Below are 57410 nucleotides of genomic sequence, written 5' to 3' on the forward strand. Positions count from 1 at the left end.
AGGAGCCATACACCCTCTCCGCGGGGGCGCACCGCGTCGGCCGTGGACCCCCGCGGGCCGGCCCCGTGCGGGGCCGGCCGGCGGTGGCGAGCGGATCAGCCCGTGTTCTGCAGGCCGGCGGCGACGCCGTTGACCGAGAGCAGCAGCAGCGTGGACAGGCGCTCGCGCTCCTCCTCCGACAGCCCCTCGTCCGCGCGGAGCGTGGACAGGGCGCGGAGCTGCAGGTGGGAGAGCGCGTCGACGTACGGGTCGCGGAGCTGCACCGCGCGGGACAGCACCTTGCGGTCCTCCAGCAGCCGGGTGTGGCCGGTGATCTCCAGGACCAGGCGGCGGGTCAGGTCGTACTCGGCCAGGACCTGCGCGACGAAGTCGTCCCTGGCGCCGAGCGCGAGGTAGCGGGCGGCGATGTCCCGGTCGGTCTTGGCCAGCGACATCTCCACGTTGTCCAGCAGCGAGGCGAACAGCGGCCACTCCCGGTAGGCGGCGCGCAGCTCGCCCAGGCCCGCCTCGGAGATGACCGCCTCCAGGCCGCTGCCCAGGCCGTACCAGCCGGGCAGGTTGACCCTGGTCTGGGCCCAGGCGAAGACCCACGGGATGGCCCGCAGGTCGTCCAGGGAGCGGGGCGCGCCGAGGCCGCGCCGGGCCGGGCGGGAGCCCAGGCGGAGCGAGCCGATCTCCTCCAGCGGGCTGACCAGGGAGAACCACTCCGGGAAGCCGGGCGCCTCGGTCAGCAGCCGGTATGCCTTCTCCGAGGCGGAGGCGACCTGCTCGGCCACCGCCCGGAAGCGTCCCGCGGCCTCGGCCGTGCGCGCCTCGATGGACGGGGTGGAGGCGAGCAGCACCGCGGAGGTGACCTGCTCCATGTGACGGCGTGCGATGGCGTCGTGGCCGTAGCGGGCGAAGATGACCTCGCCCTGCTCGGTGACCTTGAACCTGCCGCCCACCGACCCCGGGGCCTGTGCGAGCACCGCCCGGTTGGCGGGGCCGCCGCCCCGGCCCAGGGCGCCGCCCCGGCCGTGGAAGAGTGTCAGCGGCACGTCGTGCTCGGCCGACCAGGCGGCCAGCGCCTCCTGGGCCTCGTACAGCTTCAGCGTCGCCGCGGCCGGGCCGAGTTCCTTGGCGGAGTCGGAGTAGCCGAGCATGACCTCCAGGCGCCGGTCGTCGGCCAGCCTGGCCTGGACCTCGGGGATCTGCAGCATCCCCGACAGCACGGTGGGGGCGGCCGCCAGGTCGGCGCCGGACTCGAAGAGCGGGACCACGTCGAGCCGGGGGGCCCGCTCGCCCAGCGCGTGCGCGGCCAGCGCGTGCACGGCGGCGATGTCGTCGGCCGAGCGGGTGAAGGAGACGACGTAGCGGGAGCAGGCGGCCACCCCGAACCGCTCCTGGATCCAGGCGATCGTGCGGATCGTGGCCAGGACCTCCTCGGTCCGCTCGGAGGTGCGTCCGGCGGCGATCTCCTCCAGCGCGGCGGCGTGGACCTGCGAGTGCTGGCGGACCTCCAGCTCGGCCAGGTGGAAGCCGAACGTCTCCACCTGCCAGACGAGGTGCTGCAGTTCCCCGTACGCCTGCCTCCTCGCCCCGGCCGCGACCAGCGACTCCTGGGCGATTCGCAGGTCGCCCAGGAGTTCCTCGGGCGAGCGGTAGGCCAGGTCGAGCCCGCGCTGCCTGGTGGCCGCGATGCGGGCGGCGACGAACATCAGCCACTGCCGGTGCGGCTCCTGCGGGGAGCGGGTGGCCATCTCCGAGACCAGTTCGGGGTGGTCGTTCACCGCGGCGGACAGCGCGGCCCGCAGCTCGGGCGAGGCGGGGGCGTAGCCGGCGGCGAGGGTCAGCGAGCGGCCGATCCGGCCGGCGGCGGTCTCCAGGGCGATCAGCACGTGCTCGGCCTGGATGAGCACGGCGTCCCTGGTCACCTTGGCCGTGACGTTCGGGTTGCCGTCGCGGTCGCCGCCGATCCAGCTGCCGTACCTGATGAAGGCGCGGGCCCGGGGCCTCTCGGTGCCGCCGCCCCCGCCGAGCGCGGCGTCCAGGGCGCGATAGACCTGCGGGACCACCCGGAAGAGGGTCTCGTCGAAGGCCGCCATGGCGGTGCGGACCTCGTCTCGCGGGTCGAGCTTGGTGGACCTGAGCTGGGCGGTCCGCCAGAGCAGGTCGATCTCCTCCAGCAGCCGCCGGCGGGTCTCCGCCCGCTCGGCGGCCCCCCGCTCCGGGCTGTTGTACAGGGCGAGCTGGCCGCTGATGCGCTGGATCGCGGTGACCACGGCGCGCCTGCGGGCCTCGGTGGGGTGCGCGGTCAGCACCGGGTGCAGGCGCAACCCCTCGACCAGGCCGGCGACCTTCTCGCCGCCGAGTTCCTGGACCGCCTGGGCCAGGGACTCGGGCAGCGGCTCCTCGCCGGTGTCGCGGACCCTGAGCGTGCGGATTCTGAAGTGCTCCTCGGCCAGATTCGCCAGGTGGAAGTAGCACGTGAACGCGCGGGCGATCTGTACCGCGCGATCGACGGGCCACTCGGCCACCATCGCGGTGATCTCGTCGACCGACACCTGCCCGCGGCGGGCGCCGATGACCGCCTTGCGCAGCCGTTCGACGTCGGCGAGCAGGTCATCGCCACCATGCTCGGCGATGACCTGCCCCAGAAGCTCACCGAGCAGTCGCACGTCCGCGCGCAGCTCGTCGGGCATCTCGGTGACAGCGGAGGAGCGCTCTACCTGATGAGACACGGTGGCTGGCATGTTTGTCAGCGTACCCAGTCCGTTTTCTCCGGCGGAGACCGGTCTCACCCATTGGACTAGACCATTCAGGCGGCCCTGGAGGTCGCCTGCAACAGCGCTGGATACCTGGCGAAAGCGGCCTTACCCGCGACCCTCCGGCCGCCTGCGGAGAGCAGCAGCCCGTACGGCACCGCCAGCGCGGAGACCCAGGTGAGGCCGAGCAGCACCGGCAGGACGATCGGCAGCGCGAGCAGGCCGGTGCCGATCAGCGCGCCGAACGAGGCGACGAAGGCGATGCCGCCCTGCCCCGGAGCCGCGCCCGTGAAGGCGTTCAGGCGTTCCGGCACGGTGTAGGGCATCAGCACGCTGGTCAGCGCGCCCACCCCGAGCCCGACCCCGAGGACGCCCCAGGCGGTCAGGGTGGCCGGGACCGCCCAGACGATGCCCTCGGCGGACCCGGCCAGCAGGGCCGCGACCAGGGAGAGCACCAGCAGCAACGGCACGCCGATCGTCGCCACGGCCAGGTGCCGCCCCGCGATGTCCGTGCGCCAGTCGCGGTCGGTGCCGTAGGCGACGGCGTTCATCCACAGCGAGCGGCCGTCGATGCCGAAGGCGTTGCACCACTGCATGCTGATCAGCGCCGCCCCGATGCAGGCGGGAGCGACCGCCAGGGCGACCCCGGTCGGACCGCCCTCCCCGTTCAGCGAGAAGGCCATGATGCCCGCGACAGCGACGGCGGCGAACCAGCCGACCCTGCCCCGCGGATCGCGGCGGGCGTACCTGAGCTCCTTGCCCACCACCGCGGCGAGCGGGCCGTCGGGCAGGACCCCGGCCAGCAGGCCCCGGGAGTTGCGCACCGAGGAGCTCTGGGTGGAGGCGTCGGGGGAGACCAGGGCGCGGCGCAGCGCCGCGATCCACAGCCACCCCACCCCGGCGACCAGGGCGGCGAGCACGACGATCGCCAGGAGGGCCGCCGCTCCTCCGTCGGCGACGGCGTGCGCCGCCATACCCGACGGGGTCCAGCGCAGCACCGAGGCGACACCGCGCAGCATCGCCCCCGGGTCGGCCGACAGGCCGCCGTTGAGCAGCAGGTTGGGCAGCTGCGCCCCCAGCACGACGAAGATCACCGAGACGGCCAGCACGTCGCGGCCCCTGCGGGTGCGCAGCACGCCGGAGAGCGCCGTGGTGACCAGCCGGGAGAGGACGACACAGAGCGCGAAGTGGAGCAGCACCGCCACCGTGCCCAGGATCGCCCCGCCTGCCCCGCCCGCCAGGCCGGCCACCGCCCCGATCATGACGACCAGCGTGGCGATCGGCCAGACGCCGGTGATCGAGGCGGCGAACATGCCGGTGGCGAGCAGGCCGGTCCGCAGTGGGAAGAGCGCCAGCCGCGACGGGTCGAGCGTGTCGTCCAGCCCGAACGCGAGCAGCGGCACGACCGCCCAGCCCACCAGGAAGACGGTGAACAGTACGGTGACGACGTCGCCCGCGACCTCGGCGGGCGCGAGGCGCAGCGTGGTCATGGCGAAGAAGCCCAGGGCGGCGAAGACGATCGCGGCGATCACCGTGAAGACGAACCCCAGCAGGTGCTGGACGCTGCCGCGCAGGTTGCCGGCGACGAGCCGGAGCTTGAGCCGTACGAACACCGAGGGCCCCACCCGCACGGTCCCGGGCACGGCCTCTGGCACGGCTCTCTGCCGGTCCGGCGCGCTCATGCCGGGGTCGCGCCCAGCCATGACAGGCCCTCCTGCCCGCTCGCGCCGTCACCCCGGGCGCCGACCAGCCCCAGGAACGCCTCGTTGAGGCTGCGGCCCGCCCTGACCTCGTCCAGCGGCCCCTGGGCGACGATCCGCCCGCCGTCCATCACCGAGACCCAGTCGCACAGGCGCTCGACGAGCTCCATGACGTGGCTGGAGAAGACGACGGTCGAGCCGGAGTCGGTGTAGCGCCTGAGCACCTCGACGAGCGTGTTGGCGCTGACCGGGTCGACGCCCTCGAACGGCTCGTCGAGAAAGAGCACACCGGGGTTGTGCAGCAGCGCGGCGGCCAGGCCGATCTTCTTGCGCATACCCGTCGAGTAGTCCACGACGAGCTTGTCCGCCGCCTCGGTCAGGCCCATGACCTTCAGCAGCCCGTCGGCCCGCTGCTCCACCTCGGCCCTGGGGATGCCTCGGAGCTGGCCGTTGTAGGACAGCAACTCCCTGCCGGAGAGTCGCTCGAACAGGCGCAGCCCCTCGGGGAGCACGCCGATGCGGCTCTTGACCGCGACCTGGTCGCGCCAGACGTCGACACCACCGATGTGGATCGAGCCCCCGTCGGGACGCAGCAGGCCGGTGACCATGCTGAGCGTGGTGGTCTTTCCCGCCCCGTTGGGGCCGACCAGTCCGGCGAAGCTGCCGCTGGGCACCACGAGGTCGACGCCTCCCACGGCCACCTGCTGCCCGAATCTCTTGAACAGCCCCTGCGTTCGCACCGCCTCGATGGCGTCCGGCATGTTCCCCCCTTCCAGGGTCACGGCTCCGGCGATCAGCCGACTCACCCGGAAAACGAACGGTCGCCCCCGATAGTTCGCACTGCCAGAGGGCGGTTTACCCTGCTGGCATGAGCGAGCCTCTGAGCGCCGAGACCACAGCCGCCGAACCCGATGTCCGTACGACGGCCGGCAAACTGGCCGATCTGGAACGCCGTCTGGACGAGGCCGCCCACGCGGGTTCCGCGCGCGCCATCGAGAAACAGCACGCGAAGGGCAAGATGACCGCCAGGGAGCGGGTCCTCGCCTTCCTGGACGAGGGCAGCTTCGTGGAGTTCGACGAACTGGCCAGGCACCGGTCCACGAGCTTCGGCATGGAGCGCGAGCGTCCGTACGGCGACGGGGTGGTGACCGGATACGGCACCGTCGACGACCGCCCCGTGGCGGTGTTCTCCCAGGACTTCACGGTCTTCGGCGGTTCCCTGGGCGAGGTCTTCGGAGAGAAGATCGTCAAGGTCATGGACCACGCGCTGAAGACCGGCTGCCCGGTGATCGGCATCAACGACTCCGGCGGGGCGCGCATCCAGGAGGGTGTCGTCTCGCTGGGCCTGTACGCCGAGATCTTCAAGCGGAACGTGCACTCCTCGGGAGTGATCCCGCAGATCTCGCTGATCATGGGCCCGTGCGCGGGCGGCGCCGTCTACTCGCCGGCCCTCACCGACTTCGTGCTGATGGTGTCGGAGAAGTCGCACATGTTCATCACCGGCCCCGACGTGATCAAGACGGTCACCGGCGAGGAGGTGACGTTCGAGGAGCTCGGCGGCGCGCACACGCACAACTCCCGCTCGGGTGTCGCCCACTACGAGGCCTCCGACGAGGCCGACTGCCTGGAGTTCGCCAGGGCACTGCTCTCCTACCTGCCCTCCAACAACCTGGACGAGACCCCGGTGTTCGACACCGAGGTGGTGCTGGAGACCACCGACTCCGACCGGGAGCTCGACACGCTGATCCCCGACTCGGCGAACCAGCCCTACGACATGCACAAGGTTCTCGAACACGTCCTGGACGACGGCGAATTCCTTGAAGTGCACGCGCAGTTCGCGCCGAACATCCTGGTGGGTTTCGGCCGGGTCGAAGGGCGCTCCGTGGGGATCGTCGCCAACCAGCCGATGAGTTTCGCCGGCACGCTGGACATCGCGGCCTCGGAGAAGGCCGCGAGATTCGTACGTACATGCGATGCCTTTAACATTCCGGTACTGACATTTGTCGATGTCCCCGGATTCCTTCCCGGCACCGACCAGGAATGGAACGGGATCATCCGCCGCGGCGCCAAGCTGCTCTACGCCTACGCCGAGGCGACGGTGCCGCTGGTCACGGTCATCACCCGCAAGGCGTACGGTGGAGCCTACGACGTGATGGGTTCCAAACACCTGGGCGCCGACATCAACCTGGCCTGGCCGACCGCGCAGATCGCGGTGATGGGAGCGCAGGGCGCGGTCAACGTCCTCTACCGGCGCGAGCTCGCCTCGGCCGCCGATCCGGACGCCCAGCGGGCCCGGTTCATCGCTGAATACGAGGACACGCTCGCCAACCCGTATCTCGCGGCCGAACGTGGGTATGTGGACGCGGTGATCCGTCCCTCCGCCACCCGAGTCCAGATCGTCAAGGCGCTCAGGACCCTGCGCAACAAGCGCGCGACCCTGCCGCCGAAGAAGCATGGGAACATCCCGCTGTGAGACACCTGAAGATCATTAAAGGGGATGCGACCCCCGAGGAGATCGCCGCGGTGGTGATCGCTCTCTCCGTACATACCGCGGCCGCGACTTCGAGCCCGAAAGCCCTGCAGACGCCAAAATCCTGGAGCAATCACTCACATCGCATGCGAAAACATCTTCCTACCGGACAAGGCGCATGGAGATCGAGCGCGCTGCCGAGATAGATCCTCAGAACGGGGTGTCAACTTGCACGAGAGTTGGGACCATCTAAGAAATGGGCGCATATAGTCAGCCGATCAGCTAGTTCCGAGGCCTGGAGGACGACATGACCATCCTGGACCTCACGTCACACCCCATCGCCGCGAAGTACGCCGTCCTGGTCGACGTCGGGTACCTGTACGCCGCGGCGGGAGAGGTGCTTCTGAGTGCCAAGGAGCGCAAGGAGTACCGGGTCGCGGCGGACGAACTGATCCAGGCGTTGCAGAAGCACGCGGAGGAGCGGATCCACGGCGAGCTGCTGAGGATCTACTGGTACGACGCCGCCCGCGACCGGGTGCCGACCGTCGACCAGCGGGTCATCGCGCAGCTCCCCTGGGTCAAGGTCCGCCTGGGCAACCTCAACGCGAGGGGCCAGCAGAAGGGCGTGGACGCGCAGATCAGGAGCGACCTGGAGGCGCTGGCCAGGCACCACGCGGTGAGCGACACCATCCTGCTCGCCGGGGACGAGGACATGGTCCCCGCCGTCGAGGCCGCCCAGGCCTACGGGGTGCGGATCCACCTGTGGGGGGTGGAGCCACCGTACGGCACCAACCAGGCCGAGCGCCTGGTCTGGGAGTCCGACACCGTCGAGATCATCAGTGCCGACTTCCTGCGCTCCTTCTTCAGCCGGGCCCCCGCACCGGTCCCGGTGCCGGCCGCCCCGATCGCCCCCTCCCCCGCCCAGGTCTTCGCCGGGCGCACCGCCGCCACCGCCAAGCCCAAGACCCCCGCGGGCCAGGTCACCAAGCTGGGCCCGAGCCGCCCGCGCGTCGAGGAGGTCGGCGAGCACGTGGCCCAGAAGTGGATCCTCACCCGTGGCCGCGACAACATCCGCGACCTGCTCCCGGGGCCGATCCTGCCCACCGTCATCGACACCGAGCTGCTCATCGAGGCGGAGAAGGAGCTGGGTCACTCCCTCCGCCCCTACCCCGAGGCACGCGTCTGGCTGCGCGACGGATTCTGGGCCCGCGTCTACCGGGAGTTCGAGATCGGGGTCGGCGTCTCCTCCAAGTGACGCGCCCGCGAGGCACGACTCAGCGGGTCACGGCCCTCCCCCCGACGGCCGCCACGACCATGTCCGATTCCCGCCAGTCGTACGGGATGGGCTGCGAGTAGCGTCGTCAGCATGTCCGTGAGAGAGCTCGACTTCGATGCCTGTTACCGCGCGGTGGCCGCGAGGGACGCCCGGTTCGACGGGCGCTTCTACACGGCGGTCACCTCCACCCGTATCTACTGTCGGCCGATCTGCCCGGCACGCACCCCCGCCAGCCGCAACGTGCGGTTCTACCGCCACGCGGCCTCCGCCGAGGCGGCCGGGTTCCGGCCGTGCAAGCGGTGCCGGCCCGAGCTGAGCCCCGGAGACCCCGGCTGGGACCACCGGGGCGACCTGGTCGGCAGGGCGCTCCGGCTGATCGACGAGGGCGTGGCGGACGACGGCGGGATGGCCCGGCTGGCCGGGCGGCTGCACATCACCGGGCGGCACCTGCACCGGCTGTTCACCACGGAGATCGGCGTGGGGCCGCTGGCCGTGGCCAGGACCAAGCGTCTGCTGCTGGCCAAGCAACTGCTGACCGAGACCGGGCTGCCGATCGTCGACGTGGCGTTCGCGTCGGGTTTCGGCAGCGTCCGGCAGTTCAACGCGACCATGAAGGACACCTACGGATTCACCCCGGGCGAGCTGCGGGCGACCACCCGACGCAGCACCGACGTCTCGGGCGACGCGCTGACCCTGCGGCTACACCGCAGGGAGCCGTACGACGCCGCGACCCTGATGCGGTTCCTGGCCGCGCGGGCGATCCCCGGTCTGGAGCGCGCGGACGGCACGTCCTACCGCCGCGCCGTCCCCGGCGGCGCGGTCACCCTCACCCCCGAGACGGACCACGTCCGGCTGGACGTGAGCGTCGACGACACCAGCCACCTGGCCAGGATCGTCGCCCGCTGCCGCCGCCTCCTCGACCTCGACGCGGACCCCGCGGCCATCTCCGCCGCCCTTGGCGAGACCTCGCTGGAACCGCTCGTCACCGCCCGCCCCGGGCTGCGAGTGCCCGGCGCGTGGGACGGCTTCGAGGTGGCCGTCCGCGCCGTGATCGGCCAGCAGATCTCCGTCGCGGGCGCCCGCACCATCCTCGGGCGCGTCACCGCCCGGGCCGGGCGCCCGCATCACGGAACGGACGGCGACGAGGGGCTGACCCACCTGTTCCCGACCGCCGCCGAGCTCCACGAGGCGGATCTGGGCGGGCTGGGCCTGACCGGGCGGCGGGTGGCCACGCTGAAGGCGCTCGCCGCCAGGGTGGCGGACGGCGAGATCGACCTGGACGGGGCACAGGAGCCCGCCCAGGCGGTGGCCGGGCTGCTCGAGGTTCCCGGGATCGGGCCGTGGACCTCGGGTTACATCGCGTTGCGGGCGCTGCGCGACCCGGACGCCTGGCCCGGCGGAGACCTCGGCCTGCGGCGGGCCATGGCCTGCCTGGGCATCCCGGAAGACCACATCGAGCGGTGGCGTCCATGGCGGGCGTACGCCGCACTGCACCTTTGGAGTTCCGAATGATAGAAGCACAGGTACTCACCACCCCGATCGGTCCGCTGGCACTACTCGCCCGCGAGGGCGTCCTGGTCGCGGCGGGCTTCACCGAGGCCCCGGACGAGATGTTCGCGCGCCTCTCCCCCGGCCTCCGGTCGGAGGGCCTGGCCCTGACCGCCGACCTGGGCCACCCGGCGCGTGCCGTACGCGACTACCTGGACGGCGATCTGAAGGCCCTCGACTCCGTGGCGCTGGAACAGCCGGGCACCCCCACGCGGCAGCGGCTGCTCACCGCCCTGCGCGAGGTCCCGCCTGGCGCCACGATCAGCTACGCCGAGCTCGCCGAGCGGGCGGGCCTGCCGAGGACGGCGGCCAGGGCGGCCGGGAGCGCGTGCGCGCAGAACCTGATCGCGCCGTTCGTCCCCTGCCATCGCATCCTGCCGTCCACCGGCGGGTTCGGCGGCTACTACTACGGCACGCCGGTCAAGCGGTGGCTGCTCACCCATGAGAAGGCGATCGCCGGCGAGTAGCGCGAGCGGAGGTGTCCGGCCAGGCGGCCTCACCGGCTTCCCGAGGAACCGGGCCGGGGGTCTCCCGCCGTCGAAGGCGTCGAGATCGGCCCGGACGGTGCGGGTGACCGCCTCAGCCGGTCTTCCTGACGGTGCTCTGTACCTCGCCCACCGGGACGTCGCGGGTGACCCCGACCTCCACCGGGTCGTAGGCGAAGGGCACCACGTCGTCCTCGATCTCGATGGGCCAGACCGAGGTGACCGTCAGCACGTAGACGTCACGCGGCTGATCGACCGAGGCCCGCAGGTAGCGCACGCCGCAGGTGAACGCGGCGCCCTTCGCGTACGGCCTGCCACCGGGACCGCACTCCTCCTTGACCTCCGCCCGGTCGGCGGTGGTGCCCGCGTCGATCCGGATGTCCTCAAGGGTGGCGGTCACGGTGGCGCTCATCACCCCGGGCAGCGTCGCCGTCACGGACCTGGTGGTCTCGCCGATGCCGCTCAGCCAGACCCAGGTCGGCAGGTTGACGTAGCTCCTGGCGTCCGGGTTGAGCTCGATCTTCGGCTCGGGCACGGTCAGCGCGGCACGGGCGATCTCGACCAGCTCGGCGATGGTGATCCCGGCGGGCGGCGTGGTGTTCGGGGGGGCGAACACGTAGGGCTCGCCCAGCGCGGCCACGCACGCCAGCCCGTTCGGGTCGGCGGAGTTGTAGGCGCGCTGCCACCAGGTGCCCTCCTGGCCGATCCGGGCCTCGAACGGCTCCAGCGCCTCCTTCCGCCTCTCCCACTCCTGCCCGGGGAGTGCGTCGGGAAGGGCGTCTCGCTGCGAGTCCAGCATGTCGGCGGCGTTGCCCCGGGGCTCGTACCAGCAGGGGCGCTTGATCCGATATCCGTCGCTCTTCCCGCTGAGCCCGGTGCCCGTGACGACGATCCGGGAGTCCTTGAGGGTGACCCCGGCCTCTTTGCCGCGTTGGAAGCCCTCACCGGTCGCTCCCCCGGTGTCGGGAGGGTCGGACGGCGCGGCGGGGGAGAACAGCAGCGACCCCGCGAGGATCACTTTTCCGATCATCGAACACCTCCGGTGGGGGGACCGGGTTCCGGCCGCGGGCAGAGAGTCATCTGAGGCAGCCCTTCGCGCGCTCGTCGGGGAGTTTCGCGTGGCGGAAGAGCCTGATACGCCAGCCCCCGTCGGCGGCCCGCCCCATCGCGGCGGACTGCAGGAAGGGCTTCCTGGTCCAGTCGGGCTGCCCGGTGACGGGCTTGCCGGTGGAGGAGTCGAGAAGGCGCATCTTCGACTCGTCGACGCAGACGTCCAGCTGCGCCCCCCGGTCGTCGCCCGAGCCGCTGACCGCGCTGACGTTCAGGGCGTACAGCCGGGCGGTCCCCCGCACCGACCTGCGCTCGTCGAGAAACGCCCCCACCCAGGAGGACGCGTCGTCGACCGCGTCGTACTCGACCACGTCGAGGTAGCCGGTGTCACGGCCCCCGCTCACGACCGCCCTGAAGGCTCCGGCGAAGTAGTCGCGGAGAACCTCGATCATCGTGGTCGTGTCGGCGTCGGGCGCGGCGGGCCACTCGACCACCACCCGCACTCCCGGCGCGACCTCGACCGTCTCCTCCCGCGGCGCGGCCGGCCGTGCCGGGTCCTGCGGGGAGGACCCCGTGGGAGCTCGCGAGGAGGTCTCGGCGGGAGAGGTGTCGGAAAGATCGACGGGAGTGAACGGCTGAGCCTCCGACGGGGTACAGGCCGCCGTCAGGAGCATGACCAGCGCGATCACCACACGCACACCGATCACGCTAGGAGCGCCCGCCCCCCGGAACCACCGATATGCACGATTCGGCATGGCTTCCCCGCCGCCCTCGCCTCGCACCCGGCGGCCCACCGTGCCACGCCCCCGCGTGACCTCCGACGCGCGGACCGGACCCGCCGGGCCCGTCATGCCGTCGGAGCCGAGCGCATCCGCCACGCGGGCAGCAGCTCGTCGATGAGGGCCTCGGTCTCCGGCGCCATCCCGCCGCCGTAGGGGTGGGAGGCGGCCCGCCGGTGCAGGGCGTCGGCCACGGCACGCAGGCGGACGGGGTCGTCGGTGAGATGCGTGGCCCGCAGCAGGTCGCGCCAGAGCCCCTCGTCGTCGGCGGCCAGCAGCAGCCCGGCCCGCACCGCCGCCACCGCCTGGTCGGTCTCACCGCGGGCCAGCCGTACCTCGCAGAGCCGGTGCGCGGCGTCCGCGACGCCCGCGGCCACGTTGTACTCCAGGTCGTCGGCCGCCAGCCAGGCGTAGCGACCACGCGGGCGGTCGTTCAGCAGCGGACCCCGTACCAGACCCAGTGCCCGGTCGAGGAGCTCGGGACGCCCGCCGGGGTTGGCGTGCGACTGCCGGACGAGGTCGCGGAAGAGCATCCAGTCGGTGCGCACCTCGGGGCCGAGCCGCAGGCGCCCCGAGGTGTCGGCGTAGAGGTTGGGCCGCCCCTGGCTGTCGGTGCCCAGCCACGCGACGACCCTGGCGATCGTGGCGTCCCTGACGACCGCCTGCACGCCACGTGGCCAGAGGATGCCGCCGAGCACGACGGGGTGGACGCCGCCGGGGTGCGTCGCCAGGTAGACGACGAGCTCGACCGCGATCACGGCTCGCCCCTCCTCCATCGGCGAGGGGCCGACGACCTCGGCGGGGCCGAGGATCCGCACCTCGACCGAGGGTGTCCCGGTGACCGGTTCCGGCTCGTCGGCGAGCGGCTCGCCCTCCAGCCGCTCGGTCGCCAGGAACAGATCGATCAGTGCCCGGTACTGCCGCCGTGGCAGCAGTTGCGCGGCCACGTCGAACCCGAGCGCGTCCACCCTGGCGCGGCCCTCCTCGGTGATCGTCCAGTTCCAGGTGGCGTGCGGCACGTCACCCGCGATGACGTACCCGGCGGCGGTCCTGACGCCCTTCCTGGCGAGCAGCGCCAGGCGGCGGCCTTCCTCCTCGGTGGGAGCGATCGCGGACAGCAGGTAGTGCGGGGTGCAGACCGGGTCGGCGGCGCGTCCGTGGATCCTGCCGGTGAGCACCCCGCCTCGGTTACCGCCGTCTTTGCCCGACGCCTCCAGCTCGGGCAGGATCTCCGCCAGGCCGCCCACGTACCTGATCCGGTCGGGGGCGATCACGGTCAGTTCCTCGCCGAAGCCGACCAGCGTGACGCGCATCCGGTCCGACCAGCGGTTGGTCGCCAGCTCCACGGCGAGCGCCGCCAGAGCCGCGGTGGCCTGGGCGCCCCCGATGCTGATCGGACCGTGGGCGGCCTCCAGGTCGACGAGCACCCTGCCCTCACCGCTGGAACCGAGCGAGACCAGCCCCGGGTACGGCGCGGGCGCGTCGGCGAGTGCCTGCTCGTCGAGCATCCGGCCCTCGTGCGCGGGAAGCCGCCAGACCTGGCCTCCGTCATGGGCACTCCAGGGCGCGGGCGCGTCGGGGTCCGGCGGGTGGATCCACAGGTCGAGGGTCTGCGGCGACAGGTGGGCCGCGTAGACCGTGGGCGGGACGCGGTTCTGGGCGGCGAGGGACCTGCCCAGCAGCCGGAGCCCGACGTCGAGCATCCGGCTGCCCGGCGCGTCCGCGCCGAGCCTGAGCGCCAGCTCGGCCTGGGCGGCGTCGTCCCTCGGCCGGGTGATCCGGCGCCCGAACGCCCGGTGCCAGAGCTGCCGCCTGCGCTTACGGCCGAGCGCCAGCAGCAGCCCGGCCGCGGCCAGCGAGGCCCCGGCCAGATAGTCGAGCATCTCCAGCCCGGTGTTCTGCCCGTTCTCCGCGGGCCCCGCCACCGCCGCTCCCGGGTCCGCCGCACCGGAATTCCGCCGCTCGGGCGCGTTGGTGCCGGGCGCGGTGGTGGCCGCCGTGCTGGCCGCCGTGTCCGGGCCGCGCTCGGCGGTCGCCCTGGGGACGGGCACCTGGCGCGGGTCGTGCGAGGCGCCGCGCTCGGCGGCGTCGGGACGGCGCTCGGCCGTGTCGTGGCGCACGTTCTCCCGTGCCTGGTCCGCGCCCTCGCCGGGAGTGGAGATCTCGGGTACGGGCTCCGCCGGGAGGTCCGCACCGCCCGGAGTGAAGGTCTGGGTCCGACCGTCCAGCTCGGCGGGCTTGCCGGGGTGGTCCTTGAGGGTGTCGTCGCGCGGCTGGGACGCCGGGACGATGTGCACGTTGCGCGCGTCGTCCGGCATGTCCAGCACCCAGCCGGGCCTGATCAGGTCGGCCATCCGCAGGCGGCTGCCGTCCGGCTGCTCCCTGTGCTGGTTGAGCCGGTAGATCTCCGGATACCGCCGCCCGTCACCGAGGCACTTCTCCGCGATCTCCCACAGGCTCTCGTGGTGACGGCCGTGCGGCGGCTGCACCACGTAGACCTTCTTGGCCTTCTGCACCGGCGCCAACTCCACCCGCTCGGCGTCCGCCGCGGCCGACGCCGCCGACAGCCCGGTCGAGACGATGGCCGAGGAGGTCGCGGGTGGCAGGCTGGTCAGCTTCGCGATCGGCAGGGCCACCGCCGAGACGGTGAACAGCAGCATGGCCGCCGAGACCAGCCGGTTGGCGAACATCTGTGTGCCCCCGGAGAACGGCACCCGGGCCGGCATCCCCACCCGGCGCACTCCGGCGTAGATCTCGACCAGCACGCAGACCACCATCTGCAGCCAGGCGAGCCAGACCAGCAGCACGAGGATCGCCACGATCGTGCTCGTGCCCACCTGGCTGGTCAGCAGGTCGAGGTCGCGCAGCTCGGGCGGGAGCGGCGGCCCGGCCAGCCGGAACAGGGCGTAGGGGACCCCCGCGATGAGCGCGACCAGGACGGCCAGCGCGCCAAGGCCCGCCAGCAGGTCTCCCGGTGTGCGCCTGTCCTTGATACGCACGGGCTGTCGCGTGGGCATTCGTCTCCCTCCCCGTCCAGATTCGTCGTCGGTCAACCGGTGGGCCAGCGATTCACGGCAATTGGTCTGTCCCGATGTCCGGCCCCGCCGCGGCCAGGGCCTCCATGTCCGAGCCGGGGAAGCCGAACGCGGCCAGGAAGAACGCCTTCCAGCCGACGGAGACGTTCACGGTGACCTCGGCCTGGGCGCCACCGAGCTCGCATCGGGTGAGCCGGACGTCGCCGGCGCCGTGCGCGGAGACGATCTCCTCGGCCTTCGCGCAGACCTCCCCCTCTCCCAGCAGCCGGGCCTGGCCGGTGGCGCGCAGGTGCTCGACGTCGATCTGGTCCGCGGCGGCCCTGGCGGCCTGCTCGGCGATGTCGGCGGCCCGCAGCCGGGCGTTGATGGCGGCCCCGCCGTCCACGAGCAGCCCGGCCAGCAGGAACACCACCACCGAGAAGATCACCGTGAAGATCGACATCGACCCCCGCTCACCGTGGCGTCCTCTCCCGGCGCCCGAACACGCCGGACCGGGAAGGCCCCGGCACCGCGAGGGTGGGTTCACGAGGTTCACTCGACTCTCCGGAACTGTTCCAGCGGGACCACCGAGTCGCCCCTCATCTCCTTGGCGGCGCCGAAGCCGAGGAACTCCAGATCCAGGGAGCAGGTCACCTGGGCGTGGACCCGGCCGCCCTCCTTCCAGTCCGTGCCGGCCAGGCTGACCTCGGGCTCGCACTCGCCGGACAGCGCGGCACGGGCCACCTCGGCCGCGGCGTCCTCGGCCTCGGCCAGCGTGCGCTCGACGGAGGCGGCCCTGGCCGCGTCCCTGGCGGCGCCGTTGACCTCGCCCTGTGCTTCCACCACCCTTCCCGCGCCGACCAGGAACAGCAGGAAGAGCAGGAAGACCGGGGCCAGCAGCACCGTCTCGGCGCTGAGCGACCCTCGATCGTTCCCCACCGCGGGGATCAGTCGGCTAACTGGCATCCTTCGCTTCCGTCGTCGGGCCGGAAACACTCGACGGGACCGCCGAAGCGCGCGGTGACCGTGAACGTGGTGGAGGGCAGCAGCGGGACGACCTGGACCGCCGAGGCGGTCACTTCGACACCCCGCTGGTCGCCCTCCGCCCAGGCGGTGACCGTGGCGCCCTCCAGGAGCTTCGGGCCGACGGTCCGGATCACCTCCCGGGCGCGGGACTCGGCGTCCTGCTGCCAGGACTCGGTGTCGACCCGGGCCAGCCGCGCCCCCTCCCTGGCCGCGGCGTCGGCGATCTGGCGTCCGTGGAACCAGAGGGCGGACTGCACGATGAGCAGGATGACGACCAGCACCACCGGCATGATGATCGCCAACTCGATCACGGTGGCGCCGCGTTCACCGTCCCGGCCACCGGCCCGGCCTCGTCGGCGCGCGGCCGGACGCGCACCGTGCCCGGTGGCGCCGCGTTCGTCACCCCGGCCGCCGTCCCGGCCTGGCCTGGCCCCCCCGTTCCCGGGGCGGCCCCGCTCACGGTCACGGGTCTCCAAGGTCGCCGCCCCCGCCGCCCCCGCCGCCGAACTGGCTGGAGATCTCCGCCTGCTTCCCCTCGACGAGGGTCTTGATGAGCGTGGCGAGGCCGAGCGCCACCCCGGCGATGATGGCCGTGATGATGACCCATTCGACGGCGGAGGCCCCCCTGGTGGGGGCGTTGCGCGCCCTTTCGATCCGGACGCTCAGAACGGCGGTCGCGTAAGTGATCCACGGATGGCTCAGCATGGTCAGGACCCCAACATCTTCATAGCGGCCGGAAAACTTAGAAAGATCACGAAACCCGCGCAGAGCAGCAGCTGGGCGACGAGCATCGACTGGGAACGCTCGCCCGCCTGCCCCTCGATCTCGGCCAGCTCGCGGCGGCGCATGGTCGCGGCACGGGCGGTGAGGGACGAGCGGACCTTGGCGCCGTCGTCGGCGACCAGGCCGAGCGCCGCGGACAGGTCGCGCAGCTCGTCCACGTTGATCTCGTCGCCGAGCTGGCCGAGGGCCTGCCAGGGGGTGATGCCGACGATCCTGGCGTTGCCGAGCGCCTCGCGGATGCGGGACATCGCCCAGTTGGCGCCTTCCTCGTCGGGGCCGGGGCTGCCCACCGAGACCGCCATCATCAGCGCCTCGGGCACCCCGCGCCCGCCCGCCAGGTTCATCGCGACGAGGTCCAGGAAGGAGCCGACGACGTGCCGGAAGTCGCGGCGCATCCGCGCGGCGTCCCGCTTGACCTGCAGGTCCGGCAGGACGAAGAAGACCCCGGCGACCACGAGCGCCGCCCAGAGCGGGACGGTGAGGGAGACGCCCCAGTCCATCAGCACCAGCCAGCCGACCAGCAGCGGGAAGGCCAGCAGCCCGGAGACCGCCAGCAGCACCTTGGTGGCCAGGAAACCCTCGAACGACCTGCCGAGCAGCGCCAGGTCGGCCCTGGCGGAGCGCGCCTCCCAGCCCCTGGCCGCGTAGAAGCGGGCCATCCGCTCCCCCAGGCCGCGCCGCAGGACGCTGACCTCCTCGTCGGGCAGGATGAGCCGGGCGCGAGGCGCGTCGGTGCCCTCGCGGGCCGCGTCGAGCGCCAGCAGCCGCGTCACCAGTCCCGGGCGGGCCGGGAACAGCGCCCGGAACAACAGGAACAGGCCCATCCCGAGCACGGAGCCCGCCAGCAGTGCCTCAGTCATCGGACACCTCACCCCCGGAGGGCAGGCCCAGCAGGCGGGCGGGCTTGTCGAAGCGGGCCAGGCGGCGCATCCAGGCGAACCCCGCGCCGAACAGCCCGGCGACCACCACGAGCACGGCCTGGCCGAGCGCGTTGTCGTACTCCTCGACGTAGGAGGGGTTGAACACCACGAGCATGACGGCGAAGGCGATGGCCGTGCCGACCACGATCTGCACGCTCCGCCGGGTGGAGCGGCGCTCGGCCTCGACCCGGCGGCGCATGTCGAGCTCCTCGCGGGCGGAGACGGCCAGCGCGCCGAGCACGTCGCGCAGACCGGGGCCGCGCAGCTTGGAGTTGAGGATGAGGGCGGCCACGACCAGGTCGGCGGAGGGGTCGTCGAGCTCGTCGGCGAAGCGCCGCAGCGCGTCGGGCAGCGCCATCCTGGTGTGCAGGCGGTCGACCATCGACCGCAGGTGCGGGCGGAGCGTGGGGGCCGCCGCCCGGATCGAGGACGGGATCGCCTGCTCCAGCCCGGCCGCTCCGGCGATGGTGTCGCGGAGCGACTCGGTCCAGGCGGCCAGGGCCTCCAGCCTGCGCATCGCGGTCCGCTCCTCGGCGGCTCCGCCGGACAGGCCCCGCCAGGCCAGGGCGAGGAGCACGGCTCCGACCGCCATGACCGGCCACCCGGTCACCACCAGCACGACCACCCCGACGATGGCCCCCACCGCGGTACGGGTGGACAGGGCGCGGACGAACTCGCGCCTGCCCGCCTTCCTGCCGGGGGACGACGGGCGGGGGCGCACCCCGTACAGCGCGACGACGAGCAGGAACAGCCCCGCGCCGATCGCGATGCCGGCCAGCATCACCAGCGGGTCGAACAGGCCCGGAGGCAGGGAGGTCATGTCCAGCCTCCCGGGTCGTAGCCGAAGTGGGCGAGCTCCTCCAGGCAGGACAGCGGCGCGTGCGGCACGACCCGGCCGTCGGGCGCCATGGCGAACACCTCCGAGGAGAGCACCCTGCCGTCCACCCCGGCCACCTCGCGCACGCTCGACACGAAGCGCCGCAGCCTGCCTCCCACCGCGTAGTCGTTGCGCTTCTCGATGAACACCACGAAGTCGATCGCGCCCGCGATGAGCATGTGGGTGGCCTCGATCGGCAGACGCTCGGTGGCCTGGAGCGCGTAGGTCGCGATGCGGTTGAAGACCTCCATCGAGGAGTTGGCGTGAATCGTCGACAGCGAGCCGTCGTTGCCCTGGGTCATCGCGTTGAGCATGGTGACGATCTCGTCGCCGAGGACCTCTCCGACGATCACCCTGGACGGGTTCATCCGCAGGGAGCGGCGGACCAGTTCCGCCATGGTGATCTCGCCCTGGCCCTCGGAGTTGGGCAGCCTCTGCTCGAAGGCGACCACGTTGGGGTGGAGTTCCGGAAATTGGTCGAGGCCGAGTTCGAGGGCGCGCTCGACGGTGATGAGCCGCTCGGAAGGCGGGATCTCGTTGGCCAGGGCGCGCAGCAGTGTCGTTTTCCCGGCGTTGGTCGAGCCCGAGATCATGATGTTCTTCCTGGCCGCCACCGCCGCCGCCAGGAACCGCCCCAGCTCCGGGGTCAGGCTGCCGTTTCCCACCAGGTCGCTGAGGAAGACCTTGCCCAGCCGGGAGCGGCGGATGGAGATGGACGGGCGGACCGTCACGTCCATCACGGCCGAGAGCCGGGAGCCGTCGGGAAGGCGCAGGTCGAGCTGGGGGTTGGCGGTGTCGAACGGCCTGCTGGACAGGCCGCTGTAGGCGGCGAGGATCTGGATCAGCTCGACCAGTTCCTCGTCGGACTCGGCCACCGGCTCACGCATGATCTCCTGGCCGTCGGCGTAGCCGACGAACACCCGGTCGCAGCCGTTGATGTCGATGTTCTCGACCTCGGGGTCGTCCAGCAGGGGTTGGAGGCGGCCGACGCCGAACAGGGCCGCGTGAATCCCCGCGGCCAGCGCCTCCTCCTCCTCGGCGGTGGGCGGGGTCCTGCCGACACCGATCTCGCCGCGGGCGAACTCCTCCAGGATCTGGGCGATCAGCGCGCGGGCGAACTGGCGCTCGTCCTCACCGGTCATCGGCTGCAGGCCGCTGGCCTGGTCCAGGCGGCGTTGGTGGGCCAGCCTGTCTCCGACGTCCTGCCGGAAGCGCTTGACCAGCGTGTGGTCGATGGTCACGGCCTGGCCCCGCTCGACGGCTCGACGGGCATGCCCATCACCGGCTCGGGAGCGCTGACCTGTGCGGCGAGGCGGCCGCCCAGCTCCCGGGCGGTGCGGATCAGCAGGGAGCGGTCCAGGCGCCCACCCCACTGGCCGCGCAGCAGCTCCGCGCCCTTGGGGTCGTGCGCGAGCCCGCTCACGAAGGCGAGGTTCCTGCCGGTGCCCACGACGATCCGGCGGACCTCCTCGATCGTCGTGCGGTACTGCCGGGGGTCGGCGATCACGACCACGCCCACCTGCGGCTCGCGAGGCATGATCTGCAGACGTTCCCGCAGGTGGGCGACGTGGTCCAGGCTCGCCCTGGTGAACAGCACCACCAGCGAGGCCTCCGCGGTCAGCTCGGCCAGCTGGGGGTGGCCGCCGAGGCGTCCGCAGTCGGCCAGCACGTCGGCGCCGGGCATCGTGGCCAGTGCCCGGCCGAGCGGCCCCCAGAGCCAGGTCAGCCCGGCCGCCTGCTCGCCGTGGGTCAGTCCCGCCAGTATGTCCAGGCCACCGATGATCTTCTGGGTGTGCTCGTGGATCTGTTCCGGGTGCAGCCCGCGCCGGGCCGTGGCCCCCAGGGTGAGCAGGCCCCTGGCCGGGTTGAGCACGCCGCCGTCGGCCGCGGGCAGGCGGTAGGCGAGATCGCCGCCCGCCGGGTCGCACTCCGCGAGCAGCACCGGACGCGGCCAGATCGCGCCGAGCGCGGTGGCCGCCGTGGTCACCCCGGGTGCGCCCTTGTCCGCGGCCAGCACGATGAGCGCCACGTCAGCGCGCTCCCGGCAGCTCGGCGAGCGCGATCTCACCGGTGGAGGCGTACGCGACGACCTCCGGCGAGATGGAACTGTCCACGATGATGGTGACCAGGCCGTTCGCGCCGCTCCTGCCGGGCGTGCCGATCTGGTGGACCAGGGCGCTCTGCGCCAGCACCCGCCGCTCCTGGCCGGCGCCGCCGCCCCTGCTCGGCACGTAGACGACCTGGACCCGGTCTCCGCGCTCCAGGGTGCCCGGTGACTGTCCGGGTTTGAGGGCGAGACCGACCTGGGCCTTGCCGGGGCCCAGTTCCCTGCTGGCGGAGACCACCATCTCGCGGGTCAGGAGCGTTCCGGGGATGAGGGTGACGCGGGCGAAGTTCTCCGCGACGCGGGCGCGCTGGGACCAGGCCACGTAGCCGATGCCGGTGTCGGCGATCTGGACCTCCTTGAGCATCGCCTCGGTGAACTGCTGGCCCGCACCGATCTGCTGGGAGACGGCGATCGCCGAGACGCGGTCGCCGCTGCGCAGCACGAGCAGGGTGGTGGCGAGGGCGCCGCCCAGGATGAGGAGGACGGCGAGGGCGGCGAGGGCTGGTTTGCGCTCGCGTGGGGGCACGGGAAGCTTGCGCGACGCCGGCCCGGACAGGGTGCCCGCCGACGACTGGCGCTCGGCGTTCACCGGGACACGGCCCGTTGGCTTCTCACTGGTCCTCATGGGTAGGGGGACTCCCAGAGTGATCATAAATATGGGGACTACTGGTTGAATTTACGCCATTATGCGCACCATGCCGACGGGCTGCCGGACAAAAACCAGAACCCATGCTCGTTTGATAGGAACACGTCTGTCAACGCCGCTTCAGAAGAAAGTGACGGTTTCGCTAGATGACGGAACACTTATCCGGGTGATATGGACGGTAATTAACTCTTGCACCAATCGTCACAGCATTTACCTCCGTCATTACCGCGCCCCGTCGCCCTTCTCCGCTCACGGGTGTGTGCCCTCCTTACCCCTGAACCTGTTCAAAATGTGGCACCCTGGAGATATGGCCACATCATCCGGGCGTGACGCCTCGGGCGGGGGACGCGTCAGGCTCCTTTTCCGCGCGGCGGCCGGGCGAATGCGCCGTCGCGGGGTCGAACGCCTCACCGCCGCCCCCGCGACGGAGCGAATGACCGAGCGAATGATCGAGGGGCTGCACCGCGCGGCCGTCGGGCTGGCCGAGGTGACCTCCGAGGTCAGCGCGTACGCCGGGCTGCTGGAGGAGAAGACGGGCGAGCTTCGGGCCCGAGCCTCGGCCCGCCGTTCCGCCGGTTCTCCGAACAGGTTTTCCACAGCTCCGCACCTCGGGCAGGCCGGCACCCACGAGGCGATAAATCACCAAATATCCCCATAAATCGGTATAAACAGTCGCTACCTATGGAGAGTTATCCACAGGCTGGGATGTTTTCCACATACCGGGTCGCGGGCCATGAGATTGCCGCGAACACCCTCTCCGACCCCGTTTTCCCTCTGTACGGTGGCCCCGGGGGCCTGACCCGAGGAGAGCGTCGATGCGGATCATGCTCACCGTGCTCAGCGAGCACGCCGACCGCGATGTCGTGGTCGAGGGCGACGAGACGACCACGGTGGCACGGCTCGCCGAGTCACTCGCGGGCCAGGGCGGCGAGCGCCCGAGCAACGTGGTGCGGCTGACGCGCAGCAAGGCCCCGTACGGGCTGGGCCGTGACGCGGCCGGGGCCGAGCCCCCGGCGCTCTGGCTGGACGGACGCCCCCTCGACCCCGACGCCCCCGCGCTCGGCCTGCTCCGCGACGGCGACCTGGTCACCCTCGACCGCTCGCTCGCCCTGGCCACCCTCGCCGAGGAGCCCGGCGGGATCGTGGAGATCCGGGTGATCGGCGGGCCCGCCGCCGGGTCGGTGCACCGCCTCAGCCTGGGCGTGCACACCATCGGCTCCGACCCCGCCTGCTCGGTGGCCGTGTCCGACCCCCGGCTGCCCGCGCTGGCCGCCGTGGTGCGGCTCACCCCGGACGCCATCACGGTGGAGCCGGGGAACCCCGGGGGCGGGGCCGGGGCCCTGCTCGACCGCGAACGGCTGGAAGGTCCGCTGCCCTGGCCCGAGCACGCCCTGCTGAGCTGCGGTGGCAGCGTGCTGACCCTCAAGGCGGTGGAGCCGCCCGACGCGCACCTGGACGCGCAGCCGGACGGCGGCCTGGCCTACAACCGGCCGCCCAGGTTCCGCCCGCCGGGCGGCGCGCGGCGTTTCGAGGTGCCGGCCGAGCCCAGGCGGGCCGAGACCATGCGGCTGCAGCTGCTGACCGCCTTCCTGCCCGCGGCGCTGGGACTCGGCATGGCCTGGGCACTGCAGACCTGGTACTTCCTGCTGTTCGCGCTGATGACACCGCTGATCATGATCGGCCAGTGGTGGAGCGACCGGCGGCACGGCCGCAAGCAGTACCGCCGGCAACTCAAGGAGTACCGGGAGCGGCTGAAGGTCTTCGAGGCGACCGTGGAGCGCGCCCGCGCCGACGACGAGACCGCCCGCCGCGCCGCCGCGCCCGACCCCGCCGAGGTACTGCTCACCGTGACGGGCCCCCGGCGGCGGCTCTGGGAGCGGCGCGACCACGACCCCGACGCGCTGCGGCTCCGGGTCGGCCTCGCCGACCTGGCCGCCGACCTGGAGTTCACCCCCGAGCGCTCCGCGCCGGCCGACACCCCGATGCCCGACCCGCCCACCTGCCAGGCGGTGCCGGTGGCGCTCGCCATGCGCCGCCTGGGCGTCGCCGGTCTGACCGGGCCCAGGGAGACGACGGCCGGGCTGGCGCGCTGGCTGGTCGGCCAGGCCGCCGCCCTGCACAGCCCGCGCGACCTGGCGATCGTCGTGCTCTCCGCGCACGGTGACAGCGAGGAGCGGTGGAGCTGGGTACGGTGGCTGCCGCACTGCGCCCCGCGCGGCGGCGAGGACTGCGTGGCCCTGGTCGGCGCCGACCCCGAGGCCGCGGCCCGCAGGGTGAGCGAGCTGGCCGCGCTGATCGACGAGCGCCTCGGCGACGACGCCGCCGCGGGGTCCGCGGCCAGGCTCGGCCGCGTACCGGCAGGCTGGGGCGACCTGGGCGGGGGCGGCGGGTCCGAACAGCCGTACGCCGCCCCCGTCTACGACGAACGCCCCTACGACGTGCTGGTGGTGCTCGACGGCGCGCAGGTGCTGCGCGCGCTGCCGGGCATGCCCCAGGTGCTGCGCCAGGGACCACGCGCGGGCGTCTACACCCTGGCGGTGGACGGCGACCAGCGGCTGCTGCCCGAGGAGTGCGCCACCGTCGCCGCCATGGAGACCGACGGCACCGTGCGGCTGCGCGGCGGTGGCCTGGACGACCTCGGCGAGATCCTGGCCGACCAGGTGACGGCCGCCTGGTGCGACCGGCTGGCCCGCTCGCTGGCGCCGATCCGCGACGTCAGCCGCGACGACGCCGGCCTCGCCCTGCCGGGCTCCGCGCGGCTGCTCGACCTGCTGGAGCTGCCGTCGGTCTCCGGTGCGGCCCTGGCCGAGCGCTGGGGCCGGGCGACCGAGGCCGTGGTGGGGGTGGGCCCCGAGGGGCCGTTCTCGGTCGACCTGCGCAGGGACGGACCGCACGCGCTCATCGCGGGCACCACCGGTGCGGGCAAGTCGGAGCTGCTGCAGACCCTGATCTGCTCGCTGGCGGTGGCCAACAGGCCGGACGAGATGACGTTCGTGCTGATCGACTACAAGGGCGGCGCCGCGTTCAAGGAGTGCGTGCGGCTGCCGCACACGGTGGGCATGGTCAGCGACCTCGACGGCCACCTGACCCAGCGGGCCCTGGCCTCCCTGGCCGCCGAGATCCGCCGCCGTGAGCGCCTGCTGCTGACCGTGGGAGCGAAGGACATCGAGGACTACCACGAGCTGCGCGACGCCCGCACGGCCCGTGCCTCCCGGGACCTGCTCGTCGCCGGGAGCGGCGCGCCGGTCAGGCCGCTGCGCGGGCGCGCCGAGCCTCCGGCCCCGCTGCCCCGGCTGGTGCTGGTCATCGACGAGTTCGCGGCCATGGTCAGCGAGCTGCCCGACTTCATGACCGGGCTGGTCGACATCGCCAGGCGGGGACGCTCGCTCGGCATCCACCTCATTCTCGCCACCCAGCGCCCCGGCGGGGTGGTGACCGCCGACATACAGGCCAACACGTCCCTGCGGATCGCGCTGCGGGTCACCGAGGCCACCGAGTCCGCCGACGTCATCGACCGCCCGGACGCCGCGTACATCCCCAAGTCCGCTCCCGGCCGGTGCTATGTGAAGTCGGGCGCGGGCGCGGCGACGGCGGTGCAGACCGCGCGGATCGGCGGACGGAGCCCCGGTGTCTCGGGCGGCGAGGCCAGGGTGCGGGTGACGGAGGTGGGCTGGCAGGCGCTGGGCCGCCCCAGGCCGACGCGCGCGGGGGTCGAGGGAGGCCACGTCACCGACCTGTCGGTACTCGCCGACGCGCTCGTCGAGGCGGCCCGCGTCGCCGGAGTCGCGGAGCAGCCGAGTCCCTGGCTCGAACCGCTCCCCGAGCTCACGGTCGTCCCCGGCCTCTCCACACCGTCCACCGGCCTGCCCTACCGGACGGGGGCCGAGGAGGTGCCGCCGCTGGCCTTCGGGGTCACCGACATGCCCTGGGCGCAGGACCGGCGGGCACTGGCGCTCGACCTCGCGGGCGGGGGGCACCTGCTCATCGCGGGCGCCTCGCGGAGCGGGCGGTCCACGGCGCTGCGCACGCTCGCGGGGGCGATCGCCGGCCGGACCTCCCCCGACGACGTGCACGTGCACGCGATCGACTGCGGCTCGGGGGCGCTGCTGCCCCTGATGGCGATGCCGCACTGCGGCGCCGTGGTGACGCGCGACCAGCTCGACCGGGTGGAGCGGCTGCTGGCCAGGCTCCGCGCGGAGGTGGGGCGGCGCCAGCAACTCCTCGCCGAGGCCGGGTACGCCTCGCTGGCCGAGCTGCGCGCCGGCACGGACGGCCCCCGGCTGCCGTGGCTGGTCCTGATGCTCGACCGGTGGGAGGGATTCGTCGCCGCGTTCGAGGGCTATGACTACGGGCGGCTGATCGATTCGCTGATGCAGCTGCTGCGGGAGGGACCCGCGGTCGGACTGCGGGCCGTGGTGACCGGTGACAGGTCCGTGCTGCTCGGGCAGATCTCCACGGTCTTCGACGACCGGCTGATCCTGCGGCTGGCCGACCCGTCCGACTACGGCCTGGCCGGGTTGCCGGTCAAGGACCTGCCCACGACCCTCGCGCCGGGCCGCGCACTGTCCACCGGCGAGTACGGCACGACCGAGAGCCAGATCGCGCTGCTCTGCGACGACCCCTCGGGACCGGCGCAGGTCGCCGCGCTCCAGGCGCTGGCCCGGTCGGCGCCGGAGATCACCGCCGACCCGCCGCTGCGGGTGGACGCGCTGCCGATGCGCGTCACCGCGGCGCAGGTCCTGGATCTGGTGCCCTCCTTCCGGCCGCCGTCGCCGCTGTGGGCGCTGTTCGGCGCCGGGGGCGACTCGCTGGCCCCGCTCGGCGTCGACCTGCTGGCCCACGGCCCCGGCGCGGTCGTCGCGGGGCCGCCCAGGTCCGGCAGGTCCACGGCACTGCTGACCGCCACCCACTCCCTGCTCGCCCAGGGCACCCCCACGGTCCTGGTGACTCCCCGGCGCAGCCCGCTGTGCACGCTGGTGGACACCCCCGGCGTGCTGGCCGTGCTGGACGCGAACGGTGACCTGCACGAGGCCGTCACGGGACAGGACCGCTACGTCGTGATCGTCGACGACGCCGAGCTGATCTCCCCGGACTCTCCCCTGGGCACCGCGCTCGAACAGGTGCTCCGGAGCGGCAGGGACGGCGAGCACGGCATGATCATCGGTGGTACCACGGGCGACCTGACCACCGCCTACCGAGGTTTCGCGGCCGAGACCCGCAAGGGGCGCACCGGCCTGCTGCTCTCGGTCCAGAGCCCCGCCGACGGCGATCTGTTCACGGTCCGGCTGCCCCGAGGCGCGGTCGGCGGCCCCCCGGGGCGCGGCCTGCTGGTGACCCTGGGCTCGGTGACCCCCATCCAGGCGGCCGTCACATGAGAATGCCCCGGTCCTTCAAGAACCGGGGCATTTCGGCGGGCCGTTTCCTATCGCGTGGCGGACTCGATATTGCCGCGGTAGGTGTTGATCACCCGAGAAGCCTCGCCGAGCTCCTCGGACATGCGCTGGAAAGCGGCGCGATAGTTCTGCCAGGCCTCGCTGAAACGCTGGGCGCCGGGCCCCGTCCAGGCGGTTCCGACCTTCGCCGCCTCCCTGTCAAGGGCAGCCACGGTTGCTCTGACCTGGTCGGCCTGCTGGGTGAACTGGGTGGCCATCTGCTGCATTTCCGCGGGGTTGCCGCCGAGCAAGTTCTGGCTCATGCCAGTCTCCTTCGGATCGGTGTCGGGGGTTGGTCACCAAACGAAATCACGATAGGCGTACGGATCACAGGGGTATCCGGGATATACCGAGCGGCTATGGACGTTCCCTTCGCCGCTGAGAGACTAACGTTCTTCATTGTCTTGATTTTTAGTGATTCAAGGAGATATGGGCAGTGCGTGAGATTGTGGTGACGGGCGGAGGCACCGGAATCGGCTACGCCATCGCGGCGGCGTTCGCCGCGCAGGGCGACCGGGTGACCGTCACCGGGCGGCGCGAGCAGGTGCTCAAGGAGGCGGCCGACCGGCTGGGCGTCTCGTACGTGGCGTTCAACGCGGCCAACCCAGTGGCGGTGGGCGAGGCGCTGGAGCGGCTGCCCGCGCGGGTGGACGTGCTGGTCAACAACGCGGGCGGGAACACCAACCTGGACCGCGTACCGTCCGGCGACGACCTGATGGACGTGGCGGAGGGCTGGTGGGCCAACCTCAACGCCAACCTGATGTCGGCCGTACTGGTCACCAGCGCGCTCGTCCCGCGTCTCGCCGAGGGCGGCCGGATCATCACGATCGGTTCCATCGCGGCCAGGGGCACCGGTTCCGGCTCGTACGGCGCGGCCAAGGCGGCCGTGGAGGCGTGGACCGCCGACCTGGCCGCCGAGCTGGGGCCGCGGGGCGTCACCGCCAACGTGGTCTCCCCCGGCCTGATCGTGGACACCGAGTTCTTCCGGGGCCGTCTCACCGAGGAGGGGGTGCGCCGCAGGGTCGAGGGCACCAGGAACGGCAGGGCCGGGACCCCGGACGACGTCGCCGAGACCGTGCGGTTCGTCGCCTCCGCCGAGGCGCGCCACGTGACCGGGCAGGTCCTGCACGTCAACGGCGGCGCGTACCTGGGCAGGTAGGACCCCCCTCCGCTCCGCCATCAGGCGCCGCTTACACTCCGTTGGAGGCCCGCCAGCCCCCTGTTCGCACGTCCGAAGGGAACGACGTCGGTGCATAAGGTCTTGATCGCCAACCGTGGTGAGATCGCGGTTCGAATCGCCCGCGCGTGCAAGGACTCCGGGTTGGCCAGTGTCGCCGTCTACTCCGACCAGGACCTGGACGCGCTCCATGTCCGGGTCGCGGACGAGGCGCACGCCCTTGGTGGCCAGACACCCGCGGAGACCTACCTCGACATCACCAAGCTGCTGCGGGTCGCCGCGGAGACCGGGGCGGACGCCGTACACCCCGGCTACGGTTTCCTGGCCGAGAACGCCGGCTTCGCCCAGGCGGTCATCGACGCCGGCCTGACCTGGATCGGCCCGCCGCCGGCCGCGATCATCGCGCTCGGTGACAAGGTGCAGGCCCGCCACATCGCGCAGAAGGTCGGCGCGCCGCTCGTGGCCGGCACCAAGGATCCGGTCTCCGGAAGCGAGGAGGTCGTCGCCTTCGCCGCCGAGCACGGCCTGCCGATCGCGATCAAGGCCGCCTACGGAGGCGGCGGGCGCGGGCTGAAGGTGGCGCGCACCGCGGAGGAGATCCCCGAGCTGTACGACAGCGCGGTCCGCGAGGCGGTCACCGCGTTCGGCAGGGGCGAGTGCTTCGTCGAGCGCTACCTGGACCGTCCCCGGCACGTGGAGACCCAGTGCCTGGCCGACACCCACGGCAACGTGGTCGTGGTGTCCACCCGTGACTGCTCGCTGCAGCGCCGCCACCAGAAACTGATCGAGGAGGCGCCCGCCCCCTTCCTGACCCCCGAGCAGCTCGACCTGCTCTACACCAGCTCCAAGGCGATCCTGCGCGAGGCGGGCTACGTCGGGGCCGGTACCTGCGAGTTCCTGGTGGGCCAGGACGGCACGATCTCCTTCCTGGAGGTCAACACCCGGCTGCAGGTCGAGCACCCGGTCACCGAGGAGGTGGCCGGCGTCGACCTGGTACGCGAGATGTTCCGCGTCGCCGACGGCGAGGAGCTGGGATACGGCGACCCCGTGCTGCGCGGCCACTCGATCGAGTTCCGGATCAACGCCGAGGACGCCGGGCGCGGCTTCCTGCCCGCCCCCGGCACGATCACGCGGATGAGCGCCCCCTCCGGTCCCGGGGTGCGCCTGGACTCCGGCTACGAGACCGGCATGACCGTCCCGCAGTCCTTCGACTCCCTGGTCGCCAAGCTGATCGTGACCGGAGCCGACAGGAGGCAGGCCCTGGAGCGCTCGCGCCGGGCGCTGGCCGAGTTCGAGATCGACGGCATGCCGACCGTGCTGCCCTTCCACCGTGCCGTGGTGTCCGATCCCGCGTTCACCGGCGCGCCCTTCTCGGTGCACACCCGGTGGATCGAGACCGAGTTCGACAACACGATCGCGCCGCACGCGGGAGAGCACGGCGAGGCCGAGGAGCCGGGCGAGCGGCAGCGGATCACCGTCGAGGTGGCCGGCAAGCGGCTGGAGGTGGTGCTCCCCGCGGGGTTCGCCGCCGGGAATCCCGGCTCGGGCGGCGCGACGTCGAAGGCACCGCGCCGCGGCGGCGGCGGGGTGGCCAAGAAGGCCGCGAGCGGCGACTCGCTGGTCAGCCCGATGCAGGGCACGATCGTCAAGGTCGTCGCCGCCGACGGCGACACCGTCGCGGCCGGTGACACGATCGTCGTGCTGGAGGCGATGAAGATGGAGCAGCCGCTCGCCGCGCACAAGGCCGGCACCATCACCGGACTGGCGGCGCAGGTCGGCCAGACCGTCACCTCGGGTGCCACGATCTGCGAGATCAAGGACGTCTGAGTTCCCGCCCGGCGCGGTGTACGCCCACGTTCACCGGCGCCCCGGGGATCCGGTGGAGATCCACGGACATCGCGCCGGGGCCGGGCTCCCGGGGTGCCCCGAAAGCCCCGGCCACGCTCGCCCGAGCTCTCGGGTGCGCGGGTCCACGCGGGCCGTGGCGCGACGATCACACACGGATGCCCCGGTAGACGCCTGACCCGGTTCGGAAAAGGATACGGTCGGGATGTAGGAACTCTGACGTCCACTCATTCGTCTTCAGGACGAAGGAGGCTTTCTGCCGTGACCACGATTAGAACCGCGCCAGGCCGTTTCGGTGCCATGCTCATGGCACTGTTCGCCGGGCTGCTGGCCGTTTTCATGCTCGCCCCGGCGGCCCACGCCGCGGCGCCAGACCCCAGTGCGATCGCCTCGGAGCTGAAGGACGGGGACCACTTCTACGCCGATCCCGCGGCGGGCCTGCCCGCCAACGCCGTCGACGCCATGCGCGGCGCGGCGGAAAAGACTTCCTCCGTCTACGTGGCGTTGCTCCCCGAGAACTCGATCACCAGCCAGTCCCAGGCGAGGACCCTGCTGAGCTCGCTCCTGAAGAGCGTCGGCCCCAAGTCGACGGTCCTGGTGATGAACGGCAGGACCCCGTTCGGCGTCACGAACATCAAGGGCGTCGACATCGACGAGCTGCTCGGACGGGCCAAGACCGACAGCCCGACCGACAGCGTGATCAACTTCGCCAGGCTGGCGGACGACGCGGCGACGGGCGCGGGTGTGCCCGCCAAGTCCTCCGACTCCTCCAGCTCCTCCAGCAGCGGCTCCAGTGCGGGCGTGCTGGTCGGCATCCTGGTGCTGGCCGCGGCCGGTGGCGCGGGCATCTTCTTCTACTCCCGCAAGAAGAAGAAGGAGCGCGAGATCCGTGAGGCCGCCGAACTGGCCGCGGTCAAGCAGACCGTGGACGAGGACGTCACCAAGTTCGGCGAGGAGATCACCGACCTCGACACCGACGTCAAGCTGCTCGGCAACGGCGCCGACCACCTGCAGGACTGGCAGCGCGCCCTGGACTCCTACGAGCGGGCCAAGGTGGAGCTCGCGGCGGTCAACCGCCCCGACGAGCTCCGCGGCGTGACCACCGCGCTGGAGGAGGGCCGCTACGCCCTCGCCTGCGTGAAGGCGCGCGTGAACAACCAGCCGCTGCCCGAGCGGCGCTCCCCGTGCTTCTTCAACCCGCAGCACGGGCCCTCCGTCCGCGACGTGCGCTGGGCCCCGCCCGGCGGCGCGCTGCGCGACGTGCCCGCCTGCGCGGCCGACGCGGAGGCCGTCGAGCGCGGCTTCGAGCCGCAGACCCGCGAGGTCATGGTCAACGGCCAGCGCCGCCCGTACTACGACGCGGGACCGGCCTACCAGCCCTACGCCTACGGTTACTACGGCGGCTTCGGCGATGTCATGACCGGCATGCTCGTCGGCACCATGATGGGCAGCATGCTGAGCGGCGGATTCGGCGGCGGCTACGGTAGCTACGGAGCCGGCTACGAGCAGGGGGTCGCCGACAGCGGCACCGACTTCGGCGGGGGCGGCGACTTCGGCGGCGGAGGCTGGGGGGACTTCGGCGGCGGCGGAGACTTCGGCGGCGGAGACTTCGGCGGGGGCGACTGGTAGCCCCCGCCGCGGCAGGACAACGAGTAGGACGACGCCGGGCGCGCTTCCCCTTCGGGGGGAGCGCGCCCTTCGGTGTTATCGGAGCCCGTCGCCGGGCTCCGAGTGATGTCATCCCGGCGCACGGCGGCTCTCAGGTGCTGTCGCGCACGGTGAGCCGCGGCTGGAGCAGGGTGTCCTCGGGGACGGTGTGGCCCTCGAGCTTCTCCATGAGCAGCCGGACCGCCTGGCGGCCCACCTCCTCGGCCGGGATCAGCACCGAGGTCAGCGGCGGACTGGAGCGTTCCGCGATGTCGTCCGGGCAGATCGCCACCACGGCGACGTCGTCGGGCACCCGCCTGCCGTGCTGGCGCAGCGCTCCCAGCACGTGGTTGACCGCGGCCTCGTTGTGCACGACCAGCCCGGACAGGCCCGGCCTGGTGTCCAGCAGCTCGGCGATCACGGTGGACACCTGGTCGAAGTTCTCCTCGCACGACAGGGCCACCCCTTTCAGGCCGGTGTCGGCCACGGCCGCCGTGAAGCCCTCCCGGGTGCGGCGGGCGAAACCGGTGCCCCGGTCGTAGACGACCGAGGGCGCGCCGAGCAGCGCGACCTCGGTGTGCCCGCGCTCGGCCAGGTGCTCCACGCAGAGCGCACCCGCCCTCGCGAAGTCGAGGTCGACGCAGGTCAGCCCGGCCGAGTCGGCGGGGAAACCGATCAGCACGCTGGGCTCGGCGAGGTCCTTGAGCAGCGGCACCCGGCTGTCGTGCAGCTCCACGTCCATCAGGACCAGCCCGTCGACCAGCGCGCTCGCCGCCGCCCTGCGCAACCCGTCCGACCCCTCGTCGGCGGTCAGCAGCAGCACGTCGTGGTCGTACTGCCGCGCGGCGGTGACCACCGAGGTGGCGAACTGCATCAGCACCGGGACGTGCATCCCCGCCCGCAGGGGCAGCACCAGCGCGATGACGTTGGCCCGCTTGCTGGCCAGCGCCCTCGCCCCGGCATTGGGGTGGTATCCGAGGACCCGCACGCTGTCGAGCACCCTGCGCCGGGTGTCGGCCGAGATCGCCCGCTTCCCGCTGAGCACGTACGACACGGTGCTGACCGCCACTCCCGCGTGCCTGGCGACCTCGCTGATGGTCACCGCCCGCTCACTCATGCGGTCTCGCAGAAGCTCAGGGCGGCCACGGTGATCCCGATGTTCTCGAACACCACATAAAGATCGTGGACTCCTCCCTGCTCCGCAAGCCCGGCGCGCACCTCGGTGAGGTCATGGCGGCCGGCGCGGGGGACGGGGAGGTCGCCGATCACGGGGCCGTAGAGGGGGTCGTCCAGGCGCAGGGTGATCACACCGCCCTCGGCGCTGGTGGCGCTGACCGAGCAGGAGGCGGCCCCCTCCCCCAGGTCGACCGAGCGGAACACGATCCACGCCCCCTCGGCGGTGGACCGCACGGCGTCGCCGGAGATCCTGGCCGCGTCCACGAACGCCACCGAGTCGTACTCGTCGTGGTCCACCGCGGCGATCGGGCCCGCGAAGGCGTCGCGCGGCGGGATGCGCTCGCCGTCGACGTGGAAGGAGGCGCAGAGCCGGATGTCGCGCGCGGAGCCACCGATCATGATCTTGTGGGACGCGTCCTCGACGACGAACCGGCCCCCGGTGACGTCCCAGAAGGCCAGTTCCCGAACGTCGAGGTCCCAGTCGACCCGGGTGCTCTCGCCGGGGGCGAGCCGCACCTTGACGAAGCCCCGCAGGCGGCGCAGCGCCTGCTTGACCCGGGAGCTCCGCTGACGGGTGTAGATCTGGACGACCTCCACCCCGGCTCGGGCACCGGTGTTGGTGACGGTGGCCGAGGCGCTGAGCCGGCCGTCCCGCACCGAGACGGCCAGGTCGGTGTAGTCGAAGGTGGTGTAGCTGAGGCCGTGGCCGAAGGGGTAGAGCGGGGTGCCCCGGAAGTACTGGTAGGTCGCGTCGGCGGCGATGATGTCGTAGTCGAGCAGGTCGGGAAGCTCACACGCGGAGTCGTACCAGGTCTGGGTGAGCCGCCCCTCGGGGTCGGCGTCGCCGAACAGCACCTCGGCAAGCGCGTGCCCGTACTCCTGGCCGCCGTGCGAGGACCACAGCACCGCGGGCGGGTCGTCGCCGTCCCAGGTCACCGGGTAGCCACTGCTGATCACCATGACGGTCCTCGGGTTGGCCGCGCGTACCGCCTCGACCACCGCCTGCTGCGCGGCGGGCAGCGCCAGGTCCAGGCGGTCCTCGGTCTCCCTGCCGTTGACCAGCGGATGGTCCCCGACGACCACCACGGCCACGTCCGCGGTGGCGGCGAGCGCGGCGGCGGCCTCGGCGCCGCCGGCCACCCGCTCCACGGTGAGCCAGGCGGCGGCGTCGGCATCGTCGACCAGGCGGAAGACCTCGCCGTCCAGCGCGACGTAGCGGCCCGTGGAGATGTGCCTGAGCGCCAGCGTGCCGCGCGGGCGCTCCTCGGTGCGGAAGGTCTGGCGCACCTCCCAGCCGTTGGGTCCCGGCTGGTCGTTGACCAGCACGCCGTCGTCGCCGACCGAGAGGTGGCGCCCGGTCGCCACGGCCCGCAGGGCGTAGCAGCCGCCGCCCCAGTCGAACAGGTCGAACAGGCCGGGCTCGGCGCCGACGCCGAGCGGCCCGCCGTCGAGGTCGGCGACGACGTGGCCGCCGTCCACCGAGAGCGTGATCCGGTCCACCGCCTCGCAGAAGACGGTCTCGCAGCGCTCGGCGAGCCCGGCGCGGGCGGTGACCGCGTAGGGGAGCGTCCCCGAGTACCAGTCCTCCATGAGGGTGTCGCCGAGCTGGCCGATGACCGCGATCCTGCGCACCGAGGTCAGCGGCAGGATCCCGTCGTTGCGCAGCAGCACGATCGAGCGCCGGGCGGCCTCGCGGGCCAGTTCCTGGTGCTCGGGGCAGTTGACCACCGCCTCGGTGATGTCGTCGTACGGGGTGGCGGGGTCGAACTCGCCCAGCCGGAAGCGGATGGAGAGCGTGTGCCGTACCGCGAGGTCGATGTCGGCCTCGGTGAGCAGGCCGCGCTCCAGCGCGGCGTGGATGTGCCCGAGGGTGGCCTCGCTCCGCTCGTCGTCCTGGGTGAAACTGTCGAGCCCCGCCCTGATCGCGTGCGCGTAGGCCTCGGGAAGGTCGTCGTAGTAGGCCTGCAGGCCGGTGAGGTTGGCGGGCGCGTAGGCGTCGCTGACCACGAGGAGGTCGTCGGGCGCCCAGGCTCGCAGCACCTCGCCGATCAGCGGGCTGAGGTGGGCCGGGCGGCCGTTGACCAGGTTGTAGGAGGGCATCACGGCGACCGCGGCGCCGTCGGCCAGCGCGGACCGGTAGGCCGGGAGCTCGTACTCGCGCAGCACCCGGGGCGGCAGGTTGCTGGAGGTGACGCAGCGGTCGGTCTCGTTGTTGTAGCCGAGGAAGTGCTTGAGGGTGGGGGCGGTCTTCAGCACCGTGGGATCGCTCCCACGAAGGCCGGAGGCGTACGCCGTCGCCATCACACCGGTCAGCCACGGGTCCTCGGAGTAGCCCTCCTCGTTGCGACCCCAGCGGGGGTCGCGCAGCGGGTTGACCACCGGCGCCCAGACGTTGAGCCCGGCCCCCGCCGGATCCTTGTGGTGGAAGGCCAGCACCTCGTCGCTGGTGGCCTCGCCGACCCGCCGCACCAGGTCCGGATCCCAGGTGCTGGCCAGCCCGATCGCCTGGGGGAACACCGTCGCGGGACCGAGCCAGGCCAGGCCGTGCAGCGCCTCGGTGCCGGTGCGGAAGGGACCGAGCCCGAGCCGCTCCACCGGCTGCTGGTACTGGTGCAGCAGCCCGACCTTCTCCTCCAGCGTGAGCCTGCTCCGCAGGTCCGCGATCCGCTGCGCGAGGGGGAGTTCCGGGTCACGGAACGGTTCGTTCATCGGGGACCATCCCTTTGAGAGCGTCGAAGCGCTTCGATTTCTGTCCTGGAAGAACGCCTCTGTCGAAGCGCTTCGATAATCGGTCCGGGAAAACTCCGGTCGCCACCCGTGCGTTACGCGCGTGTTTCGAGCGGAGCTTCCCTGAAGGGTGCACTCCCGTGCGGCCCAGGTCAAGAGATTCGCGGCAAACGGCCCGAATCCACCGAGTCGAGCACTCGGGCGGCACCACCCAGCGCCGCCGCGCCATAACCGAGCGTGGAGGCGACGACCCGGCAGCCCCCGGCGTCCGGCGCGATCGTGCGCCCCCGCGTCTCGGTCTCCACCGCGGGCAGCAGCCACGGCGCGAGCGGTACGTAGTAACCGCCCAGGATGACCACCTCGGGGTTGAGCAGGTTGGCCAGCACCGCCACGCCCTTGCCGAGGTTGCGGCCCACGGTGTCGAGGACCCCGAGCGTGCCCGGGTCGCCCCCGCGGGCCAGCCGTACCACCTCGTCGAGTTCGAGCTCGACCTCGGCGGGCGAGATCGCGGCGTGTTCCAGCACGGCGCCGATCCCGGCGACGGCCTCCAGGCAGCCCAGGCGCCCGCACCGACACTCGGCGCCGAGCGGGTCGAGCTGGATGTGGCCGATCTCGCCGCCGTAGCCCTGACCTCCCCTGCGCAGCCGGCCGTCGAGGATGATCCCGCCCCCGACCCCGATCTCGCCGGTGAGGTAGACCAGGTTGGCCGTCCCGGCATGCGGGCCGAAGCGGTGCTCGGCCAGGGCCGCCAGGTTGGCGTCGTTGTCGACCTGGACCGGGAAACCCGGGTCGCGCAGCGCCTTGGTGAGGTCGCCGCAGAGGTCGGCGTCGCGCCAGCCGAGGTTGGGCGCGATGCGCACCGTGCCGTCGGTGCCGATCAGTCCGGGTACGCCCACGGTCAGCCCCAGGACCTGGCGCTCCTGTTTGGTCATCCGGCTCACCACCCGGCGGACGATCCCGGCGACGGTGGCCATCGCCTGCCCCACCGTGCCCGCGGCGCCGGGAAAGGACCTCCGCCAGGAGAGCAGCCTCTCCCCCGACAGGTCCACCGCGACCGCGGTGACGTAGTCGACGTTGATCTCGATGCCGATCGCCGCGTACGGCGAGCCGTCGAGCACCAGCATCGTGGCCGGGCGGCCGACGCGGTTCTCCGTCAGGCCGGTCTCCCTGACCAGGCGGCGGTCGATCAGGTCGGCGACCAGGCTCGACACGGTCGCCTTGTTCAACCCGGTGGACGCCGCGATGTCGGCCCGCGAGCACGGCGCGTGCTCGCGCACGAACCTCAGCACCACGGCCAGGTTGGTGGCCCGCACGTCGGCGAAGTCGGCCGGACGCGGGTCAGTCGTAGATGTGATCAAGGTGAGTCCCGCTCCCGCTCGGCCAGGCTGGCCCCATCATGCCCCATCGTTCACCAATCTGTGACCACCCCCCGGCGGCCCGCGATCGGCGGTCCCTTGTGGCGACGGTCACCCTCGACTAATTTGTTTGGTCGAAAGACGAACTAATTCTACCCCGGAGCCATGCTCCACGACACCCCCCGATCCGTCTCGAACCAATGAAGGGAGCGCCCCGTGAAAGATCTTCCCCAGGGCGCGATGACCAGCCGCCGAGGCTTCCTCGGCCTGGTGGGGCTCAGCGCGGCCGCGGTCGCCGGCGGCGGCCTGCTGGCCGCGTGTTCCGCGCCCAGCGGCCCCCGGCCGGGCAGCGGAGGCGCCACGGCCGCCGCGGCGGACAAGCTGACGTCCCTCACCCCCACCTACACCGCCTTCCCCGGTGTCAAGCCCGACCTTCCGGGCACGGTCTCCACGCTGCCCGGGGTCCCCGACGTCAGCGGCGGCTTCACCTCCTACCCGGCCGCCCCCACCGCGGCGCTCACCCAGAAGGCCGGCAAGGGCGGCACCTACAAGGCCATGACCCCGCTCTGGGGCCCGCCGCCGCCCGGCCTGGCGAGCAACTCCTACTTCCAGGCGGTCAACGCCGACATCGGCGCCACCGTGGAGTTCCAGATCACCGACGGTAACGTCTACGGCGACAAGGCGATCGCCAGGCTCGCCGCGGGGGACATCCCGGAGATCATGGTCATCCCAAGCTGGGAGATCGACAAGATGGCGGACTTCAACACCGCCGTCGACAAGGCGTTCGAGGACCTCACCCCCTACCTGCAGGGCGACAAGGTCGCGCCCTACCCGCTGCTGGCCAACCTGCCGACCGCCGCCTGGCAGTGGTCGGTCTGGAACAACAAGCTCATGGCGGTGCCGTTCCCGACCGAGCCGTACCCCTTCGCGCTCCTCTACCGCAAGGACCTGTTCGACAAGAACGGCTGGAACACCAACCCCAAGACCGCCGACGAGCTGTTCCAGCTCGGCAAGGAGATCACCGACCCCAAGGCCAAGCGCTGGGCGTTCGGCAGCATCCACGAGATGATGTGGCCGACCTTCAGGATCCCGCAGGACTGGCGGTACGAGGGCGGCAAGCTCGTCCACAAGTACGAGACCCCCGAGTTCGAGCTGATGCTGGAGTTCATGCGGAAGGTCTTCAAGGAGGAACTGGTCCACCCGAGCGTGGTCGGCAGCAAGGGCGCCAACGAGAAGGACCTGATGGGGGCCGGGCAGATCCTCGTCTACCGCGACGGGCTGGGCGGCTGGAAGGAGCTGCTGCAGCAGCACCGTGGCAAGAACCCCGACTTCAGCCTGGGCGTCTTCCCGGTCTTCGCCCACGACGGCGGCACGCCGCTGATGTACCACGGCACCGCGGCGGGCATCTTCACCTTCGTCAAGAAGGGGCTGCCCAAGGAGCAGGTGGAGGAGATCCTCGCCATCCTTAACTGGTGCGCGGCGCCGTTCGGAACCAAGGAGTACGAGCTCGCCAACTTCGGCGTGGAGGGCAAGCACTTCACCCGGGGCGCGAACGGCATCCCGGAGACGAACGACCTCGGCCGCAAGGAGGTCGCCTACACCTACGGCTTCCTCGGCGGGCGCCCGCTCTACGTGGACTGGCCCTACCCCGACGCGGTCAAGCTCAACGTGGAGTGGCAGAACGCGACCTTCCCCCACATCGAGAAGGGCCCGTTCGACGGGATCAGGATCCAGCGGCCGTCGAAGTTCTCCGGGCTGCAGGTTCCCACCGAGGACAAGTTCACCGACATCATGCGCGGCCGTCGCCCGGTGAGCGACGCCAAGCAGATCGCCGCGGAGTGGCGGCGGGACGGCGGGGACGAGGCCCGCGACTTCTACCTGAAGGTCCTGCGGGACAACGGCCGTGCTTAGCGACCACGCGAAGACCGGGCCGGCGGGTGACCTGACCTCACCCGCCGGCACCGGCACCTCCAAGGATGTCCGTAGAAGGGGCTCCACGACAAGCCGGGCGCGCCCGCAACCCTTCGGATCGCGACTGAAACGTGACTGGCAGCTGTTGCTGATGGCACTGCCCGCGATCGGGCTGCTCATCGTGTTCCACTATGTCCCGCTGCTCGGCAACGTGATCGCGTTCCAGGACTACTCGCCGTACGTGGGCATCGCCGACAGCCCGTGGGTGGGGTTCGCCAACTTCCAGTGGCTGATGTTCGACGAGAGCTTCTGGGACGCGACGCTCAACACCCTGACGATCACCGCGTTCCAGCTGGTCTTCTACTTCCCGGTACCGATCCTGCTGGCCGTGCTGCTGGACAGCGTGGTGCGGCCCCGGCTGCGCCTGTTCATCCAGGGCATCGTCTACATGCCGCACTTCTTCTCGTGGGTGCTGGTGGTCACGCTGTTCCAGCAGATGTTCGGCGGCGCGGGCCTGCTCTCGCAGACGCTGCGCGACCACGGCTACAGCGGCTTCGATCTCATGACGAATCCGGACACGTTCATCGTGCTGGTGACCGCCGAGACGGTCTGGAAGGACGCCGGCTGGGGGACGATCATCTTCCTGGCCGCGCTGGCGGCCATCAACCAGAACCTCTACGAGGCCGCCGCCGTCGACGGCGCGAGCCGCTGGCGGCGGCTCTGGCACATCACCCTGCCCGGCCTGCGCCCGGTCATCGTGCTGCTGCTGATCCTGCGCCTCGGCGAGGCGCTGAACGTCGGCTTCGAGCAGTTCTTCCTGCAGCGCGACGCGGTCGGCAGGGACGCCGCCGAGGTGTTGGACACCTTCGTGTACTGGCGCACGCTGCTCACCGGCGAGTGGAGCTACGGCGCCGCGGCCGGTCTGGTGAAGGGCCTGGTGGGGCTGGTGCTGATCCTGATCGCCAACAGGGTCGCCCATCGATTCGGCGAGCAGGGAATCTACAAACGATCATGACGACTCTTCCCCCCTGGGCCGAGCGGCCCAGCCGCGTCGGCGCGCTCCTCAAGGGACTCCTGCTGACGCTCATCACGGTGGGCGTACTGTTCCCGATCTACATGGTCGTGCTGACCAGCCTGTCCACCCAGGAGGCGGTGACCGAGGCAGGTGGCCTGGTCACCGTGCCGAGCGGGCTCTCCTTCGCCGCGTACCAGGAGCTGTTCTCCGGTGGCGTGGTGACCCGGTCGGTCCTGGTCAGCCTCGGCGTGACCCTGGTCGGCACCGCGATCAGCCTGACCGTCACCGTGCTGGCCGCCTACGGGCTGTCCCGGCCCGGCTCGCTGCTGCACCGGCCGATGCTCTTCCTGGTGCTGCTGACCTTCCTGTTCGGCCCCGGGATGATCCCCAACTACCTGCTGGTCAGCTCGCTGGGACTGATCGACACGTACTGGTCGCTGATCCTGCCCGGCGCGGTCACCGCGTTCAACCTGGTGGTGATGCGGGCGTTCTTCATGAACATCCCGGACGAGGTGACCGACAGCGCCCGCATCGACGGCGCGAACGAGTTCCGCATCCTGCGCACCATCGTGCTGCCCATGTCCAAGGGCGTCACGGCGGTCATCGGCCTGTTCTACGCGGTCGGCTACTGGAACTCGTTCTTCAACGCCGTCCTCTACCTCAACGACAACGCCAAGTGGCCACTGCAGGTGGTGCTGCGGCAGTACGTCCTCCAGGGCCAGTCCCTGATCGTCGGCCAGAGCGGTGTCGGCACCCTTCCCGGCCAGAGCCTGCCGCCGAGCCTGGCCATCCAGATGGCCATCGTCGTCATCGCCCTGCTGCCGGTGCTCTTCGTCTACCCGTTCGTCCAGCGCCACTTCACCAAGGGGGTCATCATCGGCGCCATCAAGGGATAGGCCGCGAGTCGCCCGCGACCGGCACGGACCTGCCGGCCCGTGCCGGTCGGCCGTCGCCTACCCGTGCGCGGGCACCGCGTGGATGACGGCCAGGAGCGACTCGCCGTCGAATCCGATGCGGACGCTGTCCGGATCCCGGCGGACGAAAGCGGGAGGGATCGGTTCCGACACCGACTCCGCGGGCGCGGCCATCGGCCGGAACCCGGCCTCGCGCAGTCGCGCGAGCCATGTCTCGGCCCGCTCGTGACGTTCGTAGCGTTCCTCGTCGTCCGCCGTGCCGACGATGTCGGCCACCTCTCGCCGGAAGAACAGTTTCATCGCGTTACGGTCGTCGGCCGAGACGTCCAGCGCGTCTATCAGCCGGAAGACGGCGTGGAAGTGCTGCCACGAGTTGTGGAACCGCTCGGGCAGTGCCACCCGATGGTGATCGGAGTCCGGCTCGCACAGCACTACGCCGTCCGGCTCCGCATCGCGCAGTTTCGCCAGGAACGTGTTCCGCTCGTCGGCGCCGGACGCGCTGTCCCGCAGGTGGTGCAGCGCGAACGCGGCGTTCATGACCAGCGGGCGTGGTGCCCGGCGCACCAGGTCCCAGTCCTCGTCGGTCATCTGCTCGGCGAAGCGGGGCACATGATGGAAGTCCAGCGGGACACCGGTGGCGCGGATGGACCGTTCGGCCTGGTGGAGGCTGCTCACCGCGGGGTCCACCCCGATCACCGTCAACCGCCCGGGTGCCTGGCCGCGGCTCGCGAGCGCGGCGAGCACCGCCGCCTCCTGGCCTCCCGAGCCGATGCCCACCGACAGCAGGGTGGCCGTCTCCCGCCCGGCGAGGTGACCGGCGAGCAGCGCGCCGCCGATACGGCCGGCCAGGGTCACCACCGGCAGGTGTTCGGCCACCAGGTCGAACAACTCGATTTGCGGCCGCTCGAAACGGCACAGATACAGATTGTCCCGCTCATCCTGGTGAGTGCCGAGCCGGCGGGCCAAGGCGTCGTGGTAGAGCAGGTAGAGGAAGTCATCGCCCACCTTCTCGGGGGCGATCAGGCCGCGTAGCTTGTCCAGCCAGCGCCGGGCGATGTCGGTGCGGCCCGCGTCCGTTTCCTCCACGGCGCGGCACAGCATGTCGAATGCATGAACACTCACGTTGGTCCTCTTCGCTTCTGTGCGTGACGGCTGCCCGGTGGCATGGGCCGCGAGTGTCCTGTCCGCCGCACTCCGGAAGGGGCCGGGCCGCGATGCCTGGCACGTTCGAGGGGCGGGGCACGGCCGGTAAAGCCGGTCGTCTGACGGCTCGGGCGCCCATTTGAGTTCATGGTCGGAGTGAATCTCGGTTTCGAATGGGACCGCTGCGCACCGATCCGTACGTGCTGCCTCTCGTTTCTCCCGGTGACTTTTTCGTGAAAGAATGACGCCGGCCCCCGCGAGAAGAGCCCTGAGCTGGGAAAACGCCTTCCCGCCGGTTTTCTCCTCGTCGAGTGCATAGTTGGACAGCGCTCTTGGAATCGACTTGTACGCGCTTTGGCATCGGCTTAGAGCTCCGACGGAGCACACCAAGCGACCTGTTCGCCGCCCCAGCCGGCTCCAACCCACCCACAAGCGGCTCGGATCATGCTCGTCCCCATGGGAAACGGGATCGAGAACGGTGAGAAGGGGGCCGGGTGGGCGCGGATCGGCCCGTGGACGGTGCCCTGGCATTTCGCCTGGTGGTTCACCGCCGCCCTGGTGGCGCTGGCCACGGCGCATTTCGTGCTGGACGGGGAACCCCCGACGATCTTCAACCTGCTCGCGCTCGCGGCCTACTTCTGGGCCTACGGCCAGTGGCGCCGCCGCTTCGAGCCCGAACTGGAGTCCCCCGTCGCGCAGCAATGGCTGGTCCTGCTCTTCGCGCTGATCCTGGCGTTGGCCCTGTGGCCGATCGGGAGCTGTGGCCCGCCCATCGGGACGCTGGTCCCCTGGTTCGGTGTGGACCCCACGGAATGCGGAGGTCTGGGACCGAGGACGACCCAGCTCACCCTGCTGGGCCTGCTGGCCATCCCGCTGGCGGTCTCCACCGCCGTCAACCGCGCCCGCGGCTGACCTCGTCCACGGTTTCCAGTACGACGCGGACCGAGCGCACGCCGAGGTGGACCGTCCTTCACCACTTCACCAAGGAAGTGATCACCGGCGCCGTCAGGGGATGACGGCGCGGTGTACCGGTGGGTTCACCGGCCGTCCGACGGATCCCCGAGCGACCGCGACAGCGCGTCCAGGCGGGCGGCCTCGGCCTCGTTGTCCAGCTGCCGGTACTCCCGGCGGGCCTCCGCCAGGGTGCGGCGGGCGGCGGCGAGGTCGCCGCCCCGCGCGTAGACCTCGCCGAGCGCCCCGAGAGTGCGCGCCCTGCCGTAGGCGTTCTGCAGCCGCTCCCACAGATCCGCGGCGGCGAGCAGGCGGGCGACGCTCTGCCCGTGCCGTCCCTCCTCGCTCTCCAGCAGGCCGAGCCCGTGCAGCGCGACCGCCTGGCCGTGCTCGTAGTGGCAGGCGGAGCTGGCAGCCAGCGCCCGCTCCAGCGTCCGGCGGGCGTCGGGGTGGCCCCGGTCGGCGTAGAGCTGCCCGAGATGGGCGAGCATCTGCGCCTCCATCAGGGGGTCGGCGAAGGAGCGGGCCATCTCCACGGCCTGGCGGAGCTGTTCGGCCCCCTCGTCGAACCGGCCGAGCCGCTTGCAGATCATGCCGAGCAGGGCGCGCACCACGCACTCGTCGCGCGGGCTGGCCAGTTCTTCGACGATCACCATGGCCTGCCGGGCATGGCCGAGCGCCTCGTCGTAGCGTCCCCGCTCGCTGTCGATGCTGCTGAACTGCTGCAGCACATGGAGTTCACCGAGCGGGTAGCCGCAGCTCCGGGCGATCTCGACGCTCTCCCGAAGCCGGGACAGGGCCCGCTCGTAGTCCCCCCGCAACCGGTGCGCGTCGCCGCAGAGGTACAGCGCGTCCGCCACGCCGCGCGGCTCGCCGAGCTCGCGGAAGATCCGGAGGGACGTGTCAGCCCACTCGATCTTGTCGTCAAGCACCGCTCCGGACTTACCGGAGTGCAGATCGGCCAGGTTGCGCAAGATGACCGCCTCGCCCAGGCGGTCGCCGGCCGCCCGGCAGGCGGCCAGCGCCAGCCGATGCGTGCGGATCCCCTCGGACGCGTCGCGCAGCTCGTAGAAGGTCTGGGCGGCGGCGGCCAGCCCCCACGCGTACCCCGTCTCCCCCGTCGCGGCCGACTGCCGCACCAGGGCGGCGAGCACCTGCCGTTCCACCTCGAACCAGGCGAACGGGTCGCTCACCGCGCTCTCGGCCGCGGCGGGACGCCAGCGGGGCGCGGCGGGGCGCAACGCCGCCACGGTACGCGCGGGAAGCAGCTCGTCGGCCCTCTCGGCGAGCAGCAGCCACCCGCCGAACACCCGGGACAGAGCCGCCTCCCGGGTGTCCGCGTCGTCCTCCCGCTCCGCGCGGTGCCGGGCGAAGATCCGGATCAGGTCGTGCAGCCGGAACCGCGGCCGTCCCCCGAGGTCGGGGCCGATCTCGTCGACGAGGCGCGCGTCCACCAGGGAGAGTAGCCGGTCATCCGCGACCCGCTCCGGCGCACCGGTCAGCGCGGCGGCGGTCCAGGCCGGGAAATCAGGGACGTCGAGCAGCCCGAGCAGCCGGAACAGCCGGCGCTGCTCCCGGTCCAGGCCCGCGTAGGAGGTGCCGATGGCGGCCCGCACATCGAGGTCACCGGCCCGCAGCCGGTCCAGCCGCGACGTCTCGTCACGGAGTTCCTCCGCGACGGCGGACAGCCGCCATCCCGGTCGCGTCGCCGCGCGCGCCCCGGCGATCCGCACGGCCAGCGGCAGCTGGCCACACAGCCCGACGATCTCCAGCGCGGCGCCGGGCTCCTCCCGGACCCGTCCGGCCGTCACGATCCTGGCGAACAGGTCGAGGGCCGCACCGGGCTCCAGCACGTCGAGATCCGCGAAGTAGGCGGACTCCAGGCCGAGCAGCCGCTTGCGGCTGGTCACCAGCACCGCGCAGCCGGCCGCCCCCGGCTGGACCGCTCTGACCTGCGCCTCGGCCTCGGCGTTGTCGGCGAGCACCAGGACCCGCCGGTCCGCGAGCAGGCTGCGGTAGAGCTGGATCCGCTCGGTGAGCGGTTCGGGGACGGCGGGTCCCGGCACCCCGAGGGCACGCAGGAACTGCCCCAGCACCGCGCCGGATGTGGTCTGGCCGGTGAAGTCGGCGTACAGCTGGCCGTCGGGGTAGTTCCTCCTGAGCCGGTGCGCCAGCTGGACGGCCAGCGTGGTCTTCCCCACCCCCGCGCGGCCGGAGATCGCGATCGTGCGGAGCGCCCGGCTGTCGTCCGCGGTCAGCACCGCCGTCCAGTGCTCTATCTCCTTCTCCCGGCCGGTGAAGTCGGGCAGGCAGGGCGGGGTCTGCGCCGGGATCCGCCCCTGCCACACCGGGCGGCGCTCGTCGAGCAGGACCTGCTGGTGCACCCCGCACAGCTCGGGTCCGGGATCGACGCCGAGGTCCTCCCGCAGCAGCCGCCGGTGGTCGGCGAAGAACTTGAGCGCCTCCGGGCGCCTTCCCGCCAGGTGCAGGGCCCGGACGAGCAGGACGGCGAGGTCCTCCCGGTACGGGTGCTCCGCCACCAGGCCCATGAGCTCCTGCACGAGCTCCTCCGGCCGTCCCCGTTCGAGGTCGTCCTCCATCCGCCAGATGAGCGCCGCCAGCCTGCGCTCGTCGAGCCCGCCGGCGTAGGCGGCCGTCGAGGGCGTCACCGGCACATCCGCCAGCACCGGTCCGCGCCAGAGCGAGAGCGCCCGGCGCAGCAGCGGGGAGGCCCCGTCCGAGTCGCCCCGCGCGCGCAGCCGGACCCCCTCGTCGCAGAGATCCTCGAAACAGGTCGCGTCGACGGCGTCGCGCCCGACGTTCAGCCGGTAACCACCGTGGCGGGACTGGACGACCTCGGCCCCGCGGTCGTCCAGCAGCCGCCGCAACGACATGACGTAGCCGCGCACCAGCGTCCGGCACGAAGCGGGGGGCGCGTCCCCCCACAGCTCGTGGACCAGGTGGTCCACCGACACGTTCTGCCCGGCCCGTACGAGCAGCGCGGCCAGCACGCCGCGAACCTTGCTCCCGCCGGGTGACACCCAGCGGTCGCCGTCCCACACCTCCAGAGGCCCTAGGCAGCGGAACCTCGTCGATGTCAACCGATCTCCACTCAGCCGCGGCCTGAACAGAATCTCTACGCCATTTCTACGGCACTTCTACGGCGGAGGCCAATGATTCCGATGACCACCAAAGATCGGATCTGCGTTTCCAGAACGCACGGAGAGGAAGAGCTATGGTGCGATCGATCAGCGCCCTGGCCGACCGGCTGCTGAGCCGGCTGGTCCCCGCCGGGCACGCGGACGCCGCGTCCTGCTACTACGAGCAATGTGGCGCCCGGCACTCCAGGTACTGCTGCTACTACCCCGACGACGGCGTGACCATCTGCGGCAGCTGCGTCTACCGGCCCTAGCCCGGATTTCGCTCCCGCCGGCCGGTACCCCCACCGGCCGGCGGGCCACCAGTGGAGAGGAACGAACACGATGCCCTATCTGGTCGCCGCCGTCGTCGTGCTGGGCGTGCTCTGCGGGCTGAACCTCATGCTGCTGCTCGCGGTGGTCCGGCGACTGAAGGAACACGCCCGCGTGCTGGCCGACCGGCCCGGGGCGGGCGGCGCGCGCCTGCCCGAGGCCGGGTCGGCGGTCGGGCACTTCGACGCGCTGAGCACCGACGGCGAGGCGGTGTCCCGCCGCGCGCTCGAACCTGGCACCCTCGTCGGCTTCTTCTCACCCGGCTGCGGACCGTGCACGGAGAACCTGCCGAAGTTCACCGCGTACGCCGCGGCGCTGCCCGGCGGCCGGGACCGGGTGCTCGCGGTGATCGCCGGAGCCGACGACTCCGAGGAGATGCGGGTCGCGCTGGCCCGGGTCTCCCGGGTGGTCGTGGAGGCGCACGGGGGGCCGGTGGCCGCCGCCTTCGGGGTGAGCGCCTTTCCCACGTTCTGCGTCCTGGACGGCGAGGGCGTCATCACCGCGGCGGGATTCGACCTGTCGGCGCTGCCGAAGCCGATCACGGCATGACGGCACAGGGAGAGGGCCTGCGGTCGCGGCTGGGGGAACTCGGCGCCGCGCTGCGCCTGGGGTGGCAGGCGGCGCCCTGGCTGCTGCTGGGGTACACGGCGCTCACCGTGGCCACCGCGGCCGCACCGGTCGCGACCGCCTGGCTGACCAAGGTCGTGCTGGACGGGCTGACCGGCGAGAACGACCGGGTCATGACCGCGGCGATCGTCCTGGTCTCCGTCGGGGCGCTGACGCTCGCGATGCCGCACGCGCGCCGTTACCTCCGGGCGGAGCTGGGCCGCTCCATCGCGCTCCGCACCCAGGACCGGCTGTACACGACGGTGAACGGCTTCACCGGGCTGTCGCGGTTCGAGGATCCCGCCTTCCTGGACCGGTTGCGCCTGGCCGAGCAGGCCGCCCGGCACACGCCGGGCCAGATCGTCGAGGGCACGTTCGGCATCGCCCAGAGCGTGATCACGGTGCTCGGCTTCGTCGCCTCGCTCGCGATGATCAGCCCGATCATCACCGTGGCCGTGCTCGGCGCCGCCGTGCCCACGCTGATCGCGGAGATCTCCCTCAGCCGCCGCCGTGCCCGGCTGATGTGGAACATCAGCCCCGTCGAACGCAGGGAGATCTTCTACGGCCGGTTGCTCGGCGACGTGCAGGCGGCCAAGGAGATCCGGCTCTTCGGGCTCGGCGACTTCCTCCGCGGGCGGATGCGGGCCGAGCGGCTGCGCGCGAACGGGCAGCACCGGCGGCTGGACCGCCGCGAGCTGATCATCCAGGCGGCGCTGAGCCTGGTGAGCGCGGGCACGGCGGGGGTCGGTCTGGTCATGGCGATCGGTGCGGCGCTGAACGGGTCGGGCACCGCGGGGGACATCTCCATGTTCGTGGTGGCGGTGGCCTCCGTGCAGACGTCGCTCACCTCCCTGGCCGAGCAGGCGGCCTACACCCACCAGGAGCTGCTGATGTTCGGCCACTACCTGGCCGTCGAGCGGCTGGGGCCCGACCTGCCGCCGCCGGCCCGGCCCCGGCGCCTTCCCCGGGCCGGCGACATCGAGCTGCGCGATGTCTGGTTCCGTTACAGCGAGGACCATCCGTGGATTCTGCGCGGGGTGGACCTGACCATCCCGCACGGGTCGACCGTGGCTCTGGTCGGCCTGAACGGGGCGGGGAAGAGCACGCTGGTGAAGCTCCTGTGCCGTTTCTACGAGCCGACGTCCGGCTCGATTCACTGGGGCGGGATCGATCTGCGGGACGTGCCCGCCGTCGATCTCAGGAAACGGCTGGGAGTGGTCTTCCAGGACTACATGTCCTACGACTTCACCGCCGCGGAGAACATCGGGCTCGGCGACCTGACCGCGATCGAGGACCGGGAGCGGATCGTGGCCGCCGCGGAGCGGGCGGGTGCCGACGACATCGTGCGGCGGCTGCCGCACGGGTACGACACCATGCTGAGCCGCACCTTCTTCATGGAGACGGACAGGGACGACCCGGTCACCGGGGTGGTCCTGTCCGGCGGGCAGTGGCAGCGCCTGGCACTGGCCCGGGCGCTGCTCCGGGACGACTGCGACATGATGATCCTCGACGAACCGAGCGCCGGGCTGGACGCCCAGGCCGAACACGAGATCCACCACCGGCTGCGGCTGCTACGGGCGGGCCGGACCAGCCTGCTCATCTCGCACCGGCTCGGCGCGGTTCGCGACGCGGACCTGATCGTGGTGCTGGAGGACGGGCGGATCGCCGAGCGGGGCGACCACCACGAGCTGTACCGGGCGGACGGCCCGTACGCGCGGCTGTTCCGTCTCCAGGCGGACGGTTACCGGGACGAGGTCGCCGCCACCGGGGCGGAGCCGTGACCGGGCCGCTCCTGGGCGTCCTCACCACGGTGGTCCTGGCGGGCCTGCTCTGGACCCGGCGGCGCTTCCTCGTGGTGACGGTGCACGGGGTGAGCATGGAGCCCACCTACCGGGAGGGCGAGCGACTCCTGATCCGCCGGGCGTCCCTGGCGGCGGTCCGTCCGGGGCAGGTCGTGGTGATGACGGATCCGGTACCCCCCGGACAGTGGATCGTCAAGCGCGCGGCCGCCGTGCCCGGCGACCCGGTGCCCGAGGAGGTGGCGGCGGCCGCACGGGCCGCCCCCGGCGCACGGGTCCCGGCGGGCTGCCTGGTGCTGCTGGGCGACAACCCGGCCGCCAGCCTCGACTCCCGGAGGTTCGGTTACTTCTCCGGGGGGCGGCTGCTCGGTGTGGTGTCCCGCCGCCTGGACGCCCATCGGGACGCCGATCCCCTGGTTCGGCGACCCCACGGAACGCGAAGGCCGGGGAGCGAGAACGACCCGGCTCCCCCTGCCGGGCCTACCGGCCATCCCACTGACGGTCCCCACCGCCGTCGGCCGCGCCCGCGGCCGACCTCGTCCTTTCGTACTGACAGGGGCTACGAAGCGGACTGAGCGCTCGGGAACCCCCGGCCGCGCCACCTCGTTCCCCGCGATCGAGGGCGGTCGGGGGCCGGGCGGTCCCGCCCGGCCGGGTCACCGGTCCTCCCGGCGGGCGGCGCGCTCCCTGGCCAACTCCTCCCGCAGGTCGTTGACCTGCTGCTGCAGGACGAAGATCCGGCGTACCGCGGCGAGGGTCATGCCCTCGCCGATGAGCTGGATGGCGTCCTGGAGGTCGCCGATCTCGTGGCGGGTGTAGCGTCGCTGGCCGCCGCTGGAACGGGCGGGGCGGACCACGTCGTGCTCGTCGAGCCGGCGCAGGAACGCCTGCTCCACATTGAGCATGTCGGCGACCTGGCCGACGGAGTACAGCGGGGCGTGCTCGTCGTCGAAGGGCAACCTGACCATCACCGCTCCTTTCCTGTGGGGGACGACAGGTGTGCGAAACGCACGGGGTGGGCACCGGAACCCGGCGCCCACCCCGTGGAGGTCGAACGGTCAGACCCTGCCCCCTCAGGCCTTGATCGACTTCTGGTCCGAGGTGTGCTCGGCCTTCTGGATCTCGACCTTGCGGGGCCTGGCCCGCTCGATGACCGGGATGCGCACCGCCAGGACACCGTTGGAGTAGGCGGCGTCGATCTTGTCGCTGTCGAGATGCTCGGACAGGTAGACGCGACGGGTGAAGGTGCCCATCGGGCGCTCGCGGACGAACAGGCGATCGTCCTGCCCGTACTCCTCCTCGCGGCCGGCGCTCACCGAGAGCACTCCACGGTCGACGGTCACCTCGATGGAGTCGGGGTCGATGCCCGGAAGGTCGAACTTCAGCAGGACGTCGTCCTTGCGGCGGACGCCGTCCAGCGGCATGGCCCCGCGCGCGGCGCCATCACTCGATCCGAACGCCTGGCGCGTGATCCGGTCGAACTGCCGGTCGAACTCCTGGATGAACGGGTCGATCGACGTCAGCAGCATCGGTAACCACCTCCATGTGAACAGGCAGGTACCCTCAAGCCTGCCTTCTCGAAAAGCTCTTAATGAAGTTATAGGTTACTGACAGGCCGATGCGCAAGTATCCTCGCGAAAATTCTCGGTCCCCGCCGTCGGGGCGCCGGGAGACCGTCCGGCCGTCCCTGACGGCCACAGCGTGGAAGCCCGCCGCCGGTGGTCGCGGCGAAAGCACGCCGGGCATGCCGCACGGCCGGGCAACGGCCCGGAGGAGTCAGTGGTCGGGCCAGAACCCGGTGGCCGCCAGCGCCTCCCGCGGGGACGAGACGTACCTGACACCGGCGACCGGATGCCCCGCACGGTCGAGCAGCCGCCAGCCGCCGAGCTGGACCACGGGAACCCGGCCGTGGCGCATCGCGAGCGCCAGTTCCGACAGGGTGCCCCACGATCCGCCGACGACGATCACCGCGTCACCCGAGTTGACGATGATGTTGTTTCGCGCCTCTCCGACGCCGGTCGGGATCACGATGGAAAGGTCCGGGCCGGCGTGCTCCCGGTCCGCTCGGGACAGGATACCGACCACCGTCCCGCCCGCCGAGCGGGCGCCGGACGCCACGGCGGCCATGACTCCGGTGTAACCGCCGCAGATCACCACCGCGCCGCGCTCCGCCAGCAGTCGGCCGATCTCACGGGCGTTGGACTCGTCCTCGCCGGTGCAGTCACGCGGACCGCAGACGGCCACCTGGATCGTCACGATGAGACCTTTCCACCGGGCGGCGACCACCGGCCTGGTCGCACCCCGGCTTCACGACGTACGAGGACGGCCACCGCCAGGAGCGCCGGCGGCATCCGTCTCTCAGGCTCCCTTGGACAGGGCCGCGAACTCCTCGTCGGTCGGTTCGACGCCGGCGGCGAGGTCGTCCTCCAGGTGGGTGACCTTCTGTTGTCCGTGCGCCCGACCTTACCGCGTCAGACGTGGAAACCAGGGAAGAGCGCTACCGATCGAACGGCCCGGCGCACTGGGAGTGCCGGACCCCCTGGTCCGGCATTCGATTCACGGTCAGCTCCAGGTGGCGCGCTTGAGCACGTTCGACAGCCCCGGCGTGTTCCAGACGTCCACCACCAGAATCTTCGACGAGGGCAGGAACCACTCCCGCTGAGTGAAACTCGCCGTCCGCCGGCCACCGTTGTTCGTCACGCACTGATTGGGCCAGGCGGTGTACTTCGCCCTGTAGCCGCGTCCGACCTGGTGCAGGCCCGCCGAGGTGGCCTTCTCACCAGGGAACCAACTGGTCTTGGCGTTGAACGGGCAGGGCACTATGCCACTGAAGGGATGGAACTGCTCCTTGCCCGTGTAGGTGATGAAACCACCCCCGACCGGGACCTTGGTGATCGCCTTTGCGCCGAACACCCAGAATCCCTGGCAGTTCGGGGCGAAAGGCTCCGGCCTCTTGCACTTTCCGGTCACCACTACGACGCTGTTCCCGTTGCGGTGCACCTTCCAGCCGGCGGGGATCTTCAGGTTCATGCCCTGGAAGGAGAAGGCATTGATCCCCGAAGCCGACGAGCCGGAGGAGATCCCCGCCGCCGAGAATCCCGCTGTGGCCGAGGCCTGGGCGGGAGCGGCGAGTACGGCGGCCACAGCCAGGGCGGCGAGGACGGAAGATCGTTTTATCATGCCGGGAAGCTACCGACCCCCACTTGTAGATCTCTTGGGCTTCAATGCGGTGCGGCGTCACCGACGGAACGGCCCGGCGCGCCGAACGGTCCTCGCATGGCTGCGCATGCGGCTTCGGTGACATGTTCCCGCCGGCCATGCCGCGCCCGGCCCCGTCCCCACCGGGCCGGAGATCAGGCCACGGGTCGACCAGGGCCGGGAGCCGATTCGTGAGGGCCGTCAACCACGGCGCCGCGCTCTGGCCGTCCGAGCGTTCCGAACGGAGCCGCCCGTCGTGGTGGGTCCACGACACCACCTGGAACGGGCGGCGTCCGTCGCTCAGGCCCCCTTGGACAGGGCCGCGAACTCGTCGTCGGTCAGCTGGACGCCGGCGGCGGCGACGTTGTCCTCCAGGTGGGCGACCTTCGAGGTGCCGGGGATGGGAAGCATCACCGGGGAGCGCTTCAGCAGCCAGGCCAGGGCGAGCTGCGACGGGGTGGCGCCGTGTGCCCTGGCCGCCTCGGCGAGCGGGCCGCCCTCCTCGGCCAGCCTGCCGGTGGCGAGCGGGAACCACGGGATGAAGCCGATGCCGTTGGCCTCGGAGTACTCCAGCAGCGGCTCGGCGTCGCGGTGCGCGAGGTTGTAGAGGTTCTGCACCGAGACGATCCGCGCGAACTCCCCCGCCGCCTCGACCTGCTCGACGCTGACCTCACTGAGGCCGATGTGCCGGATCTTGCCCTCCTGCTGCAGCAGGGCGAGCTCCCCGACCTGGTCGGCGAGGGGCACCTTCGCGTCGATGCGGTGCAGCTGGAACAGGTCGATCCGCTCCACGCCGAGGTGGCGCAGGCTCAGCTCGGCCTGCTGGCGCAGGTACTCGGGGCGGCCGACCGGGCGCCAGTCGTCGGGGCCGGAGCGGGTGAGCCCCGCCTTGGTCGCGATGACCAGGTCCTCGGGGTAGGGGTGCAGCGCCTTCTTGATCAGCAGCTCGGAGACGAACGGACCGTAGGAGTCGGCGGTGTCGATGAAGTTGACCCCCAGCTCGACGGCGCGGCGCAGCACGCGGACCGCCTCCTCGGGGTCGCTCGGCTCCCCCCACACGCCCTTCCCGGTGAGCTGCATCGCCCCGTACCCCAGGCGGTTGACCGTGAGGTCGCCCCCGATGGCGAACTGGCCCGACGCCTCGGCGGGACGTTCCGTACTCGTCATGGTGTACTCCTCAGGATTGATCGAAATCACGGTTCGAAACGGCCACAACGCAGCGCCTGGGCCGATGCTTCCCTGTTCAGCGCCCGTACCCGGAAAACCACTTTCAACCACGTACGGCCCGCCCCCGGGAAGGAGCGGGCCGTAGCCGTGGCCGGAGCCGGATCAGCGGGTGAAGGCCACGTCCTTCACCCGCAGGGCGCCCCTGAAGACCAGGTAGACGTCCTGCCTACCCCGTACGCCGGTGACGGGGGCACCTGCGGTGGCCCAGGAGTAGATCCCGCCGGTGGCGGTCACCGGAACGGTTCCGGCGATCCTGCCGGTCGGGGAGCCGAGCCGGATCTCGACCGAGGAGGCGGCACTCGCCGCGACCCCGAGCCGCACGCCGGTGACCCCGGCCCGGAAGTCCGCGTCCTTGAACGCGATCCACTCGCCCGCCGAGGCGCCGACCGCGTCACCTCGGACCTTGGTCTCGTCGACCAGCTCGACCCCCGCGTAGTCGTCGAAGTCGGCGGCCCGGGTGGCGGTGGTCAGGTCACGGGCGGGGATCCGCTCGCCGGCCACCTGGAGGGTGGCCCGCTGGTGGATCCGGTCCGACGACGAGCCGACCAGGACGTCGTGGGTGGACGGCTCCACCGCGAAACGCCCCCTGGTCACGTCCCACAGGGCCAGGTCCGCGGTCTTGAGCGAGAACCTCACCGTCTTCGACTCGCCGGGGGCCAGGCTCACCCGCTGGAAGCCGCGCAGCTGCTTGACCGGCTGCTCCACCCGGGAGGCGTGCTGGTGGGTGTAGAGCTGGACCACCTCGTCGCCCGCGCGCGACCCGGTGTTGGTCACCTTGACGCTCACCTCGTACCCGCCGCTCTTCGCGGTGGCCCTGAGGCCCTGGTAGCCGAACGTGGTGTAGCTCAGGCCGTGGCCGAAGGCGTACAGCGGCCTGGCCTTGGAGTACAGGTAGGTCGCGCCGGTCTTGACGATGTCGTAGTCGAGGATGTCCGGCAGGGCGGCACCCGCCTTGGGCCAGGTCTGGGTGAGCCGGCCGGCCGGGTTGGCGTCGCCGTACAGCAGGTCGGCCAGCGCGTTGCCGGTCTCGGCTCCGGCGTGCGTGGTCCACAGGATCGCCGGGACCTTCTCCTGCAGCCGGTCGATCGTGGTCGGGTAGCTGTTCTCCAGCACGACCACGGTGTTCGGGTTGGCGGCGTGCACCGCCTCCACCAGCGCCCGCTGCCCCTCGGCGAGGCCGAGGTCGGTCCGGTCGTGGTCCTCCCGGCCGTTGATGAACGGCATGCTGCCGACCACGACCACCGCCGCGTCCGCCCCCTTCGCCGCCGCGACCGCCTCGGCGATCCCGCTGCGCACGGTCTCCTTCTCGAAGCGGGTGGCGTCCTCGGCGACGGTCAGGCCGAGCGTGCCGTCGGCCGCGGCCTTGACGTACTTGTTCGGGCCGAACCAGTCGTAGGCGGTCTCGTAGCCGGCGTAGCGCAGCAGCGTCGTGCCGTCGGCCTGCGCCTCCAGCTTGAACTGCTCCTGGACGAACCAGCCGGTGGGCTGTTCCTGGTTGTTGACCAGGGTGGACCAGTTCGCCCGGCTGACGTACTTTCCGTTGGCGACGCTGCGCAGGGTGACGACCCCCTGGCCCCAGTCGAAGACGTCGAACTGCTCGGTCGCGCCCGCAGTGGTCGCCGAGAGCCTCAGGTCGGCGCCCGCCCCGGTGCCCGCGGTGAGGTATCTGCCTCCGGATTTCAGCGCGATCCGGTCGACGCCCTCGCTGGTGACGGCGGCGGCGGACCGCGCCCGGATCCCGGCGAGCGGGGTGACCCTGTAGGGCAGCCTGCCGGAGTACCAGTCGGTGTAGAGGGTGTCGGCCAGCGGGCCGACCACCGCGACCTTCTTGGCGGGGCTGAGCGGCAGGGTCTTCCCGGAGTTCTTCAGCAGCACCGCCGCCTCGGCCGCGGTCCGCCGGGCCAGCGCGCGGTGCGCGGGGCTGTCGACCACGTCCTTGGTGATCTTCCCGTACGGCCCGCCGTCCGGGTCGAACTCGCCGAGCCGGAACCGGATGCCGAGGATGTTGCGTACCGCGGTGTCGATGTCGGCCTGGGTCAGCAGGCCGCGCGAGAGCGCCTCGTTGACCGCGGCCACCGTCGGGGCGGCGTTGGTGTCGTTCACCGTGAAGCTCTCCACCCCCGCCTTGAGCATGGCGGCGGCGGCCTCGGCCTGGGTGGCGAAGTAGCCCTGGGAGCCGGTGAGGTTGTTGGGCCCGCCGGCGTCGGAGACGTTGAACAGCGGCCTGTCGGTCCAGGTCCTGACCGTGGAGTTGAGGTCGGTGACCGTGGCGGGCCGCCCGTTGACCAGGTTGTAGGCGGTCATCACGCCGGTGGCCGCGCCCGCCCGCAGCGCGGTTTTGAACGCCGGGACGTCGTACTCGTTGAGGACGCGCGGACGCAGGCTGGAGGAGGTCGTGTCGCGGCGGACCTCGTTGTTGTTGGCCAGGAAGTGCTTGAGCACCGGGGCCGCCCGCAGGTGGTCCGGGTCGTCGCCCTGGATGCCCGAGCCGTACGCGGTGGAGATCGCGCCTGTGAGCAGCGGGTCCTCGGAGTAGCCCTCCTCGTTGCGGCCCCAGCGAGGGTCGCGGAGCAGGTTGACCACCGGTGCCCAGAGCTGCAGGCCCCACAGCCGGGGGTTCTCCGCGTGATACCCCCTGGCCTCGTCGCCGACGGCGGCGCCGACCTTCTTGATCAGGTCGGGATTCCAGGTGCTGGCCAGGCCGACGGCCTGCGGGAACACCGTCCCCTCGGCGGTCACCACGCCGCCGCCGTTGTCGATGTCGGTGGACCAGGCGACGCCGTGCAGCGCCTCGGTGCCGGTCTTGAACAGCCCGATGCCCAGGCGGTCCACCGCGGGCTGGTACTGGTGGAGCCAGGAGATCTTCTCGGCCTGGGTGAGGCGGCCGAGCAGGTCGTCGACGCGCTGGTTCAGCGGGAGTGCGGGATCACGGAAGGGGTACTCGTAGACCGCGCGGGCCGGGGCCGCGCACAGCCCCAGGGTCAGGGCGGTCGCGGCCACGGCCGCGACGGCCCTGGTCGCCGCCTTGGTCGATAAGGACATCTCGCCTCCAGGTCAGGGGGAGTCGAAGAACTGCGGGTCTGGGACGCCGTCCGCCCCCGAGCGGCGTACGGCGTCGAAAACGCCCGGCGGAGAGTTCGTCCGGCGGCTCACTTGACGGCGCCCACAGTCACGCCGCGGGTCAGGGTCCGCTGGAAGATGAGGAAGAAGACGACCGCGGGCAGGATGCCGAGCAGCGCCGAGGCGCTGGACATCGTGGCGTCCATCATCTTGTCCCCCTGCAGCACCCCGAGGGCGACCGGAACCGTCTGGTTCTCGTTGGAGATGAGGAAGACCAGGGGCAGGAAGAACTCGTTCCAGGTCCAGATGAAGAAGAAGACGAGCAGCACGCTCAGCGTGGGCCTGCTGATCGGCACGACGATCCGCCACAGGGTCCGCCACCTGCCCGCCCCGTCCAGGGCCGCCGCCTCCAGGATCTCGTGCGGGAAGCGGCCGAGCACCGAGGAGAGCAGGTAGGTCCCGAAGGCGCTCTGGATCACCGTGAAGATGATGATCACCCCGAGCCTGGTGTCGTAGAGGCCGACCTGCTTGGCCAGGTAGTACAGCGGATAGACCAGCGCCTCCTGCGGCAGCGTGTTGGCCACCAGGAAGACGACCAGGATCCACACCCGCCCGCGCACCCTGCCGATGCCGAGCGCGTAGGCGTTGAGCACCGACAGGACCGTCGCGAGCACGGCCACCGAGCCGCTGATCAGCAGGCTGTTCCAGAGCTTGCCGCCGAAGTCGACCCGGTTCCAGAAGTCGACGATCCCGTCGAGGTACAGCTCGCTCGGCAGGCTCAGCGGCCCGCCCGAGGAGTAGTCGGCCGGTGACTTGACCGCGTTGAGCGTGACGATCGCGAACGGCACCAGCATCACGACGGCCAGCACGACCAGCGAGACCAGGACCGAGTACTTCCGGATCATGATTCCCTGTCCTGAACCCGCAGGAAGAAGACCGTCACCGCGATGATCACCAGGGTGAGCACGGTGGCGATCGCCGCCCCGTAGCCGACGTTGGCCTTCTCGAAGAAGTTCTGGTAGCTGAAGTAGGAGGGCACGAGCGTGGCACCGCCGGGGCCGCCCCTGGTCAGTACGAAGATCGGCCCGAAGACCTTGAGCGCGGCGATCGTGCAGGTCAGCAGGACCACGTAGATCTCCGGCCGGATCTGCGGGATGGTGATGTGCCAGAACCGCCGCCACCACGAGGCGCCGTCCATCTCGGCGGCCTCGTACAGCGCGGGGTCGACCCGCTGCAGCCCGGACATGAAGATCACCACCGGGTAGCCGATCTGGAACCAGACCATGATCACCATGACGCTCGGCAGCGCCCAGTCCGGGTCCCCCAGCCAGT

48 protein-coding genes (1 of these 48 running past the window's edge) are annotated in these 57410 nt (G+C 71.7%); 18 read left to right on the forward strand and 30 right to left on the reverse strand.

What is annotated here, in order from left to right:
• Positions 1-95: 95 nt before the first annotated feature.
• The 3 genes from AB0J58_RS24825 to AB0J58_RS24835 form a co-directional block, all read right to left on the reverse strand.
• Positions 96-2732: a phosphoenolpyruvate carboxylase gene (locus tag AB0J58_RS24825; protein WP_364219362.1), complete on the reverse strand. Its 2637-nt coding sequence runs from the start codon at positions 2730-2732 to the stop codon at positions 96-98.
• Between the two features lie 65 nt (positions 2733-2797).
• Positions 2798-4447, reverse strand: coding sequence for a hypothetical protein (locus AB0J58_RS24830; protein ID WP_364219365.1), 1650 nt, complete (start codon positions 4445-4447; stop codon positions 2798-2800).
• Positions 4423-5205, reverse strand: a complete 783-nt coding sequence (locus AB0J58_RS24835) for an ABC transporter ATP-binding protein (protein WP_364147229.1) — start codon at positions 5203-5205, stop codon at positions 4423-4425. Before AB0J58_RS24835 ends, AB0J58_RS24830 begins: the two co-directional genes overlap by 25 nt.
• 107 nt (positions 5206-5312) lie before the next feature.
• On the opposite strand from AB0J58_RS24835, the gene AB0J58_RS24840 reads away from it, so the two are divergent.
• The 5 genes from AB0J58_RS24840 (at position 5313) to AB0J58_RS24860 (ending at position 10205) form a co-directional block, all read left to right on the forward strand.
• The gene (locus AB0J58_RS24840; RefSeq protein ID WP_364219368.1) at positions 5313-6917 is read left to right on the forward strand and encodes an acyl-CoA carboxylase subunit beta; all 1605 of its coding nucleotides are present in this window, start codon (positions 5313-5315) and stop codon (positions 6915-6917) included.
• Complete coding sequence (locus tag AB0J58_RS24845; RefSeq protein ID WP_364147223.1) at positions 6914-7120, forward strand: acyl-CoA carboxylase subunit epsilon; 207 nt, start codon at positions 6914-6916, stop codon at positions 7118-7120. The genes AB0J58_RS24840 and AB0J58_RS24845 overlap by 4 nt, the downstream gene beginning before the upstream one ends.
• 101 nt (positions 7121-7221) lie before the next feature.
• The gene (locus tag AB0J58_RS24850; RefSeq protein WP_343981305.1) at positions 7222-8169 is read left to right on the forward strand and encodes an NYN domain-containing protein; all 948 of its coding nucleotides are present in this window, start codon (positions 7222-7224) and stop codon (positions 8167-8169) included.
• Positions 8170-8280: 111 nt separating this feature from the next.
• Entirely contained in the window at positions 8281-9702 is a 1422-nt protein-coding gene (locus tag AB0J58_RS24855; protein ID WP_364219371.1) for an AlkA N-terminal domain-containing protein, read from the forward strand.
• On the forward strand, positions 9699-10205 hold the full coding sequence (locus AB0J58_RS24860) for a methylated-DNA--[protein]-cysteine S-methyltransferase (protein ID WP_364219374.1): 507 nt from the start codon (positions 9699-9701) through the stop codon (positions 10203-10205). The genes AB0J58_RS24855 and AB0J58_RS24860 overlap by 4 nt, the downstream gene beginning before the upstream one ends.
• Before the next feature lie 112 nt (positions 10206-10317).
• Here the strand turns inward: AB0J58_RS24860 and AB0J58_RS24865 are convergent, their stop codons facing one another.
• The 13 genes from AB0J58_RS24865 to AB0J58_RS24925 all read right to left on the reverse strand — a co-directional run bounded on the left by AB0J58_RS24865 (position 10318) and on the right by AB0J58_RS24925 (position 21404).
• On the reverse strand, positions 10318-11253 hold the full coding sequence (locus AB0J58_RS24865) for a hypothetical protein (protein WP_364219377.1): 936 nt from the start codon (positions 11251-11253) through the stop codon (positions 10318-10320).
• Between the two features lie 46 nt (positions 11254-11299).
• Positions 11300-11971, reverse strand: a complete 672-nt coding sequence (locus AB0J58_RS24870) for a hypothetical protein (protein WP_364219379.1) — start codon at positions 11969-11971, stop codon at positions 11300-11302.
• A gap of 149 nt (positions 11972-12120) precedes the next feature.
• The gene (locus AB0J58_RS24875; protein WP_364219382.1) at positions 12121-15069 is read right to left on the reverse strand and encodes a hypothetical protein; all 2949 of its coding nucleotides are present in this window, start codon (positions 15067-15069) and stop codon (positions 12121-12123) included.
• A gap of 52 nt (positions 15070-15121) precedes the next feature.
• Positions 15122-15529: a pilus assembly protein TadG-related protein gene (locus tag AB0J58_RS24880; RefSeq protein WP_364219385.1), complete on the reverse strand. Its 408-nt coding sequence runs from the start codon at positions 15527-15529 to the stop codon at positions 15122-15124.
• Positions 15530-15618: 89 nt separating this feature from the next.
• Complete coding sequence (locus tag AB0J58_RS24885; protein WP_364219388.1) at positions 15619-16032, reverse strand: TadE/TadG family type IV pilus assembly protein; 414 nt, start codon at positions 16030-16032, stop codon at positions 15619-15621.
• Entirely contained in the window at positions 16014-16403 is a 390-nt protein-coding gene (locus AB0J58_RS24890) for a TadE/TadG family type IV pilus assembly protein (protein WP_364219391.1), read from the reverse strand. Before AB0J58_RS24890 ends, AB0J58_RS24885 begins: the two co-directional genes overlap by 19 nt.
• Positions 16400-16558 (reverse strand): hypothetical protein, encoded by a 159-nt coding sequence (locus AB0J58_RS24895; protein WP_364219393.1) that lies wholly within the window; start codon positions 16556-16558, stop codon positions 16400-16402. Before AB0J58_RS24895 ends, AB0J58_RS24890 begins: the two co-directional genes overlap by 4 nt.
• Positions 16555-16797, reverse strand: coding sequence for a hypothetical protein (locus AB0J58_RS24900; protein WP_364219396.1), 243 nt, complete (start codon positions 16795-16797; stop codon positions 16555-16557). Before AB0J58_RS24900 ends, AB0J58_RS24895 begins: the two co-directional genes overlap by 4 nt.
• Positions 16798-16799: 2 nt before the next feature.
• Positions 16800-17735, reverse strand: coding sequence for a type II secretion system protein (locus AB0J58_RS24905; protein WP_343973893.1), 936 nt, complete (start codon positions 17733-17735; stop codon positions 16800-16802).
• Entirely contained in the window at positions 17728-18615 is an 888-nt protein-coding gene (locus tag AB0J58_RS24910; protein ID WP_030907642.1) for a type II secretion system F family protein, read from the reverse strand. Before AB0J58_RS24910 ends, AB0J58_RS24905 begins: the two co-directional genes overlap by 8 nt.
• Complete coding sequence (locus AB0J58_RS24915; RefSeq protein ID WP_343973886.1) at positions 18612-19913, reverse strand: ATPase, T2SS/T4P/T4SS family; 1302 nt, start codon at positions 19911-19913, stop codon at positions 18612-18614. Before AB0J58_RS24915 ends, AB0J58_RS24910 begins: the two co-directional genes overlap by 4 nt.
• Entirely contained in the window at positions 19910-20701 is a 792-nt protein-coding gene (locus tag AB0J58_RS24920; RefSeq protein WP_343973883.1) for a hypothetical protein, read from the reverse strand. The genes AB0J58_RS24915 and AB0J58_RS24920 overlap by 4 nt, the downstream gene beginning before the upstream one ends.
• Position 20702: 1 nt before the next feature.
• A complete protein-coding gene (locus tag AB0J58_RS24925) occupies positions 20703-21404 on the reverse strand; it encodes a hypothetical protein (RefSeq protein WP_051751733.1) in 702 nt (233 codons plus the stop codon).
• 328 nt (positions 21405-21732) lie between these two features.
• On the opposite strand from AB0J58_RS24925, the gene AB0J58_RS24930 reads away from it, so the two are divergent.
• Both AB0J58_RS24930 and AB0J58_RS24935 read left to right on the forward strand, forming a co-directional pair.
• Positions 21733-22083, forward strand: coding sequence for a hypothetical protein (locus tag AB0J58_RS24930; protein ID WP_364219399.1), 351 nt, complete (start codon positions 21733-21735; stop codon positions 22081-22083).
• Positions 22084-22240: 157 nt separating this feature from the next.
• A complete protein-coding gene (locus AB0J58_RS24935; protein ID WP_364219402.1) occupies positions 22241-26800 on the forward strand; it encodes an FtsK/SpoIIIE domain-containing protein in 4560 nt (1519 codons plus the stop codon).
• Positions 26801-26847: 47 nt separating this feature from the next.
• Here AB0J58_RS24935 and AB0J58_RS24940 read toward each other — a convergent pair whose 3' ends face one another.
• A complete protein-coding gene (locus AB0J58_RS24940) occupies positions 26848-27120 on the reverse strand; it encodes a WXG100 family type VII secretion target (protein ID WP_030907662.1) in 273 nt (90 codons plus the stop codon).
• A 173-nt stretch (positions 27121-27293) separates the two neighbouring features.
• On the opposite strand from AB0J58_RS24940, the gene AB0J58_RS24945 reads away from it, so the two are divergent.
• The 3 genes from AB0J58_RS24945 (at position 27294) to AB0J58_RS24955 (ending at position 31508) form a co-directional block, all read left to right on the forward strand.
• A complete protein-coding gene (locus tag AB0J58_RS24945) occupies positions 27294-28016 on the forward strand; it encodes an SDR family oxidoreductase (protein WP_364219405.1) in 723 nt (240 codons plus the stop codon).
• Positions 28017-28106: 90 nt separating this feature from the next.
• A complete protein-coding gene (locus AB0J58_RS24950) occupies positions 28107-29861 on the forward strand; it encodes a biotin carboxylase N-terminal domain-containing protein (protein ID WP_364219408.1) in 1755 nt (584 codons plus the stop codon).
• A 279-nt stretch (positions 29862-30140) separates the two neighbouring features.
• Positions 30141-31508, forward strand: a complete 1368-nt coding sequence (locus tag AB0J58_RS24955; protein WP_364219411.1) for a hypothetical protein — start codon at positions 30141-30143, stop codon at positions 31506-31508.
• Positions 31509-31638: 130 nt separating this feature from the next.
• Here AB0J58_RS24955 and AB0J58_RS24960 read toward each other — a convergent pair whose 3' ends face one another.
• The 3 genes from AB0J58_RS24960 to AB0J58_RS24970 form a co-directional block, all read right to left on the reverse strand.
• Positions 31639-32643, reverse strand: coding sequence for a LacI family DNA-binding transcriptional regulator (locus AB0J58_RS24960; RefSeq protein WP_364219414.1), 1005 nt, complete (start codon positions 32641-32643; stop codon positions 31639-31641).
• Positions 32640-35411, reverse strand: a complete 2772-nt coding sequence (locus AB0J58_RS24965; protein ID WP_364219417.1) for a glycoside hydrolase family 3 C-terminal domain-containing protein — start codon at positions 35409-35411, stop codon at positions 32640-32642. Before AB0J58_RS24965 ends, AB0J58_RS24960 begins: the two co-directional genes overlap by 4 nt.
• Before the next feature lie 170 nt (positions 35412-35581).
• Entirely contained in the window at positions 35582-36787 is a 1206-nt protein-coding gene (locus AB0J58_RS24970; protein WP_364219420.1) for an ROK family transcriptional regulator, read from the reverse strand.
• Between the two features lie 213 nt (positions 36788-37000).
• Here AB0J58_RS24970 and AB0J58_RS24975 point away from each other — a divergent pair, with 213 nt between their 5' ends.
• The 3 genes from AB0J58_RS24975 to AB0J58_RS24985 are packed head-to-tail and all read left to right on the forward strand — an operon-like array spanning position 37001 to position 40606.
• Positions 37001-38695, forward strand: a complete 1695-nt coding sequence (locus AB0J58_RS24975; protein WP_364219423.1) for an extracellular solute-binding protein — start codon at positions 37001-37003, stop codon at positions 38693-38695.
• Positions 38688-39710, forward strand: a complete 1023-nt coding sequence (locus tag AB0J58_RS24980; protein WP_364219426.1) for an ABC transporter permease subunit — start codon at positions 38688-38690, stop codon at positions 39708-39710. Before AB0J58_RS24975 ends, AB0J58_RS24980 begins: the two co-directional genes overlap by 8 nt.
• The gene (locus AB0J58_RS24985) at positions 39707-40606 is read left to right on the forward strand and encodes a carbohydrate ABC transporter permease (RefSeq protein ID WP_364219429.1); all 900 of its coding nucleotides are present in this window, start codon (positions 39707-39709) and stop codon (positions 40604-40606) included. Before AB0J58_RS24980 ends, AB0J58_RS24985 begins: the two co-directional genes overlap by 4 nt.
• Positions 40607-40663: 57 nt before the next feature.
• Here the strand turns inward: AB0J58_RS24985 and AB0J58_RS24990 are convergent, their stop codons facing one another.
• Positions 40664-41746 (reverse strand): GRAS family protein, encoded by a 1083-nt coding sequence (locus AB0J58_RS24990; RefSeq protein ID WP_364219433.1) that lies wholly within the window; start codon positions 41744-41746, stop codon positions 40664-40666.
• Positions 41747-42223: 477 nt separating this feature from the next.
• Between AB0J58_RS24990 and AB0J58_RS24995 the strand changes: the two genes are divergently transcribed.
• Complete coding sequence (locus AB0J58_RS24995) at positions 42224-42679, forward strand: hypothetical protein (RefSeq protein WP_364219436.1); 456 nt, start codon at positions 42224-42226, stop codon at positions 42677-42679.
• Positions 42680-42804: 125 nt separating this feature from the next.
• Here AB0J58_RS24995 and AB0J58_RS25000 read toward each other — a convergent pair whose 3' ends face one another.
• Complete coding sequence (locus AB0J58_RS25000; RefSeq protein ID WP_364219439.1) at positions 42805-45819, reverse strand: BTAD domain-containing putative transcriptional regulator; 3015 nt, start codon at positions 45817-45819, stop codon at positions 42805-42807.
• Positions 45820-45953: 134 nt separating this feature from the next.
• On the opposite strand from AB0J58_RS25000, the gene AB0J58_RS25005 reads away from it, so the two are divergent.
• The 4 genes from AB0J58_RS25005 (at position 45954) to AB0J58_RS25020 (ending at position 49168) form a co-directional block, all read left to right on the forward strand.
• Positions 45954-46130: a hypothetical protein gene (locus AB0J58_RS25005; RefSeq protein WP_343975370.1), complete on the forward strand. Its 177-nt coding sequence runs from the start codon at positions 45954-45956 to the stop codon at positions 46128-46130.
• A gap of 70 nt (positions 46131-46200) precedes the next feature.
• Positions 46201-46737, forward strand: a complete 537-nt coding sequence (locus AB0J58_RS25010; RefSeq protein ID WP_364219442.1) for a TlpA disulfide reductase family protein — start codon at positions 46201-46203, stop codon at positions 46735-46737.
• Positions 46734-48575, forward strand: coding sequence for an ABC transporter ATP-binding protein (locus tag AB0J58_RS25015; protein WP_364219445.1), 1842 nt, complete (start codon positions 46734-46736; stop codon positions 48573-48575). The genes AB0J58_RS25010 and AB0J58_RS25015 overlap by 4 nt, the downstream gene beginning before the upstream one ends.
• Positions 48572-49168, forward strand: a complete 597-nt coding sequence (locus AB0J58_RS25020; protein WP_364219448.1) for a S26 family signal peptidase — start codon at positions 48572-48574, stop codon at positions 49166-49168. The genes AB0J58_RS25015 and AB0J58_RS25020 overlap by 4 nt, the downstream gene beginning before the upstream one ends.
• Before the next feature lie 81 nt (positions 49169-49249).
• On the opposite strand, the gene AB0J58_RS25025 is transcribed toward AB0J58_RS25020, so the two are convergent.
• The 8 genes from AB0J58_RS25025 to AB0J58_RS25060 form a co-directional block, all read right to left on the reverse strand.
• Positions 49250-49561: a helix-turn-helix domain-containing protein gene (locus AB0J58_RS25025; RefSeq protein WP_343975358.1), complete on the reverse strand. Its 312-nt coding sequence runs from the start codon at positions 49559-49561 to the stop codon at positions 49250-49252.
• Between the two features lie 105 nt (positions 49562-49666).
• Entirely contained in the window at positions 49667-50122 is a 456-nt protein-coding gene (locus tag AB0J58_RS25030) for an Hsp20/alpha crystallin family protein (protein WP_030907703.1), read from the reverse strand.
• A gap of 247 nt (positions 50123-50369) precedes the next feature.
• Positions 50370-50849: a TIGR00725 family protein gene (locus AB0J58_RS25035; protein WP_364219451.1), complete on the reverse strand. Its 480-nt coding sequence runs from the start codon at positions 50847-50849 to the stop codon at positions 50370-50372.
• Between the two features lie 306 nt (positions 50850-51155).
• Positions 51156-51773: a hypothetical protein gene (locus AB0J58_RS25040; protein WP_364219454.1), complete on the reverse strand. Its 618-nt coding sequence runs from the start codon at positions 51771-51773 to the stop codon at positions 51156-51158.
• A 318-nt stretch (positions 51774-52091) separates the two neighbouring features.
• A complete protein-coding gene (locus AB0J58_RS25045) occupies positions 52092-52958 on the reverse strand; it encodes an aldo/keto reductase (protein ID WP_364219457.1) in 867 nt (288 codons plus the stop codon).
• A 162-nt stretch (positions 52959-53120) separates the two neighbouring features.
• On the reverse strand, positions 53121-56060 hold the full coding sequence (locus tag AB0J58_RS25050) for a glycoside hydrolase family 3 C-terminal domain-containing protein (protein WP_364219460.1): 2940 nt from the start codon (positions 56058-56060) through the stop codon (positions 53121-53123).
• Positions 56061-56167: 107 nt separating this feature from the next.
• Positions 56168-56983 (reverse strand): carbohydrate ABC transporter permease, encoded by an 816-nt coding sequence (locus AB0J58_RS25055; RefSeq protein WP_364219463.1) that lies wholly within the window; start codon positions 56981-56983, stop codon positions 56168-56170.
• Positions 56980-57410, reverse strand: partial view of a sugar ABC transporter permease gene (locus AB0J58_RS25060; RefSeq protein WP_343975340.1) — the 3' portion only. Its footprint extends 448 nt past the window's final position; 431 of the gene's 879 nt are visible here — the last part of the coding sequence; its start codon lies beyond the right edge, outside the window — the gene reads right to left on this strand; the stop codon is at positions 56980-56982. Before AB0J58_RS25060 ends, AB0J58_RS25055 begins: the two co-directional genes overlap by 4 nt.

Source organism: Streptosporangium sp. NPDC049644 (assembly GCF_040675205.1).
Classification (GTDB): domain Bacteria; phylum Actinomycetota; class Actinomycetes; order Streptosporangiales; family Streptosporangiaceae; genus Streptosporangium; species Streptosporangium fukuiense.

Excerpts from the sequence above, each read along its gene's own strand:
- AB0J58_RS24825 (WP_364219362.1), bottom strand. The coding sequence starts at position 2,732 with ATGCCAGCCACCGTGTCTCATCAGGTAGAGCGCTCCTCCGCTGTCACC.
- AB0J58_RS24830 (WP_364219365.1), bottom strand. The coding sequence starts at position 4,447 with ATGGCTGGGCGCGACCCCGGCATGAGCGCGCCGGACCGGCAGAGAGCC.
- AB0J58_RS24835 (WP_364147229.1), bottom strand. The coding sequence starts at position 5,205 with ATGCCGGACGCCATCGAGGCGGTGCGAACGCAGGGGCTGTTCAAGAGA.
- AB0J58_RS24840 (WP_364219368.1), top strand. The coding sequence starts at position 5,313 with ATGAGCGAGCCTCTGAGCGCCGAGACCACAGCCGCCGAACCCGATGTC.
- AB0J58_RS24850 (WP_343981305.1), top strand. The coding sequence starts at position 7,222 with ATGACCATCCTGGACCTCACGTCACACCCCATCGCCGCGAAGTACGCC.
- AB0J58_RS24855 (WP_364219371.1), top strand. The coding sequence starts at position 8,281 with ATGTCCGTGAGAGAGCTCGACTTCGATGCCTGTTACCGCGCGGTGGCC.
- AB0J58_RS24860 (WP_364219374.1), top strand. The coding sequence starts at position 9,699 with ATGATAGAAGCACAGGTACTCACCACCCCGATCGGTCCGCTGGCACTA.
- AB0J58_RS24865 (WP_364219377.1), bottom strand. The coding sequence starts at position 11,253 with ATGATCGGAAAAGTGATCCTCGCGGGGTCGCTGCTGTTCTCCCCCGCC.
- AB0J58_RS24875 (WP_364219382.1), bottom strand. The coding sequence starts at position 15,069 with ATGCCCACGCGACAGCCCGTGCGTATCAAGGACAGGCGCACACCGGGA.
- AB0J58_RS24880 (WP_364219385.1), bottom strand. The coding sequence starts at position 15,529 with ATGTCGATCTTCACGGTGATCTTCTCGGTGGTGGTGTTCCTGCTGGCC.
- AB0J58_RS24885 (WP_364219388.1), bottom strand. The coding sequence starts at position 16,032 with ATGCCAGTTAGCCGACTGATCCCCGCGGTGGGGAACGATCGAGGGTCG.
- AB0J58_RS24900 (WP_364219396.1), bottom strand. The coding sequence starts at position 16,797 with ATGCTGAGCCATCCGTGGATCACTTACGCGACCGCCGTTCTGAGCGTC.
- AB0J58_RS24905 (WP_343973893.1), bottom strand. The coding sequence starts at position 17,735 with ATGACTGAGGCACTGCTGGCGGGCTCCGTGCTCGGGATGGGCCTGTTC.
- AB0J58_RS24910 (WP_030907642.1), bottom strand. The coding sequence starts at position 18,615 with ATGACCTCCCTGCCTCCGGGCCTGTTCGACCCGCTGGTGATGCTGGCC.
- AB0J58_RS24925 (WP_051751733.1), bottom strand. The coding sequence starts at position 21,404 with ATGAGGACCAGTGAGAAGCCAACGGGCCGTGTCCCGGTGAACGCCGAG.
- AB0J58_RS24930 (WP_364219399.1), top strand. The coding sequence starts at position 21,733 with ATGGCCACATCATCCGGGCGTGACGCCTCGGGCGGGGGACGCGTCAGG.
- AB0J58_RS24935 (WP_364219402.1), top strand. The coding sequence starts at position 22,241 with ATGCGGATCATGCTCACCGTGCTCAGCGAGCACGCCGACCGCGATGTC.
- AB0J58_RS24940 (WP_030907662.1), bottom strand. The coding sequence starts at position 27,120 with ATGAGCCAGAACTTGCTCGGCGGCAACCCCGCGGAAATGCAGCAGATG.
- AB0J58_RS24960 (WP_364219414.1), bottom strand. The coding sequence starts at position 32,643 with ATGAGTGAGCGGGCGGTGACCATCAGCGAGGTCGCCAGGCACGCGGGA.
- AB0J58_RS24965 (WP_364219417.1), bottom strand. The coding sequence starts at position 35,411 with ATGAACGAACCGTTCCGTGACCCGGAACTCCCCCTCGCGCAGCGGATC.
- AB0J58_RS24985 (WP_364219429.1), top strand. The coding sequence starts at position 39,707 with ATGACGACTCTTCCCCCCTGGGCCGAGCGGCCCAGCCGCGTCGGCGCG.
- AB0J58_RS24995 (WP_364219436.1), top strand. The coding sequence starts at position 42,224 with ATGGGAAACGGGATCGAGAACGGTGAGAAGGGGGCCGGGTGGGCGCGG.
- AB0J58_RS25005 (WP_343975370.1), top strand. The coding sequence starts at position 45,954 with ATGGTGCGATCGATCAGCGCCCTGGCCGACCGGCTGCTGAGCCGGCTG.
- AB0J58_RS25010 (WP_364219442.1), top strand. The coding sequence starts at position 46,201 with ATGCCCTATCTGGTCGCCGCCGTCGTCGTGCTGGGCGTGCTCTGCGGG.
- AB0J58_RS25015 (WP_364219445.1), top strand. The coding sequence starts at position 46,734 with ATGACGGCACAGGGAGAGGGCCTGCGGTCGCGGCTGGGGGAACTCGGC.
- AB0J58_RS25025 (WP_343975358.1), bottom strand. The coding sequence starts at position 49,561 with ATGGTCAGGTTGCCCTTCGACGACGAGCACGCCCCGCTGTACTCCGTC.
- AB0J58_RS25030 (WP_030907703.1), bottom strand. The coding sequence starts at position 50,122 with ATGCTGCTGACGTCGATCGACCCGTTCATCCAGGAGTTCGACCGGCAG.
- AB0J58_RS25040 (WP_364219454.1), bottom strand. The coding sequence starts at position 51,773 with ATGATAAAACGATCTTCCGTCCTCGCCGCCCTGGCTGTGGCCGCCGTA.
- AB0J58_RS25045 (WP_364219457.1), bottom strand. The coding sequence starts at position 52,958 with ATGACGAGTACGGAACGTCCCGCCGAGGCGTCGGGCCAGTTCGCCATC.
- AB0J58_RS25050 (WP_364219460.1), bottom strand. The coding sequence starts at position 56,060 with ATGTCCTTATCGACCAAGGCGGCGACCAGGGCCGTCGCGGCCGTGGCC.
- AB0J58_RS25055 (WP_364219463.1), bottom strand. The coding sequence starts at position 56,983 with ATGATCCGGAAGTACTCGGTCCTGGTCTCGCTGGTCGTGCTGGCCGTC.